60 protein-coding genes and 1 riboswitch (2 of these 61 running past the window's edge) are annotated in these 54,495 nt (G+C 63.3%); of the genes, 13 read left to right on the top strand and 47 right to left on the bottom strand.

Annotated features, from left to right (window positions below):
• Both AC0J5Z_RS03065 and AC0J5Z_RS03060 read right to left on the bottom strand, forming a co-directional pair.
• On the bottom strand, positions 1–258 hold the start of the coding sequence (locus AC0J5Z_RS03065; protein ID WP_475037360.1) for a signal peptidase I. The gene continues 408 nt to the left of window position 1, outside the view; 258 of the gene's 666 nt are visible here — the first part of the coding sequence; the start codon lies at positions 256–258; its stop codon lies beyond the left edge, outside the window.
• Positions 259–270: 12 nt separating this feature from the next.
• Positions 271–879, bottom strand: a complete 609-nt coding sequence (locus AC0J5Z_RS03060) for a TasA family protein (RefSeq protein WP_475037359.1) — start codon at positions 877–879, stop codon at positions 271–273.
• Between the two features lie 206 nt (positions 880–1,085).
• Here AC0J5Z_RS03060 and AC0J5Z_RS03055 point away from each other — a divergent pair, with 206 nt between their 5' ends.
• On the top strand, positions 1,086–1,841 hold the full coding sequence (locus AC0J5Z_RS03055) for a ZIP family metal transporter (RefSeq protein ID WP_475037358.1): 756 nt from the start codon (positions 1,086–1,088) through the stop codon (positions 1,839–1,841).
• A 19-nt stretch (positions 1,842–1,860) separates the two neighbouring features.
• On the opposite strand, the gene AC0J5Z_RS03050 is transcribed toward AC0J5Z_RS03055, so the two are convergent.
• From AC0J5Z_RS03050 to AC0J5Z_RS03035, 4 genes are all read right to left on the bottom strand, one after another.
• Positions 1,861–3,117, bottom strand: a complete 1,257-nt coding sequence (locus tag AC0J5Z_RS03050) for a hypothetical protein (RefSeq protein ID WP_475037357.1) — start codon at positions 3,115–3,117, stop codon at positions 1,861–1,863.
• A 203-nt stretch (positions 3,118–3,320) separates the two neighbouring features.
• Positions 3,321–3,581: a GlsB/YeaQ/YmgE family stress response membrane protein gene (locus AC0J5Z_RS03045; protein WP_475037355.1), complete on the bottom strand. Its 261-nt coding sequence runs from the start codon at positions 3,579–3,581 to the stop codon at positions 3,321–3,323.
• A 44-nt stretch (positions 3,582–3,625) separates the two neighbouring features.
• A complete protein-coding gene (locus AC0J5Z_RS03040) occupies positions 3,626–3,925 on the bottom strand; it encodes a hypothetical protein (RefSeq protein WP_475037354.1) in 300 nt (99 codons plus the stop codon).
• A 199-nt stretch (positions 3,926–4,124) separates the two neighbouring features.
• Positions 4,125–5,177 carry an FUSC family protein gene (locus AC0J5Z_RS03035; RefSeq protein WP_475037352.1) on the bottom strand — a complete coding sequence of 351 codons (1,053 nt, stop codon included), beginning with the start codon at positions 5,175–5,177 and terminating at the stop codon, positions 4,125–4,127.
• On the opposite strand from AC0J5Z_RS03035, the gene AC0J5Z_RS03030 reads away from it, so the two are divergent.
• Positions 5,170–5,304 (top strand): hypothetical protein, encoded by a 135-nt coding sequence (locus tag AC0J5Z_RS03030; RefSeq protein ID WP_475037350.1) that lies wholly within the window; start codon positions 5,170–5,172, stop codon positions 5,302–5,304. The genes AC0J5Z_RS03035 and AC0J5Z_RS03030 overlap by 8 nt on opposite strands.
• A gap of 51 nt (positions 5,305–5,355) precedes the next feature.
• On the opposite strand, the gene AC0J5Z_RS03025 is transcribed toward AC0J5Z_RS03030, so the two are convergent.
• From AC0J5Z_RS03025 to gcvP, 11 genes are all read right to left on the bottom strand, one after another.
• Positions 5,356–6,621: a hypothetical protein gene (locus AC0J5Z_RS03025; RefSeq protein WP_475037349.1), complete on the bottom strand. Its 1,266-nt coding sequence runs from the start codon at positions 6,619–6,621 to the stop codon at positions 5,356–5,358.
• The gene (locus AC0J5Z_RS03020; RefSeq protein WP_475037348.1) at positions 6,618–7,133 is read right to left on the bottom strand and encodes a hypothetical protein; all 516 of its coding nucleotides are present in this window, start codon (positions 7,131–7,133) and stop codon (positions 6,618–6,620) included. Before AC0J5Z_RS03020 ends, AC0J5Z_RS03025 begins: the two co-directional genes overlap by 4 nt.
• Position 7,134: 1 nt before the next feature.
• Positions 7,135–7,938 carry a COG1470 family protein gene (locus AC0J5Z_RS03015; RefSeq protein ID WP_475037347.1) on the bottom strand — a complete coding sequence of 268 codons (804 nt, stop codon included), beginning with the start codon at positions 7,936–7,938 and terminating at the stop codon, positions 7,135–7,137.
• 133 nt (positions 7,939–8,071) lie between these two features.
• Positions 8,072–8,527, bottom strand: coding sequence for a hypothetical protein (locus tag AC0J5Z_RS03010; protein WP_475037346.1), 456 nt, complete (start codon positions 8,525–8,527; stop codon positions 8,072–8,074).
• 500 nt (positions 8,528–9,027) lie between these two features.
• On the bottom strand, positions 9,028–9,795 hold the full coding sequence (locus AC0J5Z_RS03005; RefSeq protein ID WP_475037344.1) for a methylenetetrahydrofolate reductase: 768 nt from the start codon (positions 9,793–9,795) through the stop codon (positions 9,028–9,030).
• Between the two features lie 31 nt (positions 9,796–9,826).
• On the bottom strand, positions 9,827–10,834 hold the full coding sequence (gene lipA, locus AC0J5Z_RS03000; protein ID WP_475037343.1) for a lipoyl synthase: 1,008 nt from the start codon (positions 10,832–10,834) through the stop codon (positions 9,827–9,829).
• Between the two features lie 46 nt (positions 10,835–10,880).
• The gene (locus AC0J5Z_RS02995; protein WP_475037342.1) at positions 10,881–12,281 is read right to left on the bottom strand and encodes an L-serine ammonia-lyase; all 1,401 of its coding nucleotides are present in this window, start codon (positions 12,279–12,281) and stop codon (positions 10,881–10,883) included.
• A 176-nt stretch (positions 12,282–12,457) separates the two neighbouring features.
• Positions 12,458–13,777 (bottom strand): serine hydroxymethyltransferase, encoded by a 1,320-nt coding sequence (gene glyA / locus AC0J5Z_RS02990; RefSeq protein ID WP_475037341.1) that lies wholly within the window; start codon positions 13,775–13,777, stop codon positions 12,458–12,460.
• Positions 13,774–14,157 (bottom strand): glycine cleavage system protein GcvH, encoded by a 384-nt coding sequence (gene gcvH / locus AC0J5Z_RS02985; RefSeq protein WP_377671186.1) that lies wholly within the window; start codon positions 14,155–14,157, stop codon positions 13,774–13,776. The genes glyA and gcvH overlap by 4 nt, the downstream gene beginning before the upstream one ends.
• A 143-nt stretch (positions 14,158–14,300) precedes the next feature.
• Positions 14,301–15,422 carry a glycine cleavage system aminomethyltransferase GcvT gene (gcvT, locus tag AC0J5Z_RS02980; protein ID WP_475037340.1) on the bottom strand — a complete coding sequence of 374 codons (1,122 nt, stop codon included), beginning with the start codon at positions 15,420–15,422 and terminating at the stop codon, positions 14,301–14,303.
• 11 nt (positions 15,423–15,433) lie between these two features.
• Entirely contained in the window at positions 15,434–18,295 is a 2,862-nt protein-coding gene (gene gcvP, locus AC0J5Z_RS02975) for an aminomethyl-transferring glycine dehydrogenase (protein ID WP_475037339.1), read from the bottom strand.
• 149 nt (positions 18,296–18,444) lie between these two features.
• Positions 18,445–18,543: riboswitch (glycine riboswitch) on the bottom strand.
• A 171-nt stretch (positions 18,544–18,714) separates the two neighbouring features.
• Here gcvP and mscL point away from each other — a divergent pair.
• Both mscL and AC0J5Z_RS02965 read left to right on the top strand, forming a co-directional pair.
• Positions 18,715–19,179, top strand: coding sequence for a large conductance mechanosensitive channel protein MscL (gene mscL, locus AC0J5Z_RS02970; RefSeq protein WP_475037337.1), 465 nt, complete (start codon positions 18,715–18,717; stop codon positions 19,177–19,179).
• A 173-nt stretch (positions 19,180–19,352) separates the two neighbouring features.
• Positions 19,353–20,267 carry an amino acid-binding protein gene (locus tag AC0J5Z_RS02965; RefSeq protein WP_475037335.1) on the top strand — a complete coding sequence of 305 codons (915 nt, stop codon included), beginning with the start codon at positions 19,353–19,355 and terminating at the stop codon, positions 20,265–20,267.
• A gap of 66 nt (positions 20,268–20,333) precedes the next feature.
• Here AC0J5Z_RS02965 and AC0J5Z_RS02960 read toward each other — a convergent pair whose 3' ends face one another.
• The 6 genes from AC0J5Z_RS02960 to AC0J5Z_RS02935 all read right to left on the bottom strand — a co-directional run bounded on the left by AC0J5Z_RS02960 (position 20,334) and on the right by AC0J5Z_RS02935 (position 24,715).
• Positions 20,334–20,891, bottom strand: coding sequence for a dihydrofolate reductase family protein (locus AC0J5Z_RS02960; RefSeq protein WP_475037334.1), 558 nt, complete (start codon positions 20,889–20,891; stop codon positions 20,334–20,336).
• A gap of 6 nt (positions 20,892–20,897) precedes the next feature.
• Positions 20,898–21,245: a hypothetical protein gene (locus tag AC0J5Z_RS02955; protein WP_475037333.1), complete on the bottom strand. Its 348-nt coding sequence runs from the start codon at positions 21,243–21,245 to the stop codon at positions 20,898–20,900.
• A 119-nt stretch (positions 21,246–21,364) separates the two neighbouring features.
• Positions 21,365–21,556, bottom strand: a complete 192-nt coding sequence (locus AC0J5Z_RS02950) for a hypothetical protein (protein WP_475037332.1) — start codon at positions 21,554–21,556, stop codon at positions 21,365–21,367.
• Positions 21,557–21,738: 182 nt separating this feature from the next.
• Entirely contained in the window at positions 21,739–23,112 is a 1,374-nt protein-coding gene (locus tag AC0J5Z_RS02945) for an NAD(P)(+) transhydrogenase (Re/Si-specific) subunit beta (RefSeq protein ID WP_475037331.1), read from the bottom strand.
• Positions 23,109–23,474, bottom strand: coding sequence for an NAD(P) transhydrogenase subunit alpha part 2 (locus AC0J5Z_RS02940; protein WP_475037330.1), 366 nt, complete (start codon positions 23,472–23,474; stop codon positions 23,109–23,111). The genes AC0J5Z_RS02945 and AC0J5Z_RS02940 overlap by 4 nt, the downstream gene beginning before the upstream one ends.
• Positions 23,474–24,715: a Re/Si-specific NAD(P)(+) transhydrogenase subunit alpha gene (locus AC0J5Z_RS02935; protein WP_475037329.1), complete on the bottom strand. Its 1,242-nt coding sequence runs from the start codon at positions 24,713–24,715 to the stop codon at positions 23,474–23,476. The genes AC0J5Z_RS02940 and AC0J5Z_RS02935 overlap by 1 nt, the downstream gene beginning before the upstream one ends.
• Positions 24,716–24,900: 185 nt before the next feature.
• Here AC0J5Z_RS02935 and AC0J5Z_RS02930 point away from each other — a divergent pair, with 185 nt between their 5' ends.
• Both AC0J5Z_RS02930 and AC0J5Z_RS02925 read left to right on the top strand, forming a co-directional pair.
• Complete coding sequence (locus AC0J5Z_RS02930; protein WP_475037328.1) at positions 24,901–25,512, top strand: NADPH-dependent FMN reductase; 612 nt, start codon at positions 24,901–24,903, stop codon at positions 25,510–25,512.
• 120 nt (positions 25,513–25,632) lie between these two features.
• Positions 25,633–26,016: a hypothetical protein gene (locus AC0J5Z_RS02925; protein WP_475037327.1), complete on the top strand. Its 384-nt coding sequence runs from the start codon at positions 25,633–25,635 to the stop codon at positions 26,014–26,016.
• Here AC0J5Z_RS02925 and AC0J5Z_RS02920 read toward each other — a convergent pair.
• Positions 26,013–26,717 (bottom strand): HAD family hydrolase, encoded by a 705-nt coding sequence (locus tag AC0J5Z_RS02920; RefSeq protein ID WP_475037326.1) that lies wholly within the window; start codon positions 26,715–26,717, stop codon positions 26,013–26,015. The genes AC0J5Z_RS02925 and AC0J5Z_RS02920 overlap by 4 nt on opposite strands.
• Positions 26,707–26,988, bottom strand: a complete 282-nt coding sequence (locus AC0J5Z_RS02915; protein WP_475037325.1) for a hypothetical protein — start codon at positions 26,986–26,988, stop codon at positions 26,707–26,709. The genes AC0J5Z_RS02920 and AC0J5Z_RS02915 overlap by 11 nt, the downstream gene beginning before the upstream one ends.
• Positions 26,989–27,103: 115 nt before the next feature.
• Between AC0J5Z_RS02915 and AC0J5Z_RS02910 the strand changes: the two genes are divergently transcribed.
• The gene (locus tag AC0J5Z_RS02910; RefSeq protein ID WP_475037324.1) at positions 27,104–27,745 is read left to right on the top strand and encodes an NADPH-dependent F420 reductase; all 642 of its coding nucleotides are present in this window, start codon (positions 27,104–27,106) and stop codon (positions 27,743–27,745) included.
• A 223-nt stretch (positions 27,746–27,968) separates the two neighbouring features.
• On the top strand, positions 27,969–28,751 hold the full coding sequence (locus AC0J5Z_RS02905) for a VOC family protein (RefSeq protein ID WP_475037323.1): 783 nt from the start codon (positions 27,969–27,971) through the stop codon (positions 28,749–28,751).
• Here the strand turns inward: AC0J5Z_RS02905 and AC0J5Z_RS02900 are convergent, their stop codons facing one another.
• The gene (locus tag AC0J5Z_RS02900) at positions 28,752–29,636 is read right to left on the bottom strand and encodes a PaaX family transcriptional regulator (protein ID WP_475037322.1); all 885 of its coding nucleotides are present in this window, start codon (positions 29,634–29,636) and stop codon (positions 28,752–28,754) included.
• A 158-nt stretch (positions 29,637–29,794) separates the two neighbouring features.
• On the bottom strand, positions 29,795–30,175 hold the full coding sequence (locus tag AC0J5Z_RS02895; protein WP_475037321.1) for a hypothetical protein: 381 nt from the start codon (positions 30,173–30,175) through the stop codon (positions 29,795–29,797).
• Positions 30,176–30,380: 205 nt separating this feature from the next.
• Here AC0J5Z_RS02895 and AC0J5Z_RS02890 point away from each other — a divergent pair, with 205 nt between their 5' ends.
• Positions 30,381–30,914 carry a hypothetical protein gene (locus tag AC0J5Z_RS02890; RefSeq protein ID WP_475037320.1) on the top strand — a complete coding sequence of 178 codons (534 nt, stop codon included), beginning with the start codon at positions 30,381–30,383 and terminating at the stop codon, positions 30,912–30,914.
• Between the two features lie 79 nt (positions 30,915–30,993).
• Here AC0J5Z_RS02890 and AC0J5Z_RS02885 read toward each other — a convergent pair whose 3' ends face one another.
• From AC0J5Z_RS02885 to AC0J5Z_RS02855, 7 genes are read right to left on the bottom strand one after another with little or no spacing between them, the layout of a single operon-like run.
• Complete coding sequence (locus AC0J5Z_RS02885; RefSeq protein ID WP_475037319.1) at positions 30,994–31,338, bottom strand: acyl-CoA thioesterase; 345 nt, start codon at positions 31,336–31,338, stop codon at positions 30,994–30,996.
• Positions 31,339–31,346: 8 nt separating this feature from the next.
• Entirely contained in the window at positions 31,347–32,714 is a 1,368-nt protein-coding gene (locus tag AC0J5Z_RS02880; protein ID WP_475037318.1) for an MFS transporter, read from the bottom strand.
• Positions 32,715–32,716: 2 nt separating this feature from the next.
• Positions 32,717–35,107: a bifunctional salicylyl-CoA 5-hydroxylase/oxidoreductase gene (locus tag AC0J5Z_RS02875; protein ID WP_475037317.1), complete on the bottom strand. Its 2,391-nt coding sequence runs from the start codon at positions 35,105–35,107 to the stop codon at positions 32,717–32,719.
• Positions 35,108–35,122: 15 nt separating this feature from the next.
• Positions 35,123–36,814, bottom strand: a complete 1,692-nt coding sequence (locus AC0J5Z_RS02870; protein WP_475037316.1) for an AMP-binding protein — start codon at positions 36,812–36,814, stop codon at positions 35,123–35,125.
• 58 nt (positions 36,815–36,872) lie between these two features.
• On the bottom strand, positions 36,873–37,745 hold the full coding sequence (locus AC0J5Z_RS02865; protein WP_475037315.1) for an acyl-CoA thioesterase: 873 nt from the start codon (positions 37,743–37,745) through the stop codon (positions 36,873–36,875).
• A gap of 3 nt (positions 37,746–37,748) precedes the next feature.
• Positions 37,749–38,231 (bottom strand): cupin domain-containing protein, encoded by a 483-nt coding sequence (locus tag AC0J5Z_RS02860; RefSeq protein ID WP_475037314.1) that lies wholly within the window; start codon positions 38,229–38,231, stop codon positions 37,749–37,751.
• A 32-nt stretch (positions 38,232–38,263) separates the two neighbouring features.
• On the bottom strand, positions 38,264–39,118 hold the full coding sequence (locus AC0J5Z_RS02855) for a fumarylacetoacetate hydrolase family protein (RefSeq protein WP_475037313.1): 855 nt from the start codon (positions 39,116–39,118) through the stop codon (positions 38,264–38,266).
• Positions 39,119–39,254: 136 nt separating this feature from the next.
• Here AC0J5Z_RS02855 and AC0J5Z_RS02850 point away from each other — a divergent pair, with 136 nt between their 5' ends.
• Positions 39,255–39,653, top strand: a complete 399-nt coding sequence (locus AC0J5Z_RS02850; RefSeq protein WP_024818696.1) for a RidA family protein — start codon at positions 39,255–39,257, stop codon at positions 39,651–39,653.
• Positions 39,654–39,694: 41 nt separating this feature from the next.
• A complete protein-coding gene (locus AC0J5Z_RS02845; protein ID WP_475037312.1) occupies positions 39,695–40,078 on the top strand; it encodes an iron chaperone in 384 nt (127 codons plus the stop codon).
• 48 nt (positions 40,079–40,126) lie between these two features.
• Here the strand turns inward: AC0J5Z_RS02845 and AC0J5Z_RS02840 are convergent, their stop codons facing one another.
• Positions 40,127–41,365, bottom strand: a complete 1,239-nt coding sequence (locus tag AC0J5Z_RS02840) for an IS110 family RNA-guided transposase (RefSeq protein ID WP_475035764.1) — start codon at positions 41,363–41,365, stop codon at positions 40,127–40,129.
• Positions 41,366–41,446: 81 nt separating this feature from the next.
• Between AC0J5Z_RS02840 and AC0J5Z_RS02835 the strand changes: the two genes are divergently transcribed.
• Complete coding sequence (locus tag AC0J5Z_RS02835; RefSeq protein ID WP_475035766.1) at positions 41,447–41,578, top strand: hypothetical protein; 132 nt, start codon at positions 41,447–41,449, stop codon at positions 41,576–41,578.
• Positions 41,579–41,657: 79 nt separating this feature from the next.
• Here the strand turns inward: AC0J5Z_RS02835 and AC0J5Z_RS02830 are convergent, their stop codons facing one another.
• The 12 genes from AC0J5Z_RS02830 to AC0J5Z_RS02775 all read right to left on the bottom strand — a co-directional run bounded on the left by AC0J5Z_RS02830 (position 41,658) and on the right by AC0J5Z_RS02775 (position 53,282).
• Positions 41,658–42,461: an IclR family transcriptional regulator domain-containing protein gene (locus AC0J5Z_RS02830; RefSeq protein ID WP_475037311.1), complete on the bottom strand. Its 804-nt coding sequence runs from the start codon at positions 42,459–42,461 to the stop codon at positions 41,658–41,660.
• 229 nt (positions 42,462–42,690) lie between these two features.
• Entirely contained in the window at positions 42,691–43,359 is a 669-nt protein-coding gene (locus AC0J5Z_RS02825) for a 3-oxoacid CoA-transferase subunit B (RefSeq protein WP_475037310.1), read from the bottom strand.
• 2 nt (positions 43,360–43,361) lie between these two features.
• A complete protein-coding gene (locus AC0J5Z_RS02820; RefSeq protein ID WP_026547714.1) occupies positions 43,362–44,045 on the bottom strand; it encodes a 3-oxoacid CoA-transferase subunit A in 684 nt (227 codons plus the stop codon).
• A gap of 5 nt (positions 44,046–44,050) precedes the next feature.
• Complete coding sequence (locus tag AC0J5Z_RS02815) at positions 44,051–45,271, bottom strand: thiolase family protein (protein ID WP_475037309.1); 1,221 nt, start codon at positions 45,269–45,271, stop codon at positions 44,051–44,053.
• Positions 45,272–45,347: 76 nt separating this feature from the next.
• Positions 45,348–45,785 carry a 4-carboxymuconolactone decarboxylase gene (gene pcaC / locus AC0J5Z_RS02810; RefSeq protein WP_475037308.1) on the bottom strand — a complete coding sequence of 146 codons (438 nt, stop codon included), beginning with the start codon at positions 45,783–45,785 and terminating at the stop codon, positions 45,348–45,350.
• Positions 45,782–46,585, bottom strand: coding sequence for an alpha/beta fold hydrolase (locus AC0J5Z_RS02805; RefSeq protein ID WP_475037307.1), 804 nt, complete (start codon positions 46,583–46,585; stop codon positions 45,782–45,784). The genes pcaC and AC0J5Z_RS02805 overlap by 4 nt, the downstream gene beginning before the upstream one ends.
• Positions 46,578–47,990 (bottom strand): lyase family protein, encoded by a 1,413-nt coding sequence (locus tag AC0J5Z_RS02800; protein ID WP_475037306.1) that lies wholly within the window; start codon positions 47,988–47,990, stop codon positions 46,578–46,580. The genes AC0J5Z_RS02805 and AC0J5Z_RS02800 overlap by 8 nt, the downstream gene beginning before the upstream one ends.
• A complete protein-coding gene (gene pcaG, locus AC0J5Z_RS02795) occupies positions 47,987–48,580 on the bottom strand; it encodes a protocatechuate 3,4-dioxygenase subunit alpha (RefSeq protein WP_475037305.1) in 594 nt (197 codons plus the stop codon). The genes AC0J5Z_RS02800 and pcaG overlap by 4 nt, the downstream gene beginning before the upstream one ends.
• A gap of 4 nt (positions 48,581–48,584) precedes the next feature.
• Positions 48,585–49,457, bottom strand: a complete 873-nt coding sequence (gene pcaH / locus AC0J5Z_RS02790; protein ID WP_475037304.1) for a protocatechuate 3,4-dioxygenase subunit beta — start codon at positions 49,455–49,457, stop codon at positions 48,585–48,587.
• Positions 49,458–49,507: 50 nt separating this feature from the next.
• Positions 49,508–51,394, bottom strand: a complete 1,887-nt coding sequence (locus AC0J5Z_RS02785; protein WP_475037303.1) for a bifunctional sugar phosphate isomerase/epimerase/4-hydroxyphenylpyruvate dioxygenase family protein — start codon at positions 51,392–51,394, stop codon at positions 49,508–49,510.
• The gene (locus tag AC0J5Z_RS02780; protein WP_475037302.1) at positions 51,394–52,305 is read right to left on the bottom strand and encodes a shikimate dehydrogenase; all 912 of its coding nucleotides are present in this window, start codon (positions 52,303–52,305) and stop codon (positions 51,394–51,396) included. The genes AC0J5Z_RS02785 and AC0J5Z_RS02780 overlap by 1 nt, the downstream gene beginning before the upstream one ends.
• Positions 52,306–52,511: 206 nt before the next feature.
• Positions 52,512–53,282 carry an IclR family transcriptional regulator gene (locus AC0J5Z_RS02775; RefSeq protein ID WP_475037301.1) on the bottom strand — a complete coding sequence of 257 codons (771 nt, stop codon included), beginning with the start codon at positions 53,280–53,282 and terminating at the stop codon, positions 52,512–52,514.
• A gap of 202 nt (positions 53,283–53,484) precedes the next feature.
• Between AC0J5Z_RS02775 and AC0J5Z_RS02770 the strand changes: the two genes are divergently transcribed.
• A protein-coding gene (locus AC0J5Z_RS02770; protein ID WP_475037300.1) for an MFS transporter crosses the window boundary here: on the top strand, positions 53,485–54,495 show its 5' portion. 327 nt of this gene lie beyond the right edge of the window; 1,011 of the gene's 1,338 nt are visible here — the first part of the coding sequence; its start codon is at positions 53,485–53,487; the stop codon falls past the right edge of the window.

Below are 54,495 nucleotides of genomic sequence, written 5' to 3'. Positions count from 1 at the left end.
CGGGTTGATCAGCGGCGCCATGGATCCGGTCAGCATGGTTGAGGTCTGGTAGCCGAAGACCCTCGGCCCGATCGCCAGGAAGAAGAACACCACGGCAGCCAGGACCAACATGCCCACGGCAATTCCCTTGGCTACCTTGCCTGCGAACCGGCCGAAGGCACCCGTTGTGGTATGGGCAACCTCCGTTCGAATCACGACGGCGGCGGGACGGGTCGCGGAGGTCACTGCGGCTTCGCTGATGCTGGTGATGGTGCTCATTGCCTGGCGTTCCTACTTGGTGGTTTCGGTGCGCTGGGTGCCGGTGAAGGAGAAGGCGATGGTGGAGGTGGCGCCTTGGAAGTCGTTGTTGGCGGTGGTGGGGAACGCGGTGGTGACCTTGAGGTTGTCGGTCTTGGCCGAGGTCAGGGAGGCCAGGTTGTTCAGGACCTTGTTCGCTGCGATGACAGGGGCGGAGGCCAAAACGGTGGTTTTGGTGCCCGTGCAGTTGTAAGGGGCTGCGGTGCCGGTCCAGGCCACGGAGCAGTTTTCGATCGTCAGCTGCAGGCCGTTGGCGGCGTCGGTGGTGAGCAGTGATGCGGTGGCGCCGGCGGAAGTGGTGAGGGTGACGTTGTTCAGGTCCGAGCTGCCGGTGTTGGCCAGGGTGACGAGCTTTTCCACCTTGTCGCCGGGCAGCAGGCCCGCAACGGGGACGTTGAGGGTGTTGGCCGGACCGGGGGCGCCCAGGGCGATGGTGACGGTGCCGGCGGTGACGGCCTGGCTCGCCGAAGTGGAGGAGGTGAACGCGCCGTAGGTTCCCATGCCGGCGACGGCGGCTGCGGTGCCGACCAGTGCGACGGAAGCGAGGATCTTGCCGGAGGTGGTCTTGAGGCTGATGGCCATCTGAGTATGGTCCTTTCGGGAGGCCACCGCGGTCCGGCCGGCCGTTACTTGTCAGCCTCTCTGGCTCACAAGAACTACTTTGCCGGGCCCGGATCAAGAACAAATCCTGCAATTCCGCAGGAAAGCATCAAGACTTTCGCAGTCACACAGGTCCCATGTGCAACACTTCTTGATGCACGTGGACGGCCGATGAGAGGGCAAGATAGATGCCGATGTGGTTGCAGGCCTTGATGTGGGGAACTCTTGCAGGCGGTGCCTTGGTCCTCGGGGCGGGCATCGCGTGGAGGTGGAAAGTGCCGCCCAAGATCGTGTCCACGGTGATGGCATTCGGCGCCGGTGTATTGATCTCCGCGTTGGCGTTCGAGTTGGTTGACGAAGCCGTGGAGGGCGGCGGCTTGCTCCCAACAGTCTTGGGTTTCCTCTTGGGCGCCCTGATCTTCGTGGGCTCCAACGCCCTGCTTGCCCGCGCCGGAGCCAAGCATCGGAAACGTTCGGGTGGCACCCAGCCTTCCGAGAAGGACTCCCCGGGGAGCGGCACGGCCATCGCGGTAGGCGCCCTCATTGACGGCATTCCGGAATCAGTGGTCCTGGGCGTCGGGCTACTTGCCGGAGGGGCAGTCAGCCCGGCGATGCTCGCCGCCGTCTTCATTTCGAATGTACCCGAGGGACTCTCCAGCACAGCAGGCATGAAGAAGGCCGGACGCAGCCCCGCTTACGTCTTTGGCACGTGGATCGGCATCGCGGTGTTCAGCGGGCTTGCTGCTCTTCTGGGGTACACCGCATTGGAGAACGCTCCAGAGACTGTGATCGCGTTCATCACCGCCATTGCCGCAGGCGGAATCCTGGCCATGCTCGCCGACACCATGATCCCCGAGGCCTTCGAGGAGCACCACAACCTGACCGGGCTGACGGCCGCCGTCGGCTTCCTGAGCGCGTTCACGATTCATCACGTCGGGGGCTAAGGCGCTGTACCCAAAGGAGCTAGAAGGGCAGCAGCCCAAGGGTCGGTAGGGCAACCGCCGTCGAGATCGCCATGGCCGCTGTATTGCCGATGACCGGATGAAAACCGGCTGGCAGCCTTGCGGAAATGGCCTTGGCGATAGGCGGCGCAAGGACTGCACCCATCACGGCCCCGCCTACCATCCCCGTCCAGGAGCCGCCGAACGCGAGGACGGCCGCAGGAGCCACTGAAACTACGGAGGCGTAGGTAGCCGTCCACCCGCCGTCGCGGTACCAGCCCCGCCACAGGACGACGCCGATCGCCGAGGTCAGCGCCTGGGCAAACAGTATGTTTGGCAGCAGGCCTGTGCCGTACGACGGCAGCCCCGGGTTCAGGACAAACGCCGCGGCCACAGCCACGATCACACAGGCGCCGGCGAGTTCGTTCGCAAAGAAGTGGGATTCAGTGAAGTCCCGGAGGACCCGGCGCGCAGCCCAACCGGCGTCGCTGAGGAAGTTTCGGTTACGGCCCGACGACGGCAGGCCGGGCTGCGTCGCCGGGCGAGGCTCCCGCAGGACAAGCCATCGCAGCCGCCGGGCGATGAGGAACGAGATGACCGAGCCCACCGACATGGCGAGGACGCTCGCCACCACGGCTGGTAGGCCGAGCGGTGCTGAGACTGTAGGGATGAACAGCAACGCCAAAGGTGTGGTGGTGGCAGCTCCCAGGACCGCGCCAGTGATGCAAGTCCGCCAACCCGCCCCGTAGAGAAGGACCATAGCGGGAGCGACGCAAACCAAAGGCACGAACGTTGGCTTCCACCCGTCGTCGAGCACCCATCCGAACACCAGGTTGGAGAGCAGCAAGCTCAGCGACGCCGATGCCAGCACCCAGGGCCACAGTCCCGTGCCGTATGTGATCGTGCCCGCCCATGTCGCCCCGCGTCGGCCAGTCCACCACGCGGCCGTGGCACCTGCGAGCAGTCCGAGCGCTGCGAGATCAGCCTTGTAGAACAAGGGCTCGGTCATGTCGCCGAGGAGCCAGCGCAGGGCGGCAAGCGAAGAATCGGTGGTGTCCTGCGCCCAGCCATCGTAGCCAGGACCAATCCGCGGCGAATGCTGCGCCAGCATGTGGAGGAAAAGGGCGAAGACACCGACGACGGCCACCATTCCGAAGGCTCCCAGGGCGGTGCCGGCGGCGGTGCGTTCAAGGGCTGGTTCGCCGCAGCGTTCGAGCGAAGGTTCCGGCGAAGTTCCCGACTGCGCGGGGGCATGGTCGGCTGCGAAAGAGTGCGTCATCGGTGGCCCTATGCGTGCGGAGTGGCGTGGCTTTGAGCAGCGTAGCGGACCGCTGATTGCCGTCTAAAGCCGCTGTGCTACGGGCGATTTGTGACCGACTAGCAGGACCCTTAGTGGGTGATCCAGGCGAAACGGAGAAACGCCAAGAGGCCCCGACCCTGCAGAACTTGCAGCAGCGTCGGAGCCTCTTTGCATTCAAACAGTTATGCCTTCTTGCGCGTTACCAGTCCCCAGATGATGAGCACGAGCAGTGCGCCGCCGATTGCCAGCAGCCAGGTGGAAAGCGACCAGAACTCGTTGATGCCCACATTGAAGAGTGCGCTGCCGATCCAACCGCCCAGGACGGCGCCGACGATGCCGAGCAGCAATGTTGCGATCCAGCCGCCGCCCTGCTTGCCGGGTTTAATGGCCTTTGCGATGGCCCCAGCAATCAAACCCAAAACAATCCAACCGATAATTCCCATTTTTCAATCTCTCTTTCGTCAGTAAGTCGCAGTTAAGTCGTCGATCAGCGTCGGCTAAGGAGCGTCTCGATTTCGGCGGCGGGCACTCCGGCCACCTCCGCCAGGGCGCGGGGGTCGATGCCCGCATCCACTGCCTTGTTGAAAGCCAACTCCAACGTGTTTTGGGCGATGGCAAGTTCGTGCTGCAGGCTCTGGCGTCGGAGGGCGGCGATCCACACGCCGCTCACTGGGTCCACGGCGTCGATATCCATTCGGAAACCGCAGCCGCACGCCCATTCCGGCCAGATGGGCTCCACCGAAACCCACTGCAGGGAGTCGCTCGAGGGGCCCGCAGAGATCGCCATATGTGAACCGCAGTGGACCGGGCCCATGGGGATCGTCTGTTCCCCACTGGTTTTCACGGTATTCTCGGCCACTGGTGTGGAGCTTGGTTCACGCAGCGCGACTGTCATCGTCTTCCACACATTCACTAGTAAGCATCTTGACCATCTAGTTATACGTGTACTTATCATTTAGTTCAAACCGAGGTAAGCCAGGTTCGGGTCAACGCACGGCTGTTACCCGTCCAGCCCGGACTCGCCGCCAAACAGCGGGGGTCACCACCACTGCGACGCCGACGACGGCACCAATGACGGTCTCGATGATACGGTCACGCAGCAGCAGGGCAGGATCCACCGGTGCTGCCAAAAGCGTGGCTATCAACGCCAGCGGCGTCACGAAGACCTGCGCAACAAGGTACTGGCGGGCGATGAACATCTCCGCCCCGAACTGGCAGGCGGCGATTACCAGGACCATGGCCCACGGCGCGGGATTGAGCCACAGAATGCCGGCCAGCAGCACCAGCCCGATCACCGTTCCGGCGATCCTTTGGATGCCTCGGCTGACCCGATGACGCGTCGAGTGACCCACCAGCGGGACTACAGCCGCCACCATGGCCCAGTAAGTGTGCCCGAATCCGAGCCGCTCCCCCACCAACGTGGCGATGGCACCGGCCAGGCCCGCCGCCACCAGATAACCGCCGCCTTCGAGCCAAATCGCCTGGCGCTCCGCTGCGGTGTGACGGATGCGTGGCGGCCGCTTCCACGGCGTCCGATGGCTCCTCAGAACGCGCGAAGACATACCGATGAGCAAGCAAAAGACCGTGGTCCCAACGGCTACCAGCATCGCCTCCCACAGGGGCGGCTGTGCGGCGATGGAGGCAATGGCAGCGAAGGCAAAGATGTGAAAGAGCGAGCCGCCTGGCCGGAGTCGCCAAGCAGCGACCACCACGGAGCAGGCACCTGCTACCACCGTGGTCGCAGCGGTCAGGAGCCATGAATAGGCTGCACCTTCGAGGCCCCCGGCTTGTGCAAAGCGGGCCATGAGGGTAGCCAGAAGAATGACCAAAAGCATGAAGCCGCCAGCGCGCAACTGGCTCCGGAAGCGCACGCTGTGGGACTCGTTGCGCCCATAAATTCCGGTAAACGCACCGAACGACGCAAACACTGCCAAATCCAGCCGCCCGATCAGCGTCAACGTAATCAGCGGAACAAACACACCTACAGCGCAGCGGAGGGCGGGATGGTGGTCCTTGTTTCCAGGACCCATCGTGAACATTTCCGCTACAGCCTTCAAGGGGCGGCTCGCCTTTCGTCGCAGGATCAAAATGTACGACGGCGGCGCTGGCGTCCGCTTCAAGGTTACGCCCCGGCCGCTGGGCTACTCCGGGATTGCGTTCAGATAGTGCCCCTCATCACGTATGCGAGGAGCACTATCTGCGGACAAATTCCAGAGGTCAGAAGCGGGAGGGAGCCCCTGGAACCGACGAGGTGCCAAGCTGGTTGCCAGCGACGTCAGTCAGGCCGGAGGCGGGGGTGTAGGTCGGGAAGATAGTGGTTGAAGTAAGGGTCGCCCCTCCAGCGTTCCCTCCGCCCAAAGTGACGGTGAGTGTCTGGGATGTCGAGCTCCAGTGCAAAATGCCGCCACTGTTAGCGGTATTGAAACTCAAGTTGCTCGATGTGTAGTCTCCTCCGAGGGCAACCGAGCCTACTCTTAGCACTGGGCAGCTATTGGTGGTCACGGAGAGAACGTCGGCAGCACTGACATTTACGACAACCCGGTTGTTGCCGTTGCCGCTCACAGTGTGTGTGCTGGCGGGGCTGGTCCAGGTACTGCAGATGCTGCTGGCCTTCAGCGGCTCGGAGAACGTCAGTGTTACATAATCGCCTGACTCAACCTTGCCGGCCGTGGCTCCGCCGTTCGTGAGCTGAACCCCGGTCACCGTCGGCGCGGTCACGTCCTTCGTGGAAGCTGCCGTACCTGCAGGGCCGGTGTTACCGGCTGCATCCGTTGCGCGCGCTGAGTAGTTGATAGTTCCTTCGTTGAAGGCGCTCATGTTCTGGGGTGGAGCCGACCAGTTTCCGGAACCGTTGGCCGTCATGGTTTCCGTCAAAGGCTGGGCCCCCGTGCCGGAGACCGTGAGCACCACGGTTGAACCGGGTTCGGCGGTGCCGCTGACGGGAACGTTGTTCACATTGCTGGAATACACGTACACAGGAGCAGTGATTACAGGTGCTCCTGGCGGGGTAGCGTCCAAGGCCGTAGCTGCGCTCCGGGTGCTTTCCGCGCCTTGCCATGCCGAGAGCAACGGGGTGACCGCGTAGTACCAGGTCCCGGTAGGAACGTTGTTGTCCACGCAACTGAGGGCGGTGATGGTTCCCGTGCAGGTTCCTGCCGCAGCGATCCCGGTACCCGCGGTCGCTGTGGCGTAGCGGGCGATGCTATAGCCGGTCACGGGCCGTCCTGCCGCCGTCGTACTTGCAGTCCAGGTGACCGTCACGCTGGTGCCGGAAACGGCGGTGGTGGGCTTGGCGCCCTGGGCTACGGCATCGGCCTTGGCCGCACCGAAACCGCTGCTGACCGAACCCCAGAACGCGCTGGCAGCCGGCCCTCCCCATGAAACCAGGAATATTCCGAGGACAATCACCACGATCCTGTTCCAGGGGCCAAAGGTGGCGGGCGAGGACGTCGCCCGGCCCGTGGTCTGACGAAGCCGGCTCACTTCCGTACCTCCAGAGTGACGGGAACATCGAACTGGGCACCTTGGCAGGCTGACACCGACGCCGCACTCATGCTGGCCGCATTGCCAAGCGTGAGCTGGAGGGAGGTGTTCGCCTGAATGGTTACTGCGGGTGCCAAGGGTGCCGGCGGAGGCGTGAAAGTCACTCCGGTGGTGGTGCAGCCGGGGTGGGCCGCATCAGCGGTCACGGGGCCGTTCGACGCGAATCCGTAGATGGTAACCGCGTGCGGGTTCGGGTTGTAGGCCCGGAGGATGACGTCGGCCGTTCCACCGGGGACCAGACTGGTTTGCAGGGTATCGCCCGGGACGAGTGCGTCCACAGTAACGGCCTGCATGGTGCCATTCGTTGCTGATCCACTGCCAATTCCGGTGGTAACCCAGTAGGCGTACGCGGAACCCGCACCACCAAGGATGCAGAGAGCCGCGGTGGCAGCGACTGTTCGCGCCAGCCGTCCTTTGCCGGGAATGCGGGGAGTTCGGACTGTCGTCTTCATGTCAGTTCGCCTGTCCCGTGCCGGAGTATGCGAGCTGGAGGGTCGCGCCTTTGCAACCGTCCTGGAGCTTGGATGTGTCGAGCATGGCGATCTGCGGTCGCTCTGGCTCCGGCACGCCGAGTGTGGAAAGTAAGTGGGTGCCCGGTGCAACCGCCAGCGGATACGTACCCGAATACTGGGTGATCTTGTAGTCCGCCGTGGTGCAGGGCAGGTTGGCAGCGACCGCCGCAGGGGTCCGGACCACCTGGTTGATAGCCACCGACAGATTGGTCACCGCGATGCTCTTGTTGTTGGAATTGGAAATCTGGAGGTTCAAGGGCCTGGTGACTCCCGGTGCGAGCAAGCCATCCACCGAGCCGGAAACGTCAAATGTCCGTTTGACCTCCAGGACGTGCAGCTTCGCCGGCGCTGAAGCCTGCACAGATCCGCTGGTGCCTTTCACGATGAAGTCCGACTTACCTGCGGGTGTGGTGGGGGCCGTCTGCACTGTCATGGTCACCTGCGCGGTACTTCCGGAGGTGAGAACCACCGACGACGGCGACCAGGCGGCTACCGCTCCGGCCGGCAGCCCGCTGGCGGCGAACGTGACCGTCCCAGTGAAGCCTCCCGTTGACGTGGCTGACACGGTATACGTGGTGGACTGCCCCTGGTCCAGGCTACGGCTTGAGGGAGACAGCGCGACCACAATCCCATTGGAGACCTTGGCTTGGTTCCCTTGCGAGGCGCCCTGCCCGCTGCTTGCCGCGAGGGCCGCCACCGGAACCAAGGCAACCACCAGCGCAAGTATCAGCGCACGGAGTGGCATTCGTGCTCGGTGGAACGGCGTTGTTCGCTTTGGCCGGTGGTCCATGGAAGCTCTTTTCGGACGTGTTCGGTGCTGGCAAGGAAGAGTGAGCCGGGGACCGCCACTCGCAAGGTGGTCCCCGGCGCGGCAGGAGCTACAGGCTGGTGACGTTGACCGTTACCACTGCACCCTTGCAGGCGTCCTGGTTCACAGTGGTGCTGTCGTTGAACTTCAGCACGCCGCTGCCCACGGACGTTCCTAAGCTGTTGGCTGCGACCGAGCTGTTGCTGGTGACGGCCGTGACCTCAAACCAAGCCGGAAGACAACCAGCCACATCGGTGGTGACGTTGGCACTGAGTGCTCCCACCACGGTGCTGGAGGTGGTCGCGTTGTCCGCGGTGTAGGCCACCGTCACCTCGTTGCCCGGAGCGAGCCCGCCGCCAAACGCAGCGTGCAGCGTGACGGTTCCGCCGCCGGCCGAGTTGGTTGCCGTGCCGCTGCCCGAACCGGTGGTGGTCCAGTAGGCGTAAGCGGCTCCGCCACCCACTGCGACCAATGCCACGCCTGCGACGGCTGCGGTGACCCGGCTTTTCTTGGAAAGCTTGCGCATGATAAGACTCCTTGGTTGATCTTTTCCGGGAAGCCGCAGTGCAACCCCCAGCATCCGGCCGTTGCTGGCGGATGAAGCGATGTCCCCAATAGTTCAGTCAGCGCAGGCTTGTGGCTAGTGTCGGGAGTACCCCACTTTTCTGCCCGACCAAGGGGTCGGGAATACGTTCATCCCGCATGCGAGTACTCAGTTTCCGGCAGGGGACTACTTGGATGCGGGCCCGTGTCCGCAGTCAGGATGGGACGGTTTGTACTCAGTTTTGGAGAGGCAGCTTCAGGGCACTTGCGGAGTCGGAACCGCCGGACACGTCCGGCTCTGGTAGTGGACTGCGCGAACATTGTGCGCATCTTGAGCTAAAACTGCGCTGGCGTTCGATTGCTTCGGTTCGTTACTTAACGCCCGACCCTCAACGCCCGACGACGGCCAGTGGCCCCAGAGAGGCAACCAACCGCCGTCGTACTACTGCTGTTATCTTCGCCGACACGCGTACGCGGGACGGGTCAGACCGGCTGTGGCAGTGACTCCAAGGAGTTGAAGCTGTAGAGCTGGATGCCGTCGATGCCCGGACGTTCGGCCAACTCATGGATCAGCGCTTCCGGCGAGTAGCGTTCGCCTACAAGGAGGCGTCGGGCGAGCGGTCCCTTCTTACTCAGGAACTTCAAGGACGAACCGACGCCGATCTTGGTGGCCAGGGAAATGAGCTTGGCCTTGGGTACCGCGCCTGCGACGCCGGCAATCACTGGAAGGTGCACGCCTTCCCTCCTCAGCAACTCCACATAGCTATGGACGCTGTCCGCGGAGAAGCACATCTGAGTGACGATCCCACTGGCCAGTTCCTGCTTCTCCACCAGCGCCTCCACGAGCTGGAGACCGTTAATGTTCGGGTGTCCCTCGGGGTAGCCCGCCACTCCAACGCTCATCTGCCCGCTCGTGATTTCCGCGATGTCCCTCAGCAACTCGCCGCCTGTGGCATAGGGTCCAGCCGGCTGCGCCGCGTCACCACCAATGGAAAAAACTTCAGTGATACCCGCGTTCCGGCAATCGCGCAGGATCCCCTGCAACTGCAGTTCGCTTTCAACGCACTTTGCGGCCAGGTGCGGAACTACTGTGTAGCCGAGTTCGCTGAGCTGTACCGCGGTGCGCACCGTGGGCCCGATGCCGTGGTGCGGCAGGCAGGTAATGCTGATGGTGGTGTCTGTTGGCACTGCCTTGGCGACGGCATCAACAATGCCGTCGGTAGGGACGATTTCAACACGTGTGGGGAGCATGACGGAGTCCTAGTAGGCGTGGGGCAGCAGCTTAGCCGTGGGCGGCGAGGATGGTGGAGGCTTCCTGGCGGGTGGTGCCGGAGGACTCGATGTGGGCCAGGGCGGCCGGGATTTCCCAGCCCTTCTTACGCATCGCGGTGGCCCACAGGCGCCCGGCACGGTACGAGGACCGCACCAACGGGCCGGACATGACCCCGAGGAACCCGATTTCTTCGGCTTCGTGCTGGAGGTCAACGAATTCCTGCGGCTTGACCCACCGGTCCACCGGCAGGTGCCGCTCGGACGGGCGCAAGTACTGGGTGATCGTGATCAGGTCACACCCGGCCGCGTGCAAGTCTTTCAGTGCTTCGGAGATTTCCTCGCGGGTCTCGCCCATGCCAAGGATCAGGTTGGACTTGGTCACCATGCCCAAATCCCGGCCCTGCGTGATCACATCCAGGGACCGCTCATACCGGAACGCCGGACGGATCCGCTTGAAAATCCTCGGCACGGTCTCGACGTTGTGCGCGAACACCTCGGGCTTGGAATCACAGATCGCCGCGATGTGCTCGGGTTTGCCGGAGAAGTCAGGGATCAGCAACTCCACCCCGGTGCCCGGATTCAATTCATGGATCTTCCGAACCGTCTCGGCGTACAACCACACGCCCTCATCGGCCAGGTCATCACGGGCCACCCCGGTCACCGTGGCGTAGCGCAACTGCATGGCCTGCACGGAGCGGGCCACCTTGGTGGGTTCGAACATGTCCACCGGGGACGGTTTGCCGGTATCGATCTGGCAGAAATCACAGCGCCGGGTGCACTCGGACCCGCCGATCAGGAACGTCGCTTCCTTGTCTTCCCAGCACTCGAAAATGTTCGGGCAACCGGCCTCTTCACAGACCGTGTGCAGGCCTTCCTTCTTCACCAGGTTCTTGAGCTGAACGAACTCCGGCCCCATCTGGACCTTGGCCTTGATCCACTCGGGCTTGCGTTCAACCGGGACCGCCGAGTTACGCTGCTCAACGCGCAGCAACTTACGGCCTTCAGGTGCGAGTGTCATGAGTTTCTTCCTTGTTGGTATTCCATTTTCGCAGGTGACTCCGGCGTCAGCATTCGACGACGTTGACGGCGAGGCCGCCCATCGCTGTTTCCTTGTACTTGTGGGACATGTCCTTGCCCGTTTCACGCATGGTCACGATCACCTCATCCAAGGACACCCGGTGCGTCCCGTCACCCCACAAAGCCATCTTCGCCGCGTTGATCGCCTTCGCCGCAGCGATCGCGTTCCGCTCAATACACGGGATCTGCACCAAACCCCCGATCGGATCACACGTCAAACCCAGATTGTGTTCCATCGCGATCTCCGCGGCGTTCTCCACCTGACCCGGCGTACCACCCATCACCTCAGCCAACCCGGCAGCGGCCATCGACGACGCCGACCCCACCTCACCCTGACACCCAACCTCGGCCCCGGAAATGGACGCCTGCTCCTTATACAACACACCCACCGCACCCGCGGCGAGCAAGAACTTCACCACCACATCGTCCTTATCGGCCTGCGTGGCCTGATCCATCCCCGGAGCATAATTCAACGCGTAATACAGCACCGCCGGAATGATCCCCGCCGCACCATTGGTCGGCGCCGTGACCACCCGACCACCCGAAGCGTTCTCCTCATTGACCGCCAACGCGATCAGGTTCACCCACTCCTGCCAATACTTCGGATCGTTCCGGTCCTTGTCCTCCTTCAGCAACCGCTCCAACCAATCAGGAGAACGACGCCGGACCTTCAAACCCCCGGGCAACACACCCTCACGCTTCAAAGACGTTTCAACACACGCCTCCATCACCGACCAGATATGCAAAAGACCCTCCCGGATCTCCTCCTCACTCCGGGACGCCCGCTCATTGATGAACATAATGTCGCTGATCCCCAACCCCTTCGAGGAACACCGGCCCATCAACTCCGCCGCCGTCCGAAACGGCAACGGCAACTCCGCTTTCGTCTCCTCAAGCTCAGCCCGGGCCGCGTCCTCCTCACCCTCCCGGACAATGAACCCACCACCCACCGAAAAGAACGTCGCCTCCCGCAGCACATTCCCCTCAGCATCAGAGACAGCAAACTTCATCCCGTTCGTGTGCCGCGGCAACACCGTCAACGGATGCAGGATCATGTCCTCAACCGCGTAGTCCAGGAGCGTGCCGCCGGAAAGGTTGAGCTTTCCCGTCTCAGAAATGGAAGCCAGCCGCTCCTCCACCTCGTCAGGAAGGATCTCCTCAGGGTTGAACCCCTCGAGTCCAAGCAAGACGGCCGTGAAAGTCCCGTGCCCCTTGCCCGTGGCAGCCAGGGAACCGTACAGGTCAACCCGCAACCCGGCAACGGATTCGAGCACGCCGGACTCACGCAACTCCCGGGCAAACACTGCCCCGGCGCGCATCGGCCCAACAGTGTGAGAGCTCGACGGGCCAATACCCACAGAGAACAGATCAAAGACCCCAACGGCCATGTTTTTTCCTAACTAAGTAAAACGAAAAAGACCCCCGCCCCGCCCCCAACAACGGAGCGGACCCCGGACGACCGATCAGCCCGCCCCCTTCACCGTTTCGATGCTTCGCTGCCAAACATGCCGTGCGCACGGCACGTCCCGCAGCCAACCCCCGAAACGGGCAGCCAGTACCCGACTTACGAGAGGTCCGCAACCCCCGGATACAGCGGGTGCGCTTTCGCAAGAACATCAACGCGGTGTCGCAACCCGGAAAGATCCGCATCGGCGTCGGCGATCAACACTTCGGCGATGATGTCCGCAACCTCCCGGAACGCCGCTTCCCCGAAGCCGCGTGTTGCCAAAGCCGGGGTACCGATCCGGAGACCCGAGGTAACCATGGGCGGACGCGGGTCAAAGGGAACGGCGTTGCGGTTGACGGTGATGTCGATCGCGGCAAGGCGGTCCTCGGCTTGCTGACCGTCGAGTTCGCAGTTGCGCAGGTCGACGAGGACCAAGTGCACGTCGGTGCCACCGGAGACCACGTTAATGCCCTTGACGGCTACATCGGGCTGGATCAGGCGCTCGGCGAGGATGCGGGCACCTGCCAGGACGCGTTCCTGGCGCTCCCGGAATTCCTCGGAAGCGGCGATCTTGAACGCGACAGCCTTACCGGCGATGACGTGCTCGAGCGGTCCGCCCTGCTGGCCGGGGAACACAGCCGAGTTGATCTTCTTGGCGATGTCGGCGTCGTTGGAGAGGATGATGCCGCCACGCGGACCGGCGAGGGTCTTGTGCGTGGTGGACGTGGTGACGTGGGCGTGTGGGACCGGCGAGGGGTGCAGGCCCGCGGCCACCAAGCCGGCGAAGTGGGCCATGTCCACCATCAGGTAGGCACCCACGGAGTCGGCAATCCGCCGGAACTCTGCGAAGTCCAACTGCCGCGCATAAGCGGACCAGCCAGCCACGATCAGTGCCGGTTTGTGCTCCTGGGCCAGACGCTCAACTTCGGCCATGTCCACGGTGTGGGTGTCCTCGCGGACGCCGTACGGGACCACGTTGTAGAGCTTGCCGGAGAAGTTGATCCGCATGCCGTGCGTGAGGTGGCCGCCGTGGGCCAGGTTGAGGCCCATGATGGTGTCGCCCGGCTTGATGAGGGCGTGCATCACGGAGGCGTTGGCCTGCGCGCCGGAGTGCGGCTGGACGTTGGCGAACTCTGCGCCGAACAGGGACTTCAAGCGGTCAATGGCGAGCTGCTCGACCACGTCAACGTGTTCGCAGCCACCGTAGTAACGCTTGCCCGGGTAACCCTCGGCGTACTTATTCGTTAGGACGGAACCCTGAGCCTGCATCACTGCAACAGCTGTGTGGTTCTCCGAGGCGATCATTTCCAGGCCGTCGCGCTGGCGACCCAATTCGTCGTCGATCTTCGCAGCGATCTCAGGGTCCAGCTCGGAAAGCTGGGCGTCCAAGGACGCCGACACCACCTGCTGAAAGTCAGTTACGGATACCGGGTTCACAGTTCCCCACCGTTCGTTGCAGCGTATTCTTCGGCCGACATGAGCGGCCCTTCTTCTGTTGCGGCCACCTTGAACAGCCAGCCGGCGCCATAGGGATCGTTGTTGATAAGGGCGGGATCGCTGACAACGGCGTCGTTGATCTCGGTCACCTCACCGGTGACGGGCGAGTACAGGTCCGATACCGACTTGGTCGATTCCACCTCGCCACACGTCTCGCCTGCAGTCACGGTCGACCCAACCTCGGGCAGGTCCACGTACACAATGTCACCAAGGGCATCCGCGGCAACCGCGGAGATCCCGATCCCTACAGGCCCGGCACCATCAGCGGCGACCCACTCGTGCTCAGCCGAGTACTTCAGCTCGGCAACTACTTTGCTCATTCCAATTCCTCACTTCTCGTATGTCTAAAACTGTTGTGGTCCGCGGTCCGGGTTGGGTGGCGGCGACCCGAACGGAGGCTTGGAACCCGTCTTTCAGCGGGTTGCCTCGATCCCTTGATTCCGTGGGCAAGGTGATCCGGCGGTTATTTCCGGCGCTTGTAGAACGGGAGCTGGACGATCTCGAAGGGTTCGGCTTTCCCGCGGAGGTCGACGTCGACGATCGTGCCCGGTTCGGAATGCTCGACGTCGACATACGCCAATGCGACCGGGTAACCGAGCGTCGGGCTCGGCTGGCCGGAAGTGACTTCGCCGATGAGCGAGCCGTCCTTGAGGACCGAATAGTGGGCGCGGGCGGCGCGGCGGCCAATGCCCTTGAGTCCGACGAGCTTCTGGCCGATGGTGGAACCGACGCCTGCCGCCTTGATGGCCGTGAGAGCATCGCGGCCAACAAAGTCGCTTTCCTTGGCGAGGGAGACCACGGGGCCGAGTCCGGCGGCGTAAGCGTTGACGTGGCGGGAGAGCTCGTTGCCGTAGAGGGGCATTCCGGCTTCGAGGCGCAGCGAATCGCGGGCTGCGAGGCCGGCGGGGATGAGTCCCTGGCCTTCCCCGTTTACGAGGAGCGCTTCCCAGAGACCAGGTGCGTCAACGTTCGGGATATAGATCTCAAAGCCGTCTTCGCCGGTGTACCCGGTGCGGGCCAGCAGCAGGTCCTGCCCGTTGATGGAGACCTCAACGGCAGCGTAGTACTTCAGCTCGGTGACCAGCGCGTGCTGCTCCGCGGGGACCAGCCTCAGCAGGATGGCTTCGGCGTTCGGGCCCTGCACGGCGATCAGGGAGGTTTCCGCCGAAGCATCCTCCACTATGACGTCGAAACCGGCCGCCCGCTCCAGCAGTGCCGCAGCAACCACCTTCGCGTTGCCCGCGTTGGGGACCACAAGGTACTTGTCTTCAGCGCGACGGTAAGAAATGAGGTCGTCAATGATGCCGCCGTCGGCGTTGCAGATCAGCGAGTACTTGGCCTTGCCCACTGCGATGGCGGACAGCTTGCCCACCAGCGCGTAGTCCAGGAAGGCGGCCGCATCCGGGCCGCTTACCCAGACTTCCCCCATGTGGGAGAGGTCGAACAGGCCTGCGGACTGACGGACCGCGTGGTGCTCGGCGAGCTCGGATTCGTATTTGAGGGGCATCTGCCAGCCGCCGAAGTCCGTAAACGATGCGCCGGCCTTTTTGTGCTGCTCGTAAAGAGCGGTGTAGTTCTCAGACATGTCGGGAGTCCTTAGTTTTCGAAGTCCGTGAGGGGAGGGCAAGAGCACACAAGATTGCGGTCACCCGCGGCGCCGTCGATGCGGCCGACGGGCGGGAAGTACTTGTCCTGCTTCAGGTGGTGGACGGGGAACGCTGCCTGCTCCCGCGGGTAGTCGCGGCCCCAGTCGGAACTTACGACGGCGGCAGCCGTGTGCGGCGCGTTGCGCAGCGGCGACTTCTCAACAGTGAATACTCCGTCTGCGACCTGCTCGATCTCCGCACGGATGGTGATCATGGCCTCGATGAAACGGTCGATCTCGGCCAGATCCTCGGACTCAGTGGGCTCCACCATCAAAGTGCCCGCAACCGGGAACGCGAGGGTGGGGGCGTGGAAGCCGAAGTCGATGAGGCGTTTCGCTACATCCTCGGCCGTGACACCCGTGCGAGTGGTCAGCTCACGGAGGTCCAGGATGCATTCGTGCGCCACGAGTCCGCCCTCGCCCGTGTACAGGATGGGGAAGTGCTCATCCAGGCGGGAGGCAACATAGTTGGCTGCCAGCAGCGCGGACTTCGTGGCCTCGGTCAGGCCCTGGCCGCCCATGAGCTTCACATACGCCCAGGAAATCGGCAGGACACCGGCAGAGCCATAACGCGAAGCCGAGATTGCAACGCCCGTAGAGGCGCCGTCCTCCGAAGAAACAGTGCTGTTCGCGTCGCCGGGCATGAACGGTGCAAGGTGGGCTTTCGCAGCTACAGGACCGACGCCCGGTCCACCGCCGCCGTGAGGGATGCAGAAAGTCTTGTGCAGGTTCAGGTGGGACACGTCGCCGCCGAACTTGCCCGGCTGGGCCAGACCAACCAGCGCATTCAAGTTGGCGCCATCAACGTACACCTGGCCGCCGGCTGCGTGGATCGCGTCGCAGACCTCGCGGACGTCGGCGTCGTAGACGCCGTGCGTGGACGGGTAGGTGATCATGATGCAGGACAGGACGTCCTTGTTGGCTTCGATCTTGGCAGTCAGGTCCGCGTGGTCGATGGTGCCGTCAGCAGCCGTAGCCACCACAACAACCTTCATGCCGGCCAGCACTGCCGAAGCTGCGTTGGTGCCGTGGGCAGAAGCCGGAATCAAGCAGACAGTGCGCTGCTCGTCCCCGCGGGACAGGTGGTAGCCGCGGATCGCCAGGAGCCCGGCAAGCTCGCCCTGGGAACCTGCATTCGGCTGGATGGAGACCTGATCGTAGCCGGTGATCTCGGTGAGGTCGGCTTCCAGGTCTTCAATCAGTTCGCGCCAGCCGGCTGTCTGGTGATCAGGAGCGAACGGGTGGATGGAGGCGAACTCCGGCCAGGAAATCGCTTCCATCTCAGCCGTGGCGTTCAGCTTCATGGTGCAGGAACCCAGCGGAATCATGGTGCGGTCCAGTGCCAGGTCCCGGTCGGACAGCTTGCGGATATAGCGCAACAGCTGTGTCTCGGAACGGTGCGTGTTGAACACCGGGTGCTGCAGGAAGTCGCTCGTCCGGGCCACGTTGGCGGGCAGTTCGAACCCTGCCGCGTCCCCTACCGGACCCGCGCCAAAGGCGACGGCCACCGAGGCGAGGACCTCCGGCGTCGTGGTTTCATCAACGGAGACGCCAACGGTGTCCGCGTCGATGAGGCGCAGGTTGATGCCGCGGGCTTCGGCGGCGGCGATGACCTTGTCGGCCTTGCCGGGGACGCGCACGGTGAGGGTGTCGAAGAAGGATTCGGACACGAGTTCGCGACCGGCCTTCTGCAGCGCGGTAGCGAGCGTGCGGGCATGGCCGTGGACAGTCTCGGCTATCGACTTCAGGCCTTCAGGACCGTGATAAACCGCGTACATCGAGGCGACGATGGCGAGCAAAGCCTGGGCTGTGCAGATGTTGGACGTGGCCTTCTCACGGCGGATGTGCTGCTCACGTGTCTGCAACGCCAAGCGGTACGCAGGCACACCGGCGTTGTCCTTGGAAACGCCCACGATGCGGCCCGGAAGCGTGCGCTCCATACCTTCGCGGACGGCCATATAAGCAGCGTGCGGGCCGCCGAAGAACAGCGGAACGCCGAAGCGCTGCGCGGTTCCGACGGCGATGTCCGCACCTTGTTCGCCCGGGGGCGTGATGAGGGTGAGCGCCAGAAGGTCCGCGGCAACGGTAACCAGCGCACCGCGTTCCTTGGCCTCAGCGATCACGCCGGAGTGGTCGAACACGCGGCCGGACACGCCCGGCTGCTGGAGCACGATGCCGTTGATGTCGCCGTCGGGAAGGCCAGCCGAAAGGTCCGCGATCTGAACCTCGAAGCCCAGCGCCTCAGCGCGGCCCTTCACGATGGCGATGGTCTGAGGAAGGAGATCCGCGTCCAGGACAGTCTTGCCATCCTTGGCGGCCTTGTTCTTGTTGGCGCGGCGCATCAGGAGCACAGCCTCGGCAACGGCGGTGGCTTCATCCAGCAGCGAGGCATTGGCAACGGGAAGTCCCGTGAGGTCCTGCACCATGGTCTGGAAGTTGAGCAGTGCTTCAAGGCGGCCCTGGGAAATTTCCGGCTGGTACGGCGTGTAGGCCGTGTACCAGGCCGGAGCTTCCAGAATGTTGCGGCGGATGACCGGGGGCGTGACGGTGTCGTAGTAGCCCTGGCCGATCATCTGCACGGCAGTCTTGTTCTTGGACGCGAGCTTGCGGAGCTCGGCGAGGACCTGCACCTCGGTAAGGGCGTCCTGCAGCTTCAAGGCAGTTTCCTGGCGGATGGAATCGGGAACCGCGACGTCTACCAAGCCGTCGACCGAGTCGTAGCCGATGGCCTTGAGCATAGTGTCAACGTCGGCTTGGCGGCGGGCGCCGATGTGCCGGTCCGCGAAGGCGGTGGGGGTTGATTGAACAGTCAAGAGGAACTCCATGATTCAGGCGCCCACTGAGCGCCACGATGATGTGGGGTTCCTCCCCGCTCTGTATTGGACCTGAGAGATTCCGCAGGAATGGTTGCCTGCTTGCACCGTCGGTGAGTCCGGTTACCCGGACTGCTTTCCAGAGTTGCCTAACCGCGGCGGTACATGGGCCTGAGAGATTCCTGGGGAGGATTTGCTCCTACGGCGCCTGACTGGATGTACCGGCAGGACTCTCCCGCCGCAGATCAAAAGCGTTGCATCACCGTCAGTGACACGCTTCACACCATAGCGGGTTGTCTTGGCTTCGTGCAAGCAAGCCCAGGCATAACCCCTCGCCCCCGAAACACCAGCTTGAAACTTCGGAGTGGTAGTTTGATCTCTGCTGAGGCAGACACCCGCACCCAATCGGAGGACCATCCATGCTTAAGGGTTTCAAGGACTTCATACTTCGCGGCAACGTGATCGAGTTGGCCATTGCCGTCGTCATCGGCAGTGCCTTCACGGCCCTGGTTGCTGCTTTCACCACCAACATCATTAACCCGCTCATCGCTGCCGCAGGCGGAGTGAACGCCGATGGCCTGGGCTTCAGGATCTGGCAGGACAACCCCGCCACGTTCATCAATATCGGCGCTGTGCTGACGGCGCTCGTGACCTTCGTAATCACCGCTGCCGTGGTTTACTTCATCTTCGTGGCACCCATGAACAAGATCAATTCCCTGGTCAAGGACCGGCTCTCCACCGAGGAGCCCGAGGAAGAGCCGCTTCCGGCAGATACGGCCCTGCTGGCCGAAATCCGTGATCTCCTCAAGGACGCGGCGGCAGCCCGCACCGCAGGCAACACTTCCGAGCTGGACGCGGACTTCGATTCCAACCGCACGCGCTAGGGCCGACCGCACGCGCTAAGAGCGTCCTCCCCGCGGGCGCTCCTTCCCCGTTGCTTAGACGAACCCGGCATCCTCCCCGCGAGGGCGCCGGGTTCTTGCACGTTCACCGGCCTGTCCCCAGAACGTGACGCGCAGGCAACCGGCTCGAAACAGGGGCAGGGCAGCATGAAACCATGAAGCCCAACCCGAGCACTCCCGTCACCGCAGATCTCCTCTGTGATGTCTGCGGACAGCTGCCCGAACCGCCCAAAGCCCGGCTCACACTCGCGAACATCGCGGTCATGCTTCCCATCGAGTTGCTGGTCCATGCAGCGGTGGTGGAAACTCACTTGCCTTACGTAGCCAAGGTCCTGCTGCTTGCCGTGACCGCCACAGTGTTGGTCATTTGGGTGGCTGAATCATCAGCAGCCAAGGTCCTCCGACGCTGGTTGCATGCGCCAGCCCTCCGCCAGCGGCGCAAGCTGCACCTCGCTCCTGCCCTGTGGCGAGCCAGAACGGTACTGCTGGACCAACCTGGGTCCCTACAAAAGATCACCCAGTCCCTCGCCAAGCTGGACACCAACATCCTTAGCCTTCACGTCCACCCGATGATCCGGACAGGTGGCGCCGCCACGGGGCTCAGTGAAAGGGTGATGGATGAGTTCGTTCTTTCCGCCCCTGGCGACGTCACCGAGCAGGAACTACTGAAAGCACTGCACGACGGCGGCGGGCATGAGTCACACGTTTGGCCCACCACGGCTTTAGCCATGGCCGACGGCCAAACCAAGGCCTTGAGTCTCGCCACCCGCATCGCCGGGAACCCGAAGGAGCTTCCGATGGCCGTCGCCGAGCTCCTCTCCGCAAAAGTAGTCCCGATCGATCCGGAACGCCCCACGCACGAGGCGACTACCGGCGTCGGGCCTTCCACTGACATCCTTAAAATTCCGACCGCGTGGCACGGTCCGCTGGTCTTTTCCCGGCCTGGTGAGCCATTTTCGCCCGCCGAATCGGCACGCGCGCACAGGCTGGCCGAGCTCGCGGAGATCTTGGCGCACAGTCCGGAGGACAGGCAGCGTTCCCTCCCGGTTAGTGGTGCGAGATCAACGTAACTCCCTGCGAAACGCCGGTGTCGTGACACGCGCCATGGCAGCAACCGGGCAGGAGCGCAGGACCTGTCAGTGCATCACGCGATACCTCAGGAAGATGGTGCCATTGCCGAAGGTGCGCTCTTGGGCGAGTTCCAGCCGGGTGCCGACTCCGTCCGGCAGGCCTTTCTTCCCGCCGCCCACCAGCACCGGCACAACGTAGAGCTGGCATTCATCGATCAGCCCTTCCCGGAATGCATTCGCCGCGAGTTCAGGCCCACCAATGACAATGTCGCTGGCAGCCGTGGCCTTTAGGTCCCTAACGTCCCGTGCCTTGAATTCCCTCTCGATCCGCGTCTTTCCAGTAGTGGGCTCCTGAAGCGAGCGGGAGTACACCACCTTCTCCGCACTTCGCCATAGCTGCGCAAAGTCGTCGATGTGGGCTGGCTCGGAGGAGGTGTCCCAGCTGTCCCAGGCGCTCATCACGTCGTAGAGCCGCCGACCATACAGGTACTGCTGCACAGAGCGCTCACGAGCATTGATGAACCGGTGCACTTCCTCGTCCGGCACGCCCCAGTCAAAGTTGCCCTCGGTGTCCGCGATGTAGCCGTCCAAGGACACGATGGCCGAGTAGATGAGCTTGGCCACGGAGGTTCAGTCCTCGTCAATCTTTTCGAGAAGCTTCCCCAAGGCATCACGAATATCTTCGTAGTCGTACTGGCCGGCCCTGCTCTCGGCGGAGATCACTCCGCAGCGGTGGATCTTCTTGAAGTCACCAATCGGGAATTTGTAGTGGCCCTTTTGCTCGTCCGGGTGTTCGTCGTCTATACCGAGGAACCACTTGGAGTATTCGGCGTGGCCGTGCTTGTCCAGAAAGGCATTCTCTTCCTTGGTGGACGGAGCGTGTTCGCTCCAGTCGTCGCGGGTGTCCTTGACCACCCTGCCGTCGCGAATCAGATGCTTCGCGTGGTCGAAAGCCTTCTTGTTGAGTTTCACGGTCATGGCGCAACCTCGCTTGAATGTGGCGGTTCGGCATGGGCAGGGCTAATCGTACGGTTCAGCATAGGACCACCAAGGACCGTCCGAAAGACCCGGCAGTCCAGCAGGATCGCCGTCAGAACTCAGTTCATGAGCCGGATCCAGAGCCCAGTTCCTCGTTCCTTCATCACCATCCGTCGTTCAATGGGCCCTTGTTGAGTGAGCCATAGAGCATTTCCGTCAGACGTCACAGCGTCCACCAGCCCTTGGTCCAGAATGTCGTTGCCGCGCCGGATCTGGACAGTCTGCCCAACAAGCAACCTCCAATTGGTCACTTTCTTCCCCTCTGCTTGGGTGAAGCGGGCCCCGAACAGCGAATCCGTCTTACCGTTTTGCAAATCGATGACTCCTCGGCTGTTGTACAACTTTTCCTTGAAAGGTTTCTGTACAAGACGTGTGCCGTCGCCGCGCGGTCCATGACGGAAATACGTGGGTCGAATTGGGAGACATACGTCTCCTAGAGCGCCTTCACCGCCCCCAGGACCTTAGTCAACGAATCCTTCGCATCACCGAACAGGAGCGTGGTCTGGGGTTCGTACAACAATTCATTCTCAATCCCTGCAAACCCGGGACGCATGGAGCGTTTGAGGAACACTACCTGCCGGGCATCGGCGACTTCCAGGATGGGCATGCCGTAGATCGGTGATCCCGAGGTGGTCTTTGCCGCAGGATTCACAACATCGTTGGCGCCCACCACCAAGGCCACATCGGTGGTCTTGAACTCGGAGTTGATATCGCTCATTTCCTTCAGAGACTCGTACGGCACATTGGCCTCTGCGAGCAGTACGTTCATATGGCCGGGCATTCGCCCAGCCACGGGATGGATGGCGAAGTCCACTTCAATTCCCCGCGCTTCCAGGGCAAGGGCAAGCTCTGCGGCGGTGTGCTGGCCTTGAGCGACAGCGAGGCCATATCCCGGAACGATGATCACCCGCTGCGCATAGCCGAGCAGCACTGCGACGTCCTCCGCACTGGAGGAACGCACCGGCCGCTCACTCACCGCTGTGGATCCAGCAGTGGATCCCCCCTTGAAGGCTCCGAACATGATGCCTGCAACACTGCGTCCCATCGCGGCAGCCATGGCACGGGTAAGGATAGTGCCGGAAGCTCCCACCAGGGTGCCGGCCACGACAAGAAGGACATTCCCCAGTACCAGCCCAGACGCCGCGACTGCCAGGCCAGTGAAGGCGTTCAAAAGTGAAATGACAATCGGCACATCAGCGCCGCCTACAGGGAGCACCAACAGGATTCCGGCAACAAGACCCAAAAACAGCAGGACCAGCGCCAGCACCAGCGAGCCGTTCAGGATCACCACCGCTCCAGCCCCCACGGCAGCCAGCAACACCAGGGCCATCAGGGCGGGCAGGCCAGGAAAAGTCACGGGCCGGGTGGTCATGAGCCCCTGAAGTTTGGCGAAAGTGACACCGGAGCCAGCGAACGACACCGCACCCACCAGCAATGTGAAGACGATGGCCAAACGAACCCAGGGATCGTCCGAATGCGCGAGTTCCAGCAACGCGACCAGCGCCGCAGCACCACCACCCACACCGTTGAAGAGGGCAACGAGCTGCGGCATCTGCGTCATTTGTACGCGACGGGCCACGGGCGCAGCCACACCCGAGCCCACCGCTATGGCCCCTAGAATCCAAGGGATGTTGTCCAGTTTCACGGAGACAAACACCGTCACTACAGCCAGCACGGCGCCGAATGCTCCGATCAGGTTGCCGCGCCGGGCAGTCCGTGGTGAATTCAGGCCCTTCAGGGCGAGGATGAAGCAGGCCGCGGCGGCGAGGTACAGGAGCGCCGTCCAGGTGGGATTGAGCAGCGTCATTGCCGGCGCTCCTTTTGGACCGGCTCCACGGCTTGGACCGCCTCCACGGCGCCGGAACTCTTCGGAGGAACGTTCGACGGCGGCCGTTGCCGGCCGCGGAACATCTCCAGCATCCGGTCGGTCACCACAAACCCGCCTACGAGGTTGGCCGTGGCAAGGACTACAGCCAGCAGGGCGACCGCCAACACCCACGGGTCACCGGCCTGTCCGGCCACGATGATGGCCCCCACCAGGATGATGCCGTGGATCGCGTTGGCCCCGGACATGAGCGGAGTGTGCAGGGTGCTGGAGACCTTGGAAACCACCTCAAAACCCACGAACACCGCCAGGACCGTGATCGTTAGCAGGCTCATGCCGTCCATCAGCGCGCTCCTTCACTGCCGGGCTGGGAAACGGCGGTTTGGGGACTGCCGGTTTGGGAACCGGCGGCAGGTCCGCTACCAAAGGGGGCAGTTTCCCCTGCGAGCGCCGTTAGTGCTTCCGCAGTTGGTGCGTGCCGGACCTCACCGTCGTGGGTGAGGCACGTGCCGGCAACAACTTCATCCTCAAAGTCCGGAGCCACTACGCCGTCCCGCGTCATAAGGGCCAAGAGGTTGGAGACGTTCTTGGCGTACAAGCGCGAGGCGTCAGCGGGCATCGCTGAGGCAGGGTCCTTGATTCCCACCAGTGTCACCACACCCTGACCGTCGCCGGTAGTGACGGCAATATCCTGCCCTGGGATGCTCCCCTCCACGTTGCCGCCGGATTCGGCTGCCAAGTCCACCACTACTGATCCGGGCCGCATGCCTTGGACCATCTCCCTGCTGACCAGGAGCGGAGCGCGCCTCCCAGGTACCGCCGCGGTAGTGATCAGGACATCGGCCTGGGCGACGTGTGGCGTCAAAAGGGCCCGCTGCAAGGCACCCCGGTCTGCGCTGAGTTCCCGCGCGTACCCGCCGGAAGCCTCAGCGGTTTCGAGATCCAGTTTGATGAACGTTCCTCCCATGGAGGCCACCTCGTCGGCCGAGGCCGGGCGGATATCGTTGGCAGATACCCGAGCACCGAGCCTTTTGGCAGTTCCAATAGCCTGCAAGCCAGCCACCCCTGCCCCCAAAACCAGGACTCGGGCGGGTGGAATGGTGCCTGCTGCCGTCATGTACAGCGGAAAGAACCGTGGGAGCCGCATGGCCGCCTCGAGGACGCAGCGATATCCAGCCACCAGGGCCTGCGAAGTGAGCGCATCCATGGACTGGGCGCGCGATATCCGCGGAACGAGTTCAAGCGCAAAGGAGGTAATGCCCCCAGCGGCGAGCGCCCGCACGGTGGGCAACTCCGAGGACGGCGACCCTAGACCAACGGTGACCGAACCACGGCGGAGAGCTCCCGCCGTCGACGGTTCCATGGGACGTACGTGGCAGAAAACATCCAGCGATCCGAGATCAAGTGACTGCACCACAGCGGCGCCCGTCCTCCGGTAGTCGTCGTCGCTATGGCCGGACGCCAGCCCCGCGCCGGACTCGATCTCAACCTCAAGGCCCAAACCCACCAATTGCTTCACCGTTTCCGGCGTTGCGGCAACACGTCGCTCACCGTCGAGCGTCTCGCGCGCTATGCCTGCTTTCACCCGCCACCCCTCTTCCGGAACTCTCCAGAACCCAGTTGGCATGAGTCTATGACCGCAAAGGTCCCGGCGGGAGTAGGGGCTGCGCTATGTGCACAAGTCAACTAGGGTCGGTGGGAGCTGGGGCAACCAGCCACCACACCGTGGACGAGCCGGTTGCGGCCGTGCCGTCGGAAAGGAACGCCGCTATGGACACCTTCAAAATCGGGTATTTCGTCGGAAGCCTGGCAAGCAATTCCATCAATCGGGTCCTCTCCAAGGCCCTCATCAGCGTCGCGCCCCCGGAACTCGAATTCCATGAGATCGCCATCAAGGACCTGCCTTTGTACAGTTCGGACTACGACGCTGAGTTCCCGCCGGCAGGACGGGAACTCAAGGATGCCATCGCCGCGTCGGACGGCATCCTGTTTGTCTCCCCCGAGTACAACCGCTCCATTCCGGGCGCGTTGAAGAACGCCATCGACTGGGGTTCACGTCCGTGGGGCACCAACTCATTTGCCCGTAAGCCCACCGGAATCATCGGCGCATCACCGGGTGGCATCGGGACGGCGGTGATGCAGTCGTCCATGCGCAGCGTATTGAGCTTCCTGGACGCACCGCAGCTGAATGCGCCTGAGGCTTACATCCGCTTTGTCGCAGACGCGTACGACGACGACGGTTCAGTTAAGGACCAAGGCACCGCCGCGCTGTTGCGCCACTACATGGAGGAGTACAGCGCGTTCGTACAGCGTGTCCTCGCTGCCAACGCGCCGGGCCACATTGGCGACCAGGAACCGGATTCCGCGAAGCTCACGCGGTAAGGCGGCCGCTGGTGCCGCTCCAGATGTGCTGCGTGTGGCGTCCGCAAAAAGCATCCACAGTCACGGCTTAGTCAGTATGCTTACTATACGAGGAATCATGCTAGTAACCCAGGAGGAACGATGCTTCGCAGATTAGCTGTGACCACCCTTGCTTTGGCCCTGTTCGCCGGGTCCCTGCTCTCTACTACCGTTGCAGCCAACGCAGCAGTCGGCACGCAGGGCAGCGTCGCCGCCACCACCACTCCATCGCCGGAACCCAGCAACCCCTCCGGGCCCTCCACGGCAACACCCACAGCAGAGCCGACCACCGACGTCTCGAATCCCGCCGGCACCGGACCCGCAAACCCAGGCACCAGCGAGACCGAACAGCAGGAGCAGACGCGCACCGACGTCGTCCCGTGGATTTTGGCGGCAGTTGCGGCGGCCATCATCATCGCGCTGATCATTTGGACCCTGCGGAACCGGCGCGGGCGGGACAAGGGAATCAGCGACGAACCGCGCTAGGCTCCCGGTGACCCCGTCATCAACTTGCCGATGATGCTGGTCTCCAGGTGCTCCAGCAGGTGCCGCGGATTGTCATAGACTTCTGCGGCACCTGCGTCGCGCAGTTCGGCTTCGCTGATTCCACCGCAGGTCAGGGCGATCACGGGAACGCCGATGGCGGCGCCGGCCTTCACGTCCCATACCGCGTCGCCAACGAACACCACGTCCTCAGGACTGAGCCCTAGCTTCTCCAAGCACGCCTCAAGGATGTCCGGGGCGGGCTTGCTCTCCTTCGCATCGTTGGAGCTGGTCCACGCATCGATGGAGGATCCGGCGTCCAGAAGGTGCCTGCTCACTTCCAAGTCGCGCTCCTGGGCTGACGACGCCAGACCCACCGCCAACCCTGCGTCCGAGCACGCGGCCAGAAGATCCCTGACCGAATCGAAAGTCCGCAGGGTGGGCCAGAATGTCGAGAAGACAGCACTGTGCGCTGACTTAAGTTCCTCCTGCATGCCCTGGGAGCAGTCCGGAACCAGGCTCTGGATCAGCCGATCGCCCCCCATGCCCACACGTCGGTGAATGGCGGACATCTCAATGTCCAGCCCCTCACGCCGAAAGGCCTGCCACCACGCCATGGCGTGGAAATAGCTGGAGTCAATCAGGGTTCCGTCCACATCAAAGAGGACTCCGCGCTTCTTTCCTGAATTCGAATCAGCTGCCACAACTAACCACCTTCGATTGAGTCCGCGCACTCCGCGCCGCCAGCGCAGAGTCAATAACAGGTTCTTCCAGCATCAGGACGGCGTATCGCTCAGCCGAGCCGGTGCGGAGGAGGCCCGTCCCCGCCACCTCCCGGATCGCAGCGACTCCCTCAACAGCCTCATCCACCGAAGAAAAGCGCCTTGACAGCCCCACGAGGCAATCCTTGCCATCCACCATCAGAATTCGACATCCCCCATCGGGGGTTTCAACCAGTTCCAAATGTCCGGCCACGCAACCCTCCTTGTCTTCAGCGACATACCGCATAGTAAGACTCCTTAGTATAGGCCGGGTCGAAATATTGCGTAACGCGGGAAATAGGCGCCTGCAACTTCTTGTTGGGGCCGGTATGACAACAATCGGAATTATCGGTGCAGGACACATTGGCAGCCAGGTTGCACGCAAGGCCGTGGAACTTGGCTACGACGTCGTGGTCAGTAACTCGCGGGGGCCCGAAACCCTCGGCGAGCTGGTCGCAGAATTGGGGCCGCGCGCCCGGGCCGCTACGGCAGCCGAGGCAGCAGCGGCAGGCGATTTCGCCGTCGTGACCGTCCCCCTCAAGAACTACCAGGACATTCCCGCAGAACCCCTCGAAGGCAAGATCGTCATCGACACCAACAACTACTACTGGGAGCGCGACGGCCGCATCCCGGAGCTGGACAATGGTGAAGCCACCACATCCGGCCTGCTCCAAAAGCACCTCCCCACGTCCAAGGTGGCCAAGGGTTTCAACCACATCATGGCCAAGGAAATCACCACCGACGGCACCCCGGCAGGCACCTCGAACCGGCGCGCCCTTGCCACCTCGAGCGATTTCCCGGAAGCCGCCGAGCTTGTCACCAAGCTGTACGACGAGTTCGGTTTTGACACTGTCAACGTCGGCCCGCTGGACGACAGCTGGCGCGTTGAGCGGGATCGCCCCGCGTACGTCATCCGGCAGAACGCGGACGAACTCCGCGAGAACCTCACCAAGGCGACCCGCACCATCTAACGCATAACGCACGACGGCGGGAAGGCAGCTTCCGCTTTCCCGCCGCCTATGCGGGGATGGAGGTTTTGGGGCGGCGGTTTTGTGGCCGGCGCAAAATCCGGAGTCGAAATCGTGTCACGAATCGGGATAACGGCGCACTTTATAGTGGCTGCCTCTCCGACGTTCGGCGCATCGGGTGTTCGGGGAGTCAGCCACCCCGTAGAGCCCTACCCCGAGGAGTCCCGTGTCCACCAAAATCTCGAGCTGGCCTGCCGCAACACCCATGTGGGTGGACTTGGGCGTCGACGACCTCGCAGCCGCGAAGGCTTTCTACGCGGACCTGTTCGGCTGGGAGTTCGCATCCGGCGGTCAGGACGCCGGGGAGTACCTCCTGGCACACATCGGCGGGCGTGCCGTGGCAGGCGTGGGCCCCAAGCAGGATCCCGGGATGCCCACCGTGTGGACTACTTTCCTGGCGTCGGACGATGTTGACGTCACGTCCGCGAAGGTCAAAGCGGCGGGCGGACAGCTGATTGCGGCCCCGTTTGATGTGATGGAATCCGGTCGCATGGCTTTAGCCATTGACAACGTCGGCGCGGTCTTTGGCGTCTGGCAGGCCGGCACCCACATCGGGGCCGAACGCGTCAACGAGCACGGTACTCTGTGCTGGAACGAGCTCCACACCCGCGACTACGCTGCGGCGCGATCGTTCTATTCCGAGGTTTTCGACGTCAGTTATCAGGATGTCTCCGAGGAAGGCTTCATCTACTCCACCATCCTCAGGCCCTTGGACGGGCGGGAGGTCGGCGGGGTCCACCACGACACCGCCCTTCCCGAGGACGTGCCCAGTTACTGGATGACCTGGTTCGCCAGCGACTACGCCGAGGGTACTGCCACACGGGCGGTAGAGCTTGGCGCCACCCTCATGGGCCCCGTCGCGGAGAGCCCCATGGGACGCATGGCAGTTGTCCGGGCGCCGCAGGGTGAAGTTTTCGGCATCATCGACGCACCCCACACCAGCGAGTAGTCAGGCGGCCGCCGGGTTCAAGGCCTCAGCGATAACCTCATGCGCGTGGGCCGCTGCCAGGGGCGCCGCCAAGCGGTGTACCGCCTGGAACGTCTTGCGCACCGCTGGCCCGTGCCACTCGGGTGGAAGGTAGTCGGCGGGGAGGTTCGGGTCCCGGTACGGGAACTTGCGCCACATGGTGAGCATGGGAATGTAATAGCGGAATGCGTCGCGCCGCAGCTCTTCTGTGGACGCAGCCAAGGCAGCTTCCGGGTCGTCGCCTACCCGCTCGATCCATTGCGTCTCCGCGCCTTCGTACAGCTCAAGGAATTCGGTGAACTGCTGATCGAGTTCCTTGAGGTCCCACCACTCGGAAATCTTGGGCCGCATGGGTCCATCGAATACATAGTCGCTCCGGAAAAGATCCACGAACTCGATCAGCCCGCTCGCGGTGAGGCGTTCCCGGGCCTGCTCCAGCTTGTGCGCGGGCGCGATCCACACACCATTCGCCACCGAGCCAAAACCAAGTGCCAGCAATGCGGACCGCAGCTGGTGCCTGCGGTTACGCATCGATTCCGGCACCGAGAACACGGCCAGCACCCAGGTATCCACCGGCGCAGGCTGCTCGGGCGCGAAGATCCGCCGGTCCCCTTCACGGAACACGTCGCTGACGGACTCCGAAATCTTGTACTTGGCGATCCCGCCCTCGCGGACACTCTTCAGAACGCCCTTGCCCTTGAGCCGAGAGACCGACGACCTAACCCCTGGAGCGTCGTAACCGAGCGAACCCAGCATGGAGATCAGCGCAGAGACCGGCAAGGCGTCGCCTGCGTTCCGGCCGTAGAGGCCGAAAATCGTGACGAGCAGCTGCTGGTGGCGCACCGGGGGTGCCGGGACGGCGAACATCGAAGGGCCCTCATTTCCGCGCCACAGGTCCGGCGCCAGTCCAGTTCATCATAGGTGCGGTGATGGTCCCCGCCGAGTTGGCAGCAAATGCCGATGTTCTGGCCCGACATTGGGTTTAACTGGAGTGTCGCGGGACGTGCGTGTTCTTCCCGGCGGGATCAGCCCAGCGAAAGAAGCAAGAAAAGGACTGCGAGAACCAGCGCCACCGGAGTCATGACGAATCGTTCGGGCTTGCTTCGGGAGATCGCATTCATGGCAATACCCACAGTGAAGTAGGCAGTAAGAACCCACATGAAAATGGCGGTAAAGGGTTCGCTGACCAGCACCGGCACCAGTCCCAATTTCGCCAACGCCGTATAGCCGAAGAGGACATACAGCACGATGGAAACCACGCTGCCGATCCTCAGCTTGCGCGGCAGGACCTCGTGCTGGCCACCCCACGCGAACCGCCCGATGGGGGCACCAGCCACCAAGGCCAGTTGGAAGATGGCCAATGCGACAAGAATTATGCACGCGAGAATCGCGTAGAGCTGCTCCACCGGCTAAGCGTAACCGCCGGGCACCCGCGCCACCGATGAACCCGACATGAACGTGAACGGAATACATCATGGACCGAACGCCAAGCACGAAAGACTCCGAGCAACTGGCCGCATCATAGTAAGCATGCTTACTATGGAAGCACGCTGTTTCGAGGCTGACACCACCTCGAAGGGTCCTTTCCGTATCAACGATAGGAAGCACATCATGGCAGGAAACCTCGTAGCCCGTTCCATTCACGACCTCACAGCCGCAGCATGGTTCGGCGGCTCGCTGATGGGGGCCATCGGACTTAACGGTGCCACAGCAGAAGCCAAAGACCCCACCGAGCGAACGCGACTCTCAAGCAGAGGCTGGGGCAAATGGGCTCCGATTCAGACAGCAGCTTTTGCCGGGCATTTGGCTGCAGACCTGGCCATCGCCTGGGAGAACAAGGGGCGGATTGCCAAGCAGGACAGCGTCGCCGCAAACACTATCTACAAGACAGTGGTGACCTTGGCCGGAGCAGCCGTGACCTTGTATGCAGGCGTGGTGGGCAAGAAGGTGGATGAGCTCTCGGGCGAGGGCGCCGAGGGTGCCACGGAACCGCGCGCTGGCGCCTCGGATGAGTTGAAGGCCGCCCAAACACAGCTGAAAGCACTTCAATGGGCCATTCCGGCGTTCGCAGCCTGGGTGATCATTCTCGGTGCCAAGCACGGTGAGATGCAGCGACCCAAGAACATCCTGAAAGGGCTGCGCTAGCCAACAAACCCCTCGCCGACATGGCAGTTAATGACAGTCCCAGCGCGCCGGATTGTCATTAACTGCCATCTCGGCGGAGCTATTCGGCTGCTGGCACACCCTTTACGGCGCGGACCAGGTGTTCCGGCCAAGGCTGCGCTGCGGCGGCGCCATTGGGGACGTGCACCGTGGTGACCGTCCCGAGCGCGCTGATCTTCACCGTGGCGGTGATGCGCTGGCCAAACCACAACTTGGCCTTGTAATTGATCACTTGCTGTACGCGGGGAGCACTGGGGAAATAGTCCGGCAGTTCCAACGTCCGGAAGAGCTCGGCCTCGGCGGCTTCAACCCAGCGCAGGATAGCTGAGTTGTGTTGGTGTCCGGAGGCGTCGGTGTCCACCCACTCCACCGTTCGCTCGACGCACGCCTCCGGAAACCTGTCCACGATTGCTCCTAGCGGGCGCTGACGGCGGCGTCGGGATGAACGTCGACGGCGGCAATCGGCACCTCGGGCTGTGGCTTCGGAATCATCGCCACGGCACCTGCTGCAAGTACGGCAATGCCGGCGAAGATAGCGAAGTTGGCCTCAAACGGCAGCTTCGAGCCGGCAATCCAGCCACCGATCAACGGCCCGGAGATGGCACCCAAGCGGGCAAAGCTCAAGGCCCAACCCGTTGCGGTACCGCGCACCTTCGCCGGGTAGTAGTCGGCGATGTAACCGGTCAGGACCAGCGACGTGGAGATGGAACCAACACCCGCGAAGGCAACGAACAGCAAGTTGACCACCATGGTGTTGGGGAAGACCAGCAGCATGATGCCCAGCCCGCCCAGGATGTAGAACACCACCAGGATGAGCTTTTTGCCGTACTTGTCCGCAGCTCGGCCTAGGAGCAGGCCGCCAATGGCGGAGGCGAGGCTGAAGACCAGGAGGAACGTCAGGGACGAGCCGAGGTCGTAACCGGCCTTCTTCATGATGCTTGGCAGCCAAGTGTTCAGCCCGTAAACGAGGACCAGGCCACAGAACAGCGAGATCCAGAAGAACACCGTTGAACGCAGGTACTTCCGCGAGAACATGGTGGTGATGGTCTTCCACCACGGATCGGCCTGCACGCCTTGGGCCACAGGAGCTGCAGGAGCCATGGCAACAACCGGCGTGTAGTTGGCAATGCTCAACTTGGCGGCCAAGGCCTTCGCTTCGGACTTCCGGCCCTTGGATTCCAGGAATTCCAAGGACTCCGGGAGGAACTTCCAGATAATCGGAATCAGCACCACCGGTGCTGCGCCGATGGCAACAACCGCACGCCAGCCTCCCATGGGCAGGACGAACAGAGCGGCGAGAGCGGCGGCGACGATGCCCAGCGAGTAGCCGGAATACATGAGGCCGTAGTTGTAGGAGCGCTTGTTCGGCGCAGAGTATTCAATGGTCAGGGCTGCTGCCACCGGAATGACACCGCCCATGCCCAAACCACCGATGAGCCGGAAGAGTCCGAAGAGCTCCGGTGTCGGAGCCCACGCGGCGCCGGCCTGGGTAAGCGTGAAGATCGCCATGGAGGCCAGGAGCATCTTCTTGCGTCCCACGAGGTCACTGAGCGTCCCAATGAACAGGGCGCCGATAAGCATGCCAATCAGGGCATATGAGCCGAGGCCGCCCAGAGCCAGCGGGCTGAGGTTCCATTCCTTGTACTCGGCGAGAGCGGGAAGGATGGCTCCAAGAACGCCGACGTCATACCCTTCGGCGAGGATCGCGAGCCAGCAGCAGAACAACACCAGTCCGGTGGTCTTCTTGGGCACGTTCCAGTTATTGACCGGTGCGGTGGCCATGGCTACTTCACCAAAACCGATGCAGCGGCGGACTCGGGGGTCCAGCGAAGGTGGGTGTTGGCCTCTTCGATGTCCGCTTCCTTCAGCAAGGACAGGCGGGGGCGAACGGCGTCAGTGCGCGAGCTCGGCGGTTTGCGGCGTCCCGCGCGGAACTGCGGAATCCACTGGGCGCCAGGGCCTTGGTACTCCTGTTCAGCAGCAGCGTGCAGGGTCCACTGGGGATCGTAGAGGTGGGTGCGGCCCAAGGCGATGAGGTCCGCACGGCCCGCGAGGAGGATGGAGTTCACGTCGTCGTAGCTGGAGATAGCGCCGACGGCGATCACAGCCACGCCTGCCGGAGCGGCGACTTCCTGACGGATGCGGTCGGCGAACGGCGTCTGGTAGCTGCGTCCGAAGGCCGGCTTCTCTTCCTTGGCGACCTGGCCCGTGGAAACATCCAAGCCGGCGGCGCCGTGCTCAACGAACGCCTTGGCAATGGACACGGAATCGTCGGAGGTGTTGCCACCCTCGATCCAGTCGGTAGCGGAGATGCGCACCGTGACGGGCTTGCCGGCAGGCCAAGCCGCGCGAACGGCGTCGAACACTTCCAACGGGAACCGCAGCCGGTTCTCCAAGCTGCCACCGTATTCGTCGGTCCGCTTGTTGGACACCGGCGAAAGGAAGGAAGACAGCAGGTAGCCGTGGGCGGCGTGGATTTCCAGGAGGTCGAAACCGGCCTCATCGGCACGGACCGTCGAGGCGACGAACTCTGCCTTGATGGCGTCCATGCCGGCGCGGTCCAGCTCCGCCGGGGTTTGGTTATCAGGACCGTAAGGCAATGCGGAAGGGCCAACAGTGTCCCAGTTCCCGGACTCGAGCGGCTGGTCAATGCCCTCCCACATGAGCTTGGTGGAACCCTTGCGACCCGAGTGTCCAAGCTGGGCGCCGATCTTGGCAGTGGAACGGCTGTGAACGAAGTCCACAATCTCCTTCCAGCTATCGCGCTGGCCGTCCGTGTAGAGGCCGCTGCAGCCGGGGGTGATGCGGCCGGTTTCGGACACGCAGACCATCTCCGTCATGACCAGGCCGGCACCACCCAGGGCTTTGGACCCGAGGTGGACCTTGTGAAAGTCGCCCGGGATGCCGTCAACAGCTGAGTACATGTCCATGGGGGAAACCACGATGCGGTTCTTGAGTTCCAGTTCCCCGATGCGGAACGGCTGGAACATGGCTGGCGCAACCTCGGCGAGGCCCTGGGACTCCGCGAAATCACGGTCCACCGCGTTGGCGAACTCCGGGTCGCGGAGACGCAGGTTTTCCTGGGTGATGCGTCGGCTGCGGGTGAGCAGATTGAACGCGAACTGGGTGGGGTCCTGGTCCTTGTACTGGCCGATGCGCTCAAACCACTCAAGGGATGCCTGGGCTGCACGCTGCGTGGAAGCGACGACGGGCCTGCGCTCAGCCTCATATGCCGCCAGCGCAGACTCAACATCTGCGTGCTCGTGGAGGCAAGCAGCCAGCGCCAGCGAGTCTTCCATGGCCAGCTTGGTGCCCGAGCCGATGGAGAAGTGTGCCGTGTGGGCAGCGTCGCCCAGGAGCACTACGTTGTTGTGGCGCCAGCTCTCATTGCGGACCGTAGTGAAGTTGATCCACTTGGAGTTGTTGGTGAGGACCTCGTAGCCGTTGAGTTCCTCGGCGAAGATCTCGCGGATCTTGGCGATGGCCTTCTCATCCGAGACGCCGGGAGGGAAGACCTCGTTGGCGGTCTCGTCGAAGCCGGCCGCGTGCCATACGTCCTGGTGCATTTCCACGATGAACGTGGAGCCCTCATCCGAGTACGGGTAACCGTGGATCTGCATGACGCCCCACTCGGTTTCCTTCACGAAGAACTTGAAGGCCTCGAACACCTGATCCGTACCCAGCCACATGAACTTGTTGGTCCGCATGTCCAGCTTCGGCCGGAAGGAATCAGCGCACTTGGCACGGATCTGCGAGTTGATGCCGTCCGCGGCAAGAACCAGATCGTAGTTGGCTTCAAGTTCCTCAACAGCCGGGGCCAAAGTGCTGAACCGTACGTCGACGTTCAATCCGATGCAGCGGCGCTGCAGCAGCTCCAGCAATTCCTTGCGGCTCATCGCAGCGAAGCCCTGGCCGCCCACCGTAATCATCTCCTCGCGGAAATGGATGTCGATGTCGGACCAGCGGGCGAAGCGGCGGCTCATGTACTCGGCCACCACAGGATCGGCGTTGCCGATGCCACCCAGGGTCTCATCGGAAAACACGACGCCGAAGCCAAAGGTGTCGCTGGCAGCGTTGCGTTCCCAGAGGGTGATGTCGTGCGACGGGTCCAGCTGCTTCATCAGTGCTGCGAAGTACAGGCCACCGGGGCCGCCTCCAACGATTGCGATTTTCATGGGTGTTTCTCCTTCTCAGGCCTGGCTCTGGCCGGCAGGGGTAAGTTGTTCGGTGTTCGCTTTGCTTTGAGCGGCGTCCTTCAGAAGGCTGTCGCGGAGCTTGAAGTGCTGGAGTTTGCCGCTGGGGTTGCGGGGCAGTTCAGTGACGAAGCGGACGTCGCGGGGGTATTTGTACGGGGCGATGGCCTGCTTCACGAAGTCCTGGATTTCCTTGCGCTTTGCGGCGTCGCCGGTGACGCCTTCGCGCAGCACGATGAAAGCGCACACGATGCTGCCACGCTCTTCGTCCGGAATTCCGATGACCGCGTTTTCCACCACGTCGGGGTGCTGGTCGATGGCCGTTTCTACCTCGGGTGCGCCGATGTTGTAACCGGATGAGACGATCATGTTGTCCGAGCGGGCCTGGTAGGTGAAGTACCCGTCGGCGTCCATGGCGAACGTGTCGCCGGTGACGTTCCAGCCCCGGACCACATAGTTCGCCTGCCGCGGATCGTCCAGGTAGCGGCACCCGGTGGGGCCAACGACGGCCAGGCGACCGATGTTGCCCGGGCCGAGTTCGTTGCCGTCCTCGTCCAGGATGGTGGCCCTGAACCCCGGAACGGCCCGGCCCGTGGTTCCCGGGCGGATGTCGTCTCCCGCGGCAGAGATGAAGACGTGCAGCATCTCCGTGGCGCCGATCCCGTTGACCAACCGCAGACCTGTTGCCTGGTGAACGGCTTCCCAGGTTTCCTTGGAAAGGTGCTCTCCAGCAGAGACGGCAACGCGGAGGCCGCGAAGGAGGTCGCCGCGCTTCTCCTTCAGGATCGCGCGGTAGGCCGTGGGGGCGGTGAAGAGGATAGTAGCCCCGGCCTTTGATGCATGCTCGGCCAACTCCACCGGGCCCGCCTTTTCGGTCAGGAGGGAGGATGCGCCGAAACGGAGCGGAAAGACCACCAAACCACCCAGACCAAATGTGAACGCCAGCGGCGGCGAACCAGCGAAGACGTCATCGGCGGTGGGCTCAAGGATGTACCGGGCGAAGGTGTCCGCATTGGCAAGGATGTCCCGGTGGAAATGCATGGTCACCTTCGGCACACCGGTGGTGCCCGACGTCGGACCCAGCAGGGCAACGTCGTCAGCGGCAGTGTCCACAGCAGTGAACTTGCCGCTCTTGTGCTCGCAGCGGGAGGTGAGATCGCCGTCGTCGTCGAGTCCGTTGCCGGCTCCGTACGTGAGGACGGTGACGTCATCCCCGGCGGCGACCGCGAGCTCATCCACGAAGCGGTGATCGGAAATGGCCACCACCGGCTTGGTGAGTTGAATCAGCGTGGAGACTTCATTGGAGCGCAGCATGGGCATGGTGGTGACCACCACGGCGCCGGCCTTCAGTACACCGAGCCAGGCAGCGACTATCCAGGGGTTGTTGGGCCCGCGCAGCAACACGCGGTTGCCTGGAACAACGCCGAGGTCTTCTGTGAGGACCTGGGCCACTTGGTTGGAGCGCTGCTGGAGCTGACCGTAGGTCCAGACAACGCCGTCCGGGGTCCGCAGGGCCGGGCTGTCCGCGCGGTACTGCTCGACGCCGTCGTCGATCAGTACCGCAGCAGCATTGAGCCGTTCCGGGTAGTGGAGTTCGGGAAGGGTGAATTCAAGCGCAGGCCAGGTATCGGCAGGCGGCAGGTGGTCGCGGGTGAACGTGTCCACGTGGGCCGATGGCGTCATGCTCATGGCCGTTCCTTTCAGTGGTGCGTCGTTGAAGCGGATGGGGTTGGGGGTTCGAAACTGTTTAGGAGCCGGCCCGGATCATGCCCTCTTGGGCCACCGTGGCAAGCAGTCTTCCTTGCCGATCGAAGAAGCGGCCCATGGCGAGGCCCCTGTTGCTTTGACCGGAGATGGCGTCCTGGGCGTAGAGCACCCAGTCGTCCGCGCGACCGTCGCGGTGGAACCACATCGAGTGATCCAGGCTGGCGGTGGCGAGTCCCGGGCTGGACCAGTTGAGTCCGTTCACCCGGAGCAGCGGCTCCAAAATTGTGTAATCGCAGACGTAGGCCAACGCTGCGCGGTGGAGGTCGGCGTCGTCGGGCAGGGTGTCAAAGGCCTTGACCCAAATCGCCTGCTGCGGCACCGAACCGCCTTCCAGCTCGATGTATACCGGTCCTGGAATATGACGCATATCGAAGCTGCGGCCCGTGGACCAGTAGTCCGCCGCCGGACCGTCGGTTCCGTCCAGAGCTTCTGCCGCGGTCCGTAGCGATTCAGGCTCGACGGCGGCAGGAGCCTCAGGCTGGAAGTCCGGCCCGTCCTCGGGAACCTGGAACGAGCCCATGGCCGCATAGACGGGCTTGCCGTTCTGAAAGCCCCGGACGGTGCGGGTGGAGTACCCGCGGCCGTCCCGAAGACGCTCCACTTCGTAGCGGACACTGGAACCGATATCCACCGGACGCATGAAGTAGCTGTGCATCGAGTGCAAAGTCCTGTCAGCATCAACGGACCGCATCATCGCGGCCGCAGCCTGTGCCACCATGTCTCCACCATAGGCTTTGGGCCACGGCACGTACTGGGTGGTTGCTTCGTAGGCTTCGTCGAAAACCTCGGCCGTTGCGGGCGTGAGTTCAACGGCCTTGAGGAAGGTCTCGGACGTCAGGGTTCCAGTGATCATGGCTTAGGCCCGGCGGTAGTCGGCGAGGGTTTCGTCGGCGACGTCTTCGAGGTTGACCACCAGGTTCTCCGGCGTACGGGCCGTCAGCCAGACGAGTTCCTCTGTGATGGACATGTTGGCTTCTACGTGGGGCATGAACGGCGGAACGAATACCCAGTCGCCGGCCTTCATGTCGATGAACTCTGAATAGTTCTCGCCGAAGTAGATCCGGCCATGGCCGCGGAGCACGTAGCCACCGGTCTCTGCCTCGCCGTGGTGGTGCGGGAGTGAGCGGTAGCCGGGGGTGTTGGACACCTGGCCGAACCAGATCTTGGTTGCCGGGGTGTGCTGGATGCTCACGCCGGAGACGCGGATGCAATCGCCGGACTGCGCCGTGTTGGTGTCTTCAGCACCGGCGCGGGTGACTACAGGGACAACCTTGCCGTCAGCCTGCGCGTAGATGGAGTTGTCGCCTTCGAGGCGGTAATCGGTGGTGGTCTGGCTCATTAGGTCTCTCCTTTTAGTGAGGTGTGGGGCTTTTAGGCGTTTGCCGGGACTGGTGCGTGGATCCGGAACTGGTTCTCCAGCCGGCCTATCCCGTCGATTTCGGTGGTGAGGACGTCGCCGTCCTTGAGGAAGCGCGGCGGGGTCATTCCCATCCCCACTCCCCCAGGCGTGCCCGTGAGGACGAGGTCGCCGGGGCGCAGGGTGGTGAACTGCGAGATGTAGGACAGGAGCTGTGCCGGGCCGAACACCAAGGTGCTGGTGTTTCCCTGCTGCACCAGCTCGCCGTTGACGTAGCCGCGGACATCGAAGCTTTGCCCGGCCTCGTCCGCCGTCAGCATTTCCGGACCCACCGGCGTAGTGCGGTCAAAAGCCTTGCCCTGGAACCACTGCAGCGTCCGGTTCTGCCAGTCGCGCATGGATACGTCGTTGGCAACGGTGTACCCGGCAATTGCCTCACGGGCTTGGTCTTCGTCCGCACGGAACAGTTCAGAACCCACGACGACGGCGAGCTCGGCTTCCCAGTCGACGCGGCCGCTGCCGTGGACTTCTACAGCGTCGTTTGCTCCAACCAGCGTGTCCGCGTACTTGGCGAAGAGGGTGGGGTATTCGGGAAGGTCCCGGCCCATCTCCTGAATATGGTCACCGTAGTTCAGGCCGCAGCAGATGACTTTGCCTGCACGGGGCAGGAGCGGTGCCAGGTCAGCATCGGCGGCTGGAACGACGGTCTGCTCCTTGGACTCGGCGGCCCCTTCCACAACAGCACGCCAATCCGGCTCGGCCAGGAGGGCCCCGACGTCAGTGGCGGGCAACGCAAGGTAGGAGCCGGCACCCGTGGCGAGTGCCGCCGTCGTACCTCCGTTGGCCGTGCGCAAGGTGGCTAGTTTCATTGCGGATTCCCTTCGAGATTTTGTGATGTGTCGACTTTTTTACGATCGTCACATATGCTCAACGTAGCATGGCGGAAATGATCTGCACAGAGGCTTTCCGAAAGTTTTTGCAGTTGCCACAACGAGGAGGAACAGCATGAGCCACACGACGATCAACCCGGAATCGCTGCCCAAGCCATCGGGTTTCGCGCACGGCATCCTTGCCGGCAACACCGTTTTCCTGGGCGGGCAGACGGCCTTGGACAAGAACATGAACATCGTTCCCGGCGGAATCGTGGAGCAGTTCACGCAGGCGTTCTCCAATGTGATCACCACGCTGCGCGAAGCCGGCGGACAGCCCGAGGACCTCGTCAACGTGACCATCTACCTCACGGACGTGGACGACTACATGGCCAACGGCCGCGAAATCGGACGGATCTGGCGGGAAATGGCGGGATCGCAGTACCCCGCAATGGCCGGCATCGGCGTCACGCGCCTCTGGCAGAAAGAGGCCCTGATCGAAATCCAGGGCATCGCGGTGATTCCGGAACGCTAAACCTCTGGCCCTTGCAGGTGCGCGTAGTGAAGCATGTCCCTATGGGAACCGTCACCGAATATCTTGAGGGCGTCAGCGAGGCCAACCGCTCGATTCTGGAGCGGATCGTGGGGATCGCCCGCGAGTTGGCCCCCGACGCCGAGGAAGGCATCAGCTACGGAATGCCGGCACTGCTGGTTGATGGCAAGGGCTTCCTGAGTGTGCAGGAAACCAAAAAGCACCTGGCCCTGTATCCGTTCAGTGGTCAGATCCTGCCGAAATGTCGGAGGAGCTTGGGGGTTATTCGTGGTCGCCGGGAACGCTGCGGTTTACTGCGGACAACCCCGTACCGGACTCCATGGTGCGTCGGATCCTGGAGACCCGGTTGGCTGCGATCCGGAAGTATTCCGCCTGACCCAACTGAGTCGCAGTTAAGCGCGTTTTGAGCCCTCAAAACGCGCTCTACTGCGACCTAATACGAAAGTAGTGGTGACTCAGGCTGCGGTGGTTGGGCTGATGGTGACGTTGTAGCCGAGGTTGTTGAGTTGTTTGATGGCGTTGTTTTTCGCGCGGGATGGGTTGATGCGGGTGAAGTGGTCTGCGCCCGGGTCGGTGTAGCACTCGCCGTTGGCGAGCATGTGCCATGCCGCTGTCAGGATGGAATGCTCGATCGCTACGACCGCTCTCATGGGTCCGCGGCGGGCTGCTATGCGGTGGTATCTGGCTGCGAGGTACGTGCCTTGCGTTCGTGTCGCTGATAGGGCTGAGGTGCCGAGAGCGGCTTTGAGGTATTTGTTGCCGGGCATGATGTGGCTGGACTTGATCCTCCCGGCGGATTCGTTGGCGCTGGGACAGACGCCGGCCCAGGACGCGAGCCGGGCCGGCGTTTCGAAGACGCGCATGTCTGCACCGGTTTCGGCGATGATCACTTCGGCAACTTTGAGGGATACTCCGGGGATGGTGGCCAGGGCCTGCCTGGCTTCACGAAAGGGTTCCATAGCCTCCTCGATCCGCCCGGTGAGCGCCTCAATGGTTCGGGTCTGGGCATCGATCTGGTCCAGATGCAGCCTTGCCATGAATGCGTGGTGAGGCTTGAACCTGCCGGTAAGGGCATCAACAAGGGCAGGGACTTTGGAGCGCAAGGTTCCTCGAGCCATTCCTGCCAATACCTGAGGATCACGTTCTCCGCTGATCAAGGCCTCAAGCATCTCTCTGGACGAGACCCCCATCAGGTCCGAGACCTCCGAGGAAAGCTTGATTCCCGAGCTCTCCAGAAATTTCTCCAGCCGCTGGATCTCTCGGGTCCTGTCCCTGCCGGCGATAGCACGGGCGCGGGTCAGGTCCCGGAGTTCACGGATTGGCTCGGGTGGAACAAAGGAACCCTTGAGCAACCCGTAAGCGGCCAACTGCGCCAACCACGCCGCGTCCGAAACATCGGTTTTGCGCCCGGGGATATTCCGTGCAGCCTTGGCATTGACCAGCATCACCGGCAACGTCTCTTCAAACAGATAGAAGAAGGGCTTCCAGTAATCGCTGGTCGCTTCCATCACCACGGCAGAAACCCGTTCACGCTCCAGGAAGTCCCGCAGTTCCAAGATCGATTGTGTGGTTGCACCCCAGGTCGTAACCCGTGAGATGTAAGTCCCCGCCCGCGTCCCCGGAACCCGGACACAGACCTTCGCGTCCCGCTTGGAAATATCCAACCCCGCGGCCCGCTCGTGCACGATATCCATTGCACCCTCCTACCCCTGTAGCTCCTTAGTTAGGTGTCTGCCACGGGGAGGACAGGGAAACTATTCAGGAATCTAACACTCGTGCTCAAAGCAACAATCCACGGTGCCCGTGGAGTCCTCCGGGTCACGCTACTTGACGGGCACAAAGGCACCAAGGTCACAGCGACCTCAACCACAGCAGACAATCCCATGATCCACCGCCCCGCCCGGTAACAACAGACCCGTGTTACACCCCGCACACACTTTCTAACACCACGGTGCGGCAGCGCCGCCTGACCGCTACTTGGGTGGGTCAGTGCTTCGCGGAAACGTCCTGCGAAATGGCGTTTGCCGTCGCGACTACTTCCTGGCGGACGGCGTCGAGGTACTTCCCGGGGTCCGGCTGGGCGGCAACAGCTTGGGCCTGAAGCGACACGTTGATGGCCGCGACGTTGTCGCCGTTGTTGTGGTTCCACACCGGCGCAGCGATGGACATCAGGCCGATTTCCAGCTCCTGGTCAAGCAAGCACCAGCCCTGCGCACGGACATGCTCGACGGCGGCCCTCAAGTCGGGCACGCTGGCGACGGTTCGCGGGGTGAGCGGGGTGAGTTCCGCCGTCGTAAGGTAAGCCTCCAGCTTGGCTTGCGGCAATCCGGCAAGCAGAACGCGCCCCATTGACGTGGCGTAGGCCGGGAACCGCGTACCGACGGTGATCCCGACGTTCATGATCCTGCGCGTCGCGACGCGGGCAACGTAGAAGATATCCGGACCGTCCAGGACGGCGGCGGACGTCGACTCTCCCAGCTTCAGGCTCAGCTGTTCCAAGTGCGGCTGGGCCAATTGGGGCAAGGACAGCGCCGAAAGATACGAGTAACCGAGTTGCAACACCTTGGCCGTGAGGGCGAAGGTCTTGCCGTCGGTGCGGACGTAGCCAAGCTCAACCAGCGTGTGCAGGAACCTCCGGGCGGTGGCGCGCGTCAGGTCCGTGCGGGCTGCCACTTCGCTGAGGGTCATCACCGGGTTATTTGCGTCGAACGCCCGGATCACGGCCAGACCCCGTGCCAACGACTGAACATACTGGTCGCTGGCCTGCGGGGTTACTGCGGAATCGCTCATGGTTACCAATCCTAGGGTGCGTTGCGGGGCCTACTCTGCGCGCTATTCCATGACAGGGCCCACGCCGCCCGGGTTCCCTGACCGAGCTTGCGAGGTTAGGGAGGCGGTGGGGATGCAGAGCGGGCCTCGCAACGGGGATGGCGCAACTTGCGGGGCCTGCTCTGCGGGCTCTCCCCAGGAAATACCCCGCAGAGCGGGCCTCACAACGGGGAGCTCGCACTTGCGGGGCCTACTCTGCCTTCTTCAGGGGCAGCGGAACGAGCTCCTGGATTTCTTCGAAGGTGCAGCCGAACGTCTCACGTACGGTGACGCCGTCGGGACCTGTCAGGAACACTGCTTTGTCCGTGTACACGCGTGTCACGCAGCCGACGCCTGTCAGCGGGTACGTGCACTGTTCCACAAGCTTGGATACGCCCTCGCGCGTCAGCAGCGTCATCATCACGAAGACGTCCTTGGCGCCCGTCGCCAGGTCCATCGCGCCACCCACGGCGGGGATGGCGTCCGGGGCGCCGGTGTGCCAGTTGGCGAGGTCGCCCGTGGCGGATACCTGGAATGCACCGAGGACGCAGATATCCAGGTGCCCGCCGCGCATGATCGCGAACGAATCAGCATGGTGGAAGTACGAGGCCCCGGGCAATTCGGTGACGGGGATCTTGCCAGCATTGATCAAGTCACCATCAACGTCATCCCCAAGAGCGGCCGGGCCCATGCCGAGCATCCCGTTCTCCGTGTGGAGCGTGATGTTCTGTTCCTCGGTGAGGTAATTGGACACAAGAGTGGGCTGGCCGATGCCCAGGTTCACGAACGAGCCGGGAACGATGTCGCGGGCCACCAACTGGGCAAGCTCATCGCGGCCCAGTGGCTTTTCGGAGGTCTGGATGCTGATTTGGGTGCTCATGATCAGGCCACCTGTTCTGCGCTGGAACCGCCGACGCGGACCACACTGTTGACGTAGATCCCCGGGGTCACCACGTTCTCCGGATCCAGGGAACCGGTGGGCACGATCTCCGAGACCTGGACGATGGTGTGCTTGGCAGCGGCTGCCATGATGGGGCCGAAGTTGCGGGCAGTTTTGCGGTACACGAGGTTGCCCTTGCCGTCGGCTTTGAGTGCCTTGATCAGCGCGACGTCGGCGTGAATCGGGGTTTCGAAGACCTGCCATTTCCCGTCCAGCAAGCGGGTCTCCTTGCCCTCGGCCAACGTGGTGCCGTAGCCGGTCGGCGTGAAGAATCCGCCAATTCCAGCGCCAGCGGCACGGATGCGCTCGGCCAGGTTGCCCTGCGGGACCAGTTCCAGCTCGATCTCGCCGGCGTGGAACTTGGCGTCGAAGTGCCAGGAATCGGACTGCCGCGGGAAGGAACAGATCATCTTGCGGACCCGGCCTTCCTTGATCAGCAACGCCAGGCCCTGGTCGCCCTGGCCGGCGTTGTTGTTCACCACGGTCAGATCCTTCGCACCGCAATCCATCAGCGCGTCGATCAGTTCGAACGGCTGCCCGGCATTGCCGAACCCACCGATCATCACCGTGGAACCGTCCTTGATGCCGGCGACAGCCTCGCCAACGGTGTCAATGAAATTCAACATGATCCCTAGGCTCCTTCCGAAACACCGGCAGTGACGTTTTCGAGCACCACGGCCAGGCCTTGGCCCACGCCGATGCAGATGGCCGCAACACCCCACCGCTTACCGGAAGCCTGCAAGGAACGGGCGAGCGTCCCGAGGATGCGCGTACCGGAAGCACCGAGCGGGTGGCCCATGGCGATCGCCCCGCCGTGCTGGTTCACGATTGAGGGGTCGATCCCCCACGCGTCAACGCACGCCAGCGATTGCGCGGCGAACGCTTCGTTAAGTTCGACGGCGCCCACCTGGTCCCAGCCGATGCCCGCCTTCGCGAGGGCCTTGTTCGCGGCCTCCACGGGTGCGAAGCCGAAGAACTGGGGGTCGTTGCCGTGCGCGCCGCGGCCGGCGATACGGGCCAGCGGTTCGATACCAAGGATCGACGCAGCGGCTTCCGAACCGATCCACGCAGCCGAAGCGCCATCAGACAGGGGTGAGGCATTCCCTGCGGTGACCGTGCCGCCGTCGGACCCCGAACCCTCGGGACGGAACACCGTCTTCAACCCGGCCAGCTTCTCCGCGGAAGAGCCGGCACGGATGCCTTCGTCACGGACCAGGTCAGTGCCCGGAACCGCTGTAACCAAAGAATCGTAGAAGCCTTCGTTCCACGCAGCGTCAGCCAGGTTGTGCGAATCTGCCGCGAAAGCATCCTGCCGCTCACGGGTGATCCCGTACTTCTCGCGGAGGCGTTCGGTGGCTTCACCCAGGGAGATGGTCCAGTCCTTGTTCATGGCCGGGTTCACCAAACGCCAACCCAACGTGGTGGACGCCAGGGTCATATCCCCGGCCGGGTAGGGTTTGGAGGTCTTCGGCAGCACCCACGGCGCACGCGACATGGATTCCGCGCCGCCCACCAGCATGAGTTCGGCGTCGCCGGCGTTGATCTGCCGCGAAGCGATGATCGCCGCGTCCAAAGACGAGCCGCAGAGACGGTTGACCGTTGTCCCCGGAATGGAGACCGGGAGGCCGGCCAGCAGGGTGGCCATGCGGGCGACATTGCGGTTTTCCTCGCCGGCACCGTTGGCGTTGCCGAACACCACTTCGTCGATCCGCTCAACATCAAGCCCCGGCGCCCGGCGAACGGACTCACGGACCACATGGGCAGCAAGGTCATCGGGACGGACAGCAGCAAGTCCGGAGCCGAACTTGCCAAAGGGCGTGCGCACGGCGTCGTACACGAAAGCCTGGTTCATGGGTTTCTCCTTCTATCTGCCCAACTGAGTCGCAATAGTGCGCATTTTGAGGGGTCTAAACGCGCTTAACTGCGACTCAGTTGGGTTCGTTGGCGTCGATTTCCGCGAATACTTTTTGGGCCGTCTTGAAAGCCGAGTTGGCCGACGGCACACTGCAATAGATGGCGGTCTGCAGCAGGATTTCCTTGATTTCGTCCCTGCTCAGGCCGTTGTTGAGGGCCGCCCGGACGTGCATGGCGAGCTCCTCCCAGTGACCGTGCGCCACCAGCGCCGTGAGGGTGACAGCGGAGCGCATTTGCCGGCTCAGACCGGGCCGCGTCCAAATCCCACCCCAGGCGATCCTGGTGATCATGTCCTGGTAGTCCTCGGTAAAGGAATCCTTGTTGGCGTTTGCGCGGTCCACGTGCGCGTCGCCGAGCACTTCGCGCCGGACCGCCATGCCGGCGTCGTAAATCTCCTGCGCGGTGGCGTCCGGCTGAACAGCACCATTCCGTCCGGCAGACAAAGAGGTCATCGTCCGTTCTCCTTCATGAAGGCGCGCATCAGCCCGGCCACTACGGCAGGCGCTTCTGCGGGCGCGAGGTGCCCGACGCCGTCGAGCGCTTCCACCACTGCGAAACCGCCACCAGCGTTGATTCCGGCGGCCGTCTCTTCAGCCATCGACGGCGCCGCTACGGAATCCTCGACGCCGGCGATCACCTGGGTGGGGACGGTGATGCTGCCGAGCTGCTCGCGGACGTCGAACGCGGCGAGGGCTTCGCAGCAGAACGAGTAGCCAAAGCGGTCGGCGTCGCGGAGGGCGTGCAGCAGGCGGCTGCTGATCTCCGGCTGGCGGTCCATGAAGCCCGGGCCGAACCAACGTTCAGCGGAACCTTGGATCATGACGGGCGTGCCGAGTTTGCGAACGGTTTCAGCGCGCTCCAGCCAACCCTCTGGTGTGCCAAGTTTGGCGCCGCTGCACTGGACGGACAGGCTGCGGAGCCGGTCTCCGTGCTTGATGCCGAGCTGCAGGCCGGTGGCCCCGCCCAGCGAAACACCGGCGTAGTGGAAGATCGCGCCCGGACTCACTGAATCGACAAGATCGACGACGGCGTCAGCCAGTTCCGCGACATCGAAACCTTCAGTGACCGTCGGCGAGATGCCGTGACCGGGGAGGTCCCAGCCGATGACGTCGTAATCGGCGCCCAGGAGTGCGGCGGTTTCGGTCCAGAGAATGGTGGACGTGCCCAGCGACGGACCCACCACCAGGAGCGGTCTGGCCCCCGGTTCGCGCTGCGGGGACAGCAACACGGCCTTGACAGTGGGCTTAGCCACGAGTGGCTCCCTTCGATGAGAATCCGGGGTGGGCGGCGAGGATGCGGCGGCTGATCTCCTGCGCTTCACCGAGGTAGCTTGCGGGGTCCAGGCGCGCTTCGAGCTCCACATCGGACAGCTTGTCCGCAGGAACCGTTTCGCGCAGCAGCTTGGTGTAGATCCGGGACTGTTCGGCGGCGGGCGCCTTCAGGGTCTCGTCGACGACGGCCTGCAGCTTCTGTTTTCCGTCCTCGCCCAGCAGAGGAGCAACGGCGGCAGCCACACCTTCGCTGAGCAGCAGCGGACCTGAAAGTTCGAGGTTCCGGCGCATGGCATCCGGGAAGACGCGGAGGCCTTCCGTGAGTTCGCGGAGGTGTCCGGCTGCGCCCAGGGCCAACGCGAGCAGCTGACGCAAAGCAGGCCATTCGCTGTGCCAGGCGCCGTCGGGTCGCTCATCGTTGAAGGTGGCCGCAGCCAAGTGCAGTTGCGATGCGAGGCCGGGAGCCTGCAACGCCGCGCTGCGAATCAGCACCGAGAGCACTGGGTTCTGCTTCTGCGGCATGGCGGACGAAACACCACGCCCGGCCGCCAAAGGTTCGCCGAGTTCCGCAACTTCAGGCCGGCTCAGGAAGAGCAGGTCCGCCGCGATCTTGCCGAAGGAATCGATGAGTGCAGCGAGGCCGTCCCCCAGCGCCGTAATGGCCAACCGGTTGGTGTGCCATGGAGCGGGAGCCGGTGCGAGGCCAAGTGCGGCAGCCCACGAATCCGCCAGCGTGAAAGGGGTTGAACCAGTGCCGGCAGTCAGCTTGGTCGCGGAGGCCAACGTCCCGCCAGCTCCACCGAACTGCACTGGCAACTCCAAGGACTCCAACCGCGCAGCCGCAGCCGCGACGCCCTGGAACCACTGGGCAGCTTTGAGCCCGAACGTGTACGGAAGCGCATGCTGCGTCAGGCTCCTGCCCACGCACAGCGTGTCCGCGTGCTGCACCGCCAAGGTGGCGAGCGCCGTCGTCGTGTCTTTTACGTCAGCCAGCAACGCAGAAACGGTGCGGCTGGCGAGCAGCATCAGGGCGGTGTCGAGGACGTCTTGGCTGGTCAGCGAGGTGTGGACGGCTCTACCGGCGCCGATGCCGGAGGTGTCCAAGGACTTGACCCGGGCGCGCAGCTCGCCGAGCAGCGGAATCACCGGGTTGCCGCCACCTTGGGCGCGTTCAGCGATTTCGGCTGCGTCATATGAGCCGGCGTCGGCGGCTTCGGCCACCACAGCGGCGGAGCCGGCAGGGACCAGCCCCGCTTCCTCGAGGACGCCAGCCCAGGAGGCTTCGACGTCTAGGACTGCCGCGATGACGGCACGGTCGCCGGTCAGCGCCGCCACAGTGGACGACGCCGAAACGGGGCTAAGGAGGCCGAAGTCGCCGTCGGTCATGGCTGGTTTTCCGTTACCAAGTCGAGCGAGCCGTCCTGCTGGAAGTCCAGGAAGACGGTCTCCTCCCCGCCCTGCAGGCGGATGTCCCAGGTGAGGCCTCCGTCGGGGTCGCGGCGGGCGATCAGCGTCTTGCGGCGCTCGGGGTCGAGGGAGCTCAGCAAAGGATCGTTGGCCAGTGCTTCCTCGTTCTCCGGCAGGTACACGCGGGTGAAGAGGCGGTTCATGAGGCCACGGGCGAAGACTGCCACGGAGATGAACGCCGCCGCTCCCGGCGCCGTGGGGCCGGGATTGACAGTCGTGAAGGTGTACACACCGGAGTTGCCCACGGAGCCACGGCCCCAGCCGGTGAACGTGTACCCGTCGCGGACCAGGGAGCCGGTGCGCTGGACGATGTTGCCCTCCGAGTCGGGCTGCCAGATCTCGAGGATGGCGTCCGGAATGGTGTTCCCGGCGCCGTCGTACACCGTGCCTTGCAGGCGGATGCTGCCGGGGCTGCCCGGAGCCAGGAGTTCATTGTCCTTATTAAAGGGAAGGGCGTAGCCGTAAAACGGGCCTACGGTCTGGCCTGGTGTGGGTGTCAGCTTGCTCATGTGCTTACTCCTCGTCCCCGGCGTCGCCGTATGCTTCGTTTTCCGTCCAGGTCCGCTTGGAGCCGGTCAGGATGATGTCCCACTTGTAGCCGAGGGCCCACTCGGGGCTGGTGAGCTCGTGGTCGTACTCCGCCACGAGCCGGTCGCGGGCGTCCTGGTCCACGATCGACTGGTAGATGGGATCCAGCGGGAACAGCTGGTCACCCGGGAAGTACATCTGCGTGACGATGCGCTGCGTGAACTCCGAGCCGAACATGGAGAAGTGGATGTGGGCCGGACGCCAGGCGTTCAGGTGGTTCTTCCACGGGTAAGCGCCGGGCTTGATGGTGGTGAAGCTGTACGAACCGTCCGCGCCCGTGATGCAGCGGCCGACGCCCGTGAAGTTCGGGTCCAGCGGTGCGGGGTGCTGATCGCGCTTGTGGATGTAGCGGCCGGCGGCGTTGGCCTGCCAGATTTCCACGAGTTGACCGGCAACAGGGCGGCCGTCGCCATCCAGGACACGGCCAGCGACGATGATGCGCTCACCCTGTGGCTCGCCGTTGTGCTGGATGGTCAGATCCGACTCAAGCGCGTGCACGTCCTGGTGACCGAACGCGGGCGAGTAGAGCTCGATGGTTTCCGGGTCCGCGTGGTGCAGGCTCTTGGTGGGGTGGCGCAGGATGCTGCTGCGGTATGGCGCGTAGTCCAGGCGCGGCATGGTTTCCGGACCCCGGCCGTTCTTCAAGGCCTCCGCGTAACGGTCGCTGATGCCCTTCATCTCACCACTGAGATCCGCTTGGGTTTCCACCTTCTTGGGAGAACCATGTGCGGCCTGCGGCTCTGCCGGAGGCACGAGCTCCTCGGATTCGAGCGCCTGTGCGGTCTGTTCTTGCGGCACGGCGGGCTCCTTTCGATTGACGGGTTCTTGGCGGTTTACGGGCAGCGGGCCTAGCTGCTGTGAGATAGGGCCCTGTGGAGCGAGTCGTATTGGACGGCGTGGCGCACCGGGGCGTTGGGCGCCCCGTAGCCGTCATAGTTGCCTCGGCGCTCCACCATTTCGAAGAACACACTGCCCACGGTGGCGGTGTAGAAATGGAGGAATTCGCCGTTGGCGTCCCTGTCATACAGGAGGTTGAGCTCCTTGAGGGTGGCCAGGAGTCCCGGTTCAAGATCGAACCGGGCGTCCAGATCCTCGTAGTAGTTGGCAGGAATCTGCAGGAACTCGAGGCCGCGATCGCGGGCGGACCGGGCAGTCGCCACGAGGTCGTCCACGGCGAAGGCGATGTGTTCCTGGTAGGTTTTGCGGGCGCTTTGCGCTTGCTGCACCGGAGCCAGGTTGAGCACCAGCCTGACTGCGCCATCCGTGGTCTCCATGACCTGCGAGCGCACCAGGCCGCTGGGGCTGGGGACTTCGGCGAACGGCTGCGGTTCCAGGGCCAAGGCGCTGGTGTAGAAGAGGACAGCTTCGTCGAAGTGCTGCCATGGCTGGGCCAGGTTCACGTGGTCGATCACTGCGTTCTGCTGTGCTCCGGAGCGCTCCCGGCCTTCGCCGAACTCGTGGGTCCACGCCGCGGTGCCGTCCGGGCTGCCTTGGCAGAGAAAGACCTCTGTGGAGTCCGGGGCGGAGATGCCTTGGAAGACTTCCTCGTCGGCCTGGACTTTGCGGGCCACTGCCGGCGCCTTGAGTTGCTGGGCGCGAGCGGAGGCAATTACTGGAGAGTCGACGTCGAACCCCAAAGCGGCGATAGCCGGTTCCGAGTGCGAGGCCGCTTGCTCGTTGATGATCACGCGGGCCTGGCCCATGGTCCAGAGCTGGACGTCCTTGGTGCGGTGGCGGCCTTCGAACTCGAAGCCGAGCTGGCCCAGGAGCTTCTCCAGCTGCGCGGTGTCGTCGGCTTTGACCTCGGCGAAGTTGAAGCCCGCGGGCTCGTTTACCTTGGGCAGCGTGGCCAGTTCCATGGGATAACGACGGCGGGACGCGCTGGCGTTGCCGGCCGCAGTTTCGGTGGAGGTGCTTGCGAGCCATTTGGCGCTCTGCTCCTCCAGCCAGATCAGGGAGCGCATGGCATCCACTGCGGTGCGCTCGGTGTCCGACTGGCGGAAGACGTCGTTGAATACCTCAAGGGAAACCGGCCCCGTGTAACCCGCACGGACAACGTGGCCCATGAATTTGGCGAGCTCGAACTGCCCTTCGCCCGGGAATACGCGGTAGTGGCGGCTCCAGGACAGCACGTCCATGGAGAGCTTGGGGGCGTCGGCAACCTGGACGAAGAAGATCTTCTCGGCGTTGGTCTGCTCGATCGGCGCGGTGTCCCAGTCGCGGGAAAGGATGTGGAACGAGTCCAGGCAGGTGCCGAGGTTGGGGTGGTCAACCATTTCAACCAGGCGGTACGCGTGCTCGTAGTCGTTGACGTATTTACCCCAAGCCAAAGCTTCGTAGGCGACCTTCACGCCGTGGTCCCCCGCCAGCTCGGCGAGTTCGGCCAGCTGGGAGGCGCGGAGATCGTCGTCGTCAATCGTGGCGGTGGCGACGTTGGAGCAGACCAGGATGGTGTCCATGCCCAAGCGGGCCATGAGCTTGAACTTCGCCTCCGCCCGCTTCAGGTTGGCTTTCAGCAGCTCCGGAGTGACGCCGTCGAAATCTCGGAAAGGCTGGTAGAGATCCAGACCCAAGCCGAGATCGGCCGCCATCTTGCGGACGTCCTCCGGGCTGAGCGGGGAGGTGACGAGGTCCTGCTCGAAGATTTCGATGCCGTCGAAGCCCGCGATGGCACAGGCCTGCATCTTCTCCTTCAGCGTGCCGGATAGGCAGACCGTGGCGATTCCGGTGCGCATCAGTGGCCCGCCTTCGCAAGCTCGGGGGCCGCAGCTTGGGCGTCCTCCACTGCGATCAGCTCCAGGAAGTGTGCCCGCATCCGTTCGCGGTCAGCTTCCCGTCCGGTGATGAGCTGGAAAGCATCGGCCGCTTGGCCGACTGCCATCCGGCCGCCGTCGAGGACGTCGCAGCCTTTGGCACGCGCTTCGCGGACCAGTTGCGTCTCGATGGGGCGGTAGACAATGTCAGCCACCCAGTGCCGCCGTTCCAGCAGCTCGATGTCCAAAGGAAGGCCTGGGTGCGCGGCCATGCCGATCGGAGTGCAGTGCACCAAGCCGTCGGCGAGGGGCATGATCTCGCTTAGCTCTGCGGGAGTGCGCGGCGTGACCGTGGCTGCGGGGAAGAGCTCGCCGAGTTCGGCGGCACGTTCCGCGGCGCGGGCCGGCTCCATGTCCACCAGGTCCAGCGTGCTAACGCCGGCTTTGAGGAGTGCGTAAGCGACGGCGGAACCGGCACCGCCTGCACCCAACTGGACCACGCGGTCCAGCTTTGCGTTCGGGAGGCCATTGCTGAGAGCGGCACCAAAACCGGAGAAGTCTGTGTTGTGGCCGATGAACCGGCCGTCCCGAATGAGGACTGTATTGACGGCACCCAGGCGACGGGCGTCGTCGGAAATCTCATCAAGGTGCTCAAGCACCAGCTGCTTGCACGGATGCGTGATGTTCAGGCCGTTAAAGCCCATGCGCTGGGCTGCTGTGAGGAGGTCCCCGACGGCGGTGGCCTGCAATGCGAGTTCCAGCAGGTCGAGGGGGCGGTACAGCAAGCGAAGGCCCTGCACATCGGCTTCGCGTTCGTGCATGGGCGGCGTGAGCGAGGGCATGACGCCTTCGCCTATGAGGCCCACCAGAACGGACTCGGCTCGGTTGCTCATCCTAAAGCTCCTTTGACTTCAGCACCGCGGGCTTTTGGCGCTTTGCGTGGCGCCGCCTGACCGGGTGCTATTTAGATTACTACAAGTGTTCATATTCCGCACGCTTGTTCTTAGCGCGAACAAGCACGTCAGGCGGTGCGTTGCGGGGCCCGCTTTGCACGCTCCGCCGCCAATTTGGCACGCAGAGTGGGCCTCACAACGAGGAGTCATCGCTGGGGCAAGCGGGCCGCGAGTTCAGCCGCAGCCTCCTGCAGGGTGGGTACGTGTGCAATGAGTTCCTCCATGGTGAGGCGGAAGACCGGCACCGCAGTGGCTAGCGACGCGAAAGCGTGGCCCTGGGAGTTGAGGACCGGCACCGCAACTGCGCGCATGCCGATCTCGTTTTCTTCGTCCATCACGGCGTAGCCTTGGCGGCGCACCTGCTCGATTTCCGCACGGAACTTGTCGCGGTCGGTAATCGAGTGCTCGGTCAACGGGTCCAGGGGAAGCTCCTCCAGAAGGCGCTTCCGCTCGATCTCATCCTCGAACGCCACGATCGCTTTGCCCACGGACGTCGTGTGCAAGGCGCCAAGATGCCCGGGGTCGCTGGTAACCCGGAACGTCTTTGGCCCGTCGACCTTGTTCACTGTGAGGTGGTGATTCCCGTCGCGGACAGACAAGATGGTGGCCTCGTTCGTGCGCTCGGTGACGCGCTGGAGGACAGGCAGTGCGGTGGCAGCAAAGCCATGATGATTGGAAACCCTCTGACCAAGCTGGAACACGCGCAAGCCCAGGTGGTAGCGGCGCCCATCGGGCTCGTAATCCACAAAGCCGTCCCGTGTCAGCGAACCCAGCAGCCGATAGGTGGTGCTGAACGGAAGGTTCGCACTCCTCGCCAAATCCGCGGCACTTGCCCCACGAGGTTCATTGCCCAGTAATACCAACAGGCTCAATGCCTTGCCGACCATGTCGGTCTTTGTGTCCTCTTTCACACTCATAGTTCGATGCTCTCACATCGTGAGAGCTATTGCTAGATGGTGGCTACATCTCTTGACAAGTGACCCCACTCACAGCCACTATTGCTGTATTGCACAAGTAGCTCTCACCATGTGGTTACTTTCGGGATGATCCGGCCGCACCTCGCTCTGGTCTCCCCACAGAAGCCAGATCCGCGACATCGTCGTCACAGAAGGAACCCCCATGAGCCAAACAATGCCGTCAGCGACGCCAGGCACTGAAACCACCGTCGGAACCCCTAAGAAGGCCGCGCTTGCCAGCTTCCTGGGCAGCGCCGTCGAGTACTACGACTTCTTCATCTTCGGCTCCGCCGCGGCCCTGATTTTCCCACACGTCTTCTTCCCCTCCGCCGATGCCAACGCAGCCATCATGTCCTTCGCCACGTTCGGCTTCGCTTACGTTGCCCGGCCCGTGGGCGCCGTGATCCTTGGTCACTACGGCGACAGGATCGGCCGGCAAAAGGTCCTCATGTTCACGCTGGTCCTTATGGGTGCAGCAACCTTTGTCATCGGCTGCCTCCCGGACTTCAAGACCATCGGCTGGTGGGCTCCCATCCTGCTGGTAGTCGCCCGCCTTTGCCAGGGACTTTCTGCCGCCGGTGAGCAAGCCGGGGCTTCCTCCATGACACTGGAGCACGCCCCGGACAACCGCCGTTCCTTCTTCACCTCGTGGACCCTTACCGGCACCCAAGGTGGCCAGATCCTCGCAGCACTCGTCTTCATTCCCGTCGTGGCACTTCCTGACGACATCAAATACAGCATCGGCTGGCGTATCCCGTTCTGGCTCAGCGCAGTGGTAGTCCTGGTGGCCTTCTTCATCCGCCGCACCCTCCACGAGCCGCCGGCATTCGCGGAAGCCAAGAAGAACAATGAAATCTCCAAGCTTCCCGTTGCCGACCTTCTGCGGCTGCACTGGCGCGACGTTCTCCGCGTGGTCTGCTGTGCCTTCATCGCCGCAGTGAGTACGGTCTTTGGAACGTTGGCCATCAAGTACGCCCAGGACGTTGCAGGCGTCAACAGCACCATCACACTGTGGCTGGTGGTTGTGGCCAACGGCGTGGCACTCGGAACCCAACCCCTGTTCGGCATGCTCGCGGACAAGATCGGCCGAAAGCCCGTCTTCATCTACGGGGCCATCGCAAGCGCCATCATGACGCCGGTGTTCCTACTGACCCTCGAAGGCGGCAACGTGCCG

It is taken from the genome of Paenarthrobacter sp. TRD_SC_7, from assembly GCF_056156245.1.
The sequence above is the reverse complement of the archived record's forward strand: the minus strand, read 5'-3'. Positions and strand labels throughout refer to the sequence as shown.

Excerpts from the sequence above, each read along its gene's own strand:
- AC0J5Z_RS03060 (WP_475037359.1), bottom strand. The coding sequence starts at position 879 with ATGGCCATCAGCCTCAAGACCACCTCCGGCAAGATCCTCGCTTCCGTC.
- AC0J5Z_RS03055 (WP_475037358.1), top strand. The coding sequence starts at position 1,086 with ATGCCGATGTGGTTGCAGGCCTTGATGTGGGGAACTCTTGCAGGCGGT.
- AC0J5Z_RS03050 (WP_475037357.1), bottom strand. The coding sequence starts at position 3,117 with ATGACGCACTCTTTCGCAGCCGACCATGCCCCCGCGCAGTCGGGAACT.
- AC0J5Z_RS03045 (WP_475037355.1), bottom strand. The coding sequence starts at position 3,581 with ATGGGAATTATCGGTTGGATTGTTTTGGGTTTGATTGCTGGGGCCATC.
- AC0J5Z_RS03040 (WP_475037354.1), bottom strand. The coding sequence starts at position 3,925 with ATGGCGATCTCTGCGGGCCCCTCGAGCGACTCCCTGCAGTGGGTTTCG.
- AC0J5Z_RS03035 (WP_475037352.1), bottom strand. The coding sequence starts at position 5,177 with ATGTTCACGATGGGTCCTGGAAACAAGGACCACCATCCCGCCCTCCGC.
- AC0J5Z_RS03020 (WP_475037348.1), bottom strand. The coding sequence starts at position 7,133 with ATGAAGACGACAGTCCGAACTCCCCGCATTCCCGGCAAAGGACGGCTG.
- AC0J5Z_RS03015 (WP_475037347.1), bottom strand. The coding sequence starts at position 7,938 with ATGCCACTCCGTGCGCTGATACTTGCGCTGGTGGTTGCCTTGGTTCCG.
- AC0J5Z_RS03010 (WP_475037346.1), bottom strand. The coding sequence starts at position 8,527 with ATGCGCAAGCTTTCCAAGAAAAGCCGGGTCACCGCAGCCGTCGCAGGC.
- AC0J5Z_RS03005 (WP_475037344.1), bottom strand. The coding sequence starts at position 9,795 with ATGCTCCCCACACGTGTTGAAATCGTCCCTACCGACGGCATTGTTGAT.
- lipA (WP_475037343.1), bottom strand. The coding sequence starts at position 10,834 with ATGACACTCGCACCTGAAGGCCGTAAGTTGCTGCGCGTTGAGCAGCGT.
- AC0J5Z_RS02995 (WP_475037342.1), bottom strand. The coding sequence starts at position 12,281 with ATGGCCGTTGGGGTCTTTGATCTGTTCTCTGTGGGTATTGGCCCGTCG.
- gcvH (WP_377671186.1), bottom strand. The coding sequence starts at position 14,157 with ATGAGCAAAGTAGTTGCCGAGCTGAAGTACTCGGCTGAGCACGAGTGG.
- gcvT (WP_475037340.1), bottom strand. The coding sequence starts at position 15,422 with ATGTCTGAGAACTACACCGCTCTTTACGAGCAGCACAAAAAGGCCGGC.
- mscL (WP_475037337.1), top strand. The coding sequence starts at position 18,715 with ATGCTTAAGGGTTTCAAGGACTTCATACTTCGCGGCAACGTGATCGAG.
- AC0J5Z_RS02965 (WP_475037335.1), top strand. The coding sequence starts at position 19,353 with ATGAAGCCCAACCCGAGCACTCCCGTCACCGCAGATCTCCTCTGTGAT.
- AC0J5Z_RS02955 (WP_475037333.1), bottom strand. The coding sequence starts at position 21,245 with ATGACCGTGAAACTCAACAAGAAGGCTTTCGACCACGCGAAGCATCTG.
- AC0J5Z_RS02945 (WP_475037331.1), bottom strand. The coding sequence starts at position 23,112 with ATGACGCTGCTCAATCCCACCTGGACGGCGCTCCTGTACCTCGCCGCC.
- AC0J5Z_RS02940 (WP_475037330.1), bottom strand. The coding sequence starts at position 23,474 with ATGGACGGCATGAGCCTGCTAACGATCACGGTCCTGGCGGTGTTCGTG.
- AC0J5Z_RS02930 (WP_475037328.1), top strand. The coding sequence starts at position 24,901 with ATGGACACCTTCAAAATCGGGTATTTCGTCGGAAGCCTGGCAAGCAAT.
- AC0J5Z_RS02925 (WP_475037327.1), top strand. The coding sequence starts at position 25,633 with ATGCTTCGCAGATTAGCTGTGACCACCCTTGCTTTGGCCCTGTTCGCC.
- AC0J5Z_RS02910 (WP_475037324.1), top strand. The coding sequence starts at position 27,104 with ATGACAACAATCGGAATTATCGGTGCAGGACACATTGGCAGCCAGGTT.
- AC0J5Z_RS02900 (WP_475037322.1), bottom strand. The coding sequence starts at position 29,636 with ATGTTCGCCGTCCCGGCACCCCCGGTGCGCCACCAGCAGCTGCTCGTC.
- AC0J5Z_RS02890 (WP_475037320.1), top strand. The coding sequence starts at position 30,381 with ATGGCAGGAAACCTCGTAGCCCGTTCCATTCACGACCTCACAGCCGCA.
- AC0J5Z_RS02880 (WP_475037318.1), bottom strand. The coding sequence starts at position 32,714 with ATGGCCACCGCACCGGTCAATAACTGGAACGTGCCCAAGAAGACCACC.
- AC0J5Z_RS02875 (WP_475037317.1), bottom strand. The coding sequence starts at position 35,107 with ATGAAAATCGCAATCGTTGGAGGCGGCCCCGGTGGCCTGTACTTCGCA.
- AC0J5Z_RS02870 (WP_475037316.1), bottom strand. The coding sequence starts at position 36,814 with ATGAGCATGACGCCATCGGCCCACGTGGACACGTTCACCCGCGACCAC.
- AC0J5Z_RS02865 (WP_475037315.1), bottom strand. The coding sequence starts at position 37,745 with ATGATCACTGGAACCCTGACGTCCGAGACCTTCCTCAAGGCCGTTGAA.
- AC0J5Z_RS02860 (WP_475037314.1), bottom strand. The coding sequence starts at position 38,231 with ATGAGCCAGACCACCACCGATTACCGCCTCGAAGGCGACAACTCCATC.
- AC0J5Z_RS02855 (WP_475037313.1), bottom strand. The coding sequence starts at position 39,118 with ATGAAACTAGCCACCTTGCGCACGGCCAACGGAGGTACGACGGCGGCA.
- AC0J5Z_RS02850 (WP_024818696.1), top strand. The coding sequence starts at position 39,255 with ATGAGCCACACGACGATCAACCCGGAATCGCTGCCCAAGCCATCGGGT.
- AC0J5Z_RS02845 (WP_475037312.1), top strand. The coding sequence starts at position 39,695 with ATGGGAACCGTCACCGAATATCTTGAGGGCGTCAGCGAGGCCAACCGC.
- AC0J5Z_RS02840 (WP_475035764.1), bottom strand. The coding sequence starts at position 41,365 with ATGGATATCGTGCACGAGCGGGCCGCGGGGTTGGATATTTCCAAGCGG.
- AC0J5Z_RS02830 (WP_475037311.1), bottom strand. The coding sequence starts at position 42,461 with ATGAGCGATTCCGCAGTAACCCCGCAGGCCAGCGACCAGTATGTTCAG.
- AC0J5Z_RS02825 (WP_475037310.1), bottom strand. The coding sequence starts at position 43,359 with ATGAGCACCCAAATCAGCATCCAGACCTCCGAAAAGCCACTGGGCCGC.
- AC0J5Z_RS02820 (WP_026547714.1), bottom strand. The coding sequence starts at position 44,045 with ATGTTGAATTTCATTGACACCGTTGGCGAGGCTGTCGCCGGCATCAAG.
- AC0J5Z_RS02815 (WP_475037309.1), bottom strand. The coding sequence starts at position 45,271 with ATGAACCAGGCTTTCGTGTACGACGCCGTGCGCACGCCCTTTGGCAAG.
- pcaC (WP_475037308.1), bottom strand. The coding sequence starts at position 45,785 with ATGACCTCTTTGTCTGCCGGACGGAATGGTGCTGTTCAGCCGGACGCC.
- AC0J5Z_RS02800 (WP_475037306.1), bottom strand. The coding sequence starts at position 47,990 with ATGACCGACGGCGACTTCGGCCTCCTTAGCCCCGTTTCGGCGTCGTCC.
- pcaG (WP_475037305.1), bottom strand. The coding sequence starts at position 48,580 with ATGAGCAAGCTGACACCCACACCAGGCCAGACCGTAGGCCCGTTTTAC.
- AC0J5Z_RS02785 (WP_475037303.1), bottom strand. The coding sequence starts at position 51,394 with ATGCGCACCGGAATCGCCACGGTCTGCCTATCCGGCACGCTGAAGGAG.
- AC0J5Z_RS02780 (WP_475037302.1), bottom strand. The coding sequence starts at position 52,305 with ATGAGCAACCGAGCCGAGTCCGTTCTGGTGGGCCTCATAGGCGAAGGC.
- AC0J5Z_RS02775 (WP_475037301.1), bottom strand. The coding sequence starts at position 53,282 with ATGAGTGTGAAAGAGGACACAAAGACCGACATGGTCGGCAAGGCATTG.